Here is a 57,671-nt window from a genome sequence, read left to right on the forward strand (position 1 = left end):
AAGACGAAATGAATGTTGATTGAATCATTTGAAATGAAATGGTAAAAGGAATGCAACCCTCCGTTAAGGGAAATTCGATATAATAAAGGAGCATTTTCCAACGAGAAAAGAGAGGCGTGAGATTTTGAATCATAAAAAGCGTATAGGGAAACTGATGTTGGCCGGCTTGGCAGCAAGTCTGACCCTTTCCATTACACAAGTTCAAGGTTCCACCTTAGATACCTTAACCCAAGAAGAACAAAAGACGGAAGCTCAAATCGCTTCTGTGGAAGTGACAATTGGTGAAACATTGGCATCAATCAACCTGAAGCAGATGGGGATCGATGACTTGAAGGCACAGATTGTTGCGACTGAAGAAAGCCAAATCGAAACAAAAGCGGCGATCGAAGCGCAAAAAGAACTGATCGCGTCGCGAAAAGAACAGCTGAAAACGAGGTTAGTTGCCTTGCAGATTTCTGATGCAACGACGAATCAGGTTTTAATGCTGTTGGACTCCGAAAATTTCGCTGATTTCATCAACCGGGCCTATCTAGTCGGTCAATTACAGGCAGCTGACAATCAACAGATTGAATCTGCGATTTTGGAAGAGGAGAAACTAACGGCATTGGAAGCGCAGTTTGCTGATGAAATCGAGTCAGTCAAAGATGCAGAAAGCCGCCTGAATTCCGAATCCACTGCGTTGGCTGAAGAATTGACTTCTTTGAAGGCCATCCTTTCCGAAAATCATACTGTGTTGTCGCAAGTGAAAACGGAGTATGCCGATGAAGCTGCCCGTTTGGCTGCCGAAGAGGCTCAAGCCAAAGCAGATGCCGAAGCGGCTGCAGCCGCTGCCAAAGCGGAGGAAGAACAGCAATTTGCAGATGCGAGTAGAGCTGCTACGGTTGCCCAATCTGCATCATCCGCGCAACCTTCAGTAAGCCAAATCACAGACAGTTCCGTTGCCTCTGTTGAAACCGCGCCAGTCGTGACTGTTACTACTCCAACAGTGACGGAAACACCTGCTACCCAGGGCAAGACATTGGTAGTATCGGCAACAGCCTATTCGCGCCATGAAGCAGGCCTATCCAACTTTACCGCTACTGGTATCGACTTGTCGGTCAATCCGACGGTTATTGCAGTAGATCCTTCCGTGGTTCCATTGGGAAGCTTAGTCAGCGTACCGGGATATGGCATCGCAATTGCTGGGGATACGGGTGGAGCAATCGTTGGGAATAAAATTGACTTACATATGGAAGACCTGAATGCCGCTCTTGCTTTCGGCAGACAAACATTAACGATCACCATACTGCAATAAAATTGCTACAGGAAAGGCTGCCTCCGCGAAGAGGTGGCCTTTTTTCGAAATAAAAAAGGCGCCGCAAGCTTGTTAGAGAGCTTGCGGCGCCTTTTCTATTGCTTGATGTTATTACAAAACTTTGTTCAGGAAATCTTGCGTACGAGAGTGTTGCGGGTTGCCGAATACTTCAGCAGGCGTGCCTTCCTCAACAATAACCCCGCCATCCATGAAGATGACGCGATGTCCAACTTCTCTAGCGAAGCCCATTTCATGCGTAACCACAACCATGGTCATTCCTTGTTTTGCCAGTTTCTTCATGACTTCAAGAACATCGCCGACCATTTCTGGATCGAGTGCGGATGTCGGTTCATCGAAAAGCATGATTTCCGGATTCATTGCCAACGCACGCGCGATAGCGACACGTTGTTTTTGACCGCCGGATAGCGAGCTGGGGAAAGCATCGGCTTTTTCGGACAAGCCGACTGTTTCCAACAATTCCACTGCTTTTACTTTTGCGGCTTCCTTATTTCCACGTTTCAGTTCAACCGGAGCCAATGTGATATTGTCCATTACCGAAAGGTGCGGGAAAAGATTAAAATGTTGGAAAACCATACCGATTTCTTCGCGTACTTTATTGATGTCCGTTGTTTTTTCGGTGATGTCTTTTCCGTCGATCAGCACATGGCCGTCAGTGACTTCTTCCAGCTTGTTCAGACAGCGAAGAAGGGTACTTTTTCCTGAACCGGAAGGGCCGATGATGCAGACCACTTCGCCTTCAGCTACTTCGAGGTCGATCCCCTTCAAAACCTCGTTGCTTCCGAAGCTTTTCTTTAGGTTCATGACATTTATTTTTGCGTTAGCCATTCTTTAATCTCCCTTCAAGTTTTTTGGAAATCCTCGTAAGGATCGTGATGACGATGATGTACATCAATCCGATGATCAACCACATATTACCGGAAGCATAGGTTCTGGCGATGATGATTTTACCAGTCTGTGTCAACTCGACAAGTCCGATGATGGACAAAATGGAAGTGTCTTTCAAAGTAATGACGAATTGGTTGATGAATGAAGGAACCATGATGCGGATTGCTTGCGGCAAAATGATTTTATTCATTGTTGTTTGATAAGTCAAACCTAAGCTGCGTCCTGCTTCCATCTGTCCGACATCAACTGCTTTGATACCGCCGCGGAAAATTTCGGCCAGATAAGCTGCCGCATTTAAACTCAGTGTGATGATCCCTGCAACTGTCGAACTCATCCGGAGACCCATCAATTGCGGAATCGAGAAGTATACGAAGAATGCCAAGACGATCAATGGCACACCGCGCATGATGTCAACGTAAATGGTTGCAATCCAGTTCAATCCTTTGTTAGGGGAAACGCTGAACAAGCCGATGACGATACCCAGTGCCAAAGCGATCACGATGGATGCAAAAGTGATCAGGATCGTTCTTCCCAAACCTTGCAATAATGTTTTCCAGTTTTCTTGGATTAGTCCAAAGAAGGAAGTGTTGCTTGCTTCTGTGTCGGACCCTAGATAGTCGTTGACGATTTCTTCATAAGTACCGTTGGACTGCAAGTTTGCCAATCCAGTATTGATCATGTTCAACAGTTCCGGGTTCGTGTCTTTTGCGACTGCGATCCCGTAAGAGCCACCAGCTTCTTTTTCGGTAGCCAGTTTCAATGCGATGCCTTGACCTTCGATGGCATAGGCCATAACCGGGTAATCTTCGAATGCAGCAACGGAATTGCCGGCGATAACGTCTTGATACATGTTGGCTGAATCATCGAAAGTCGATAAAGTGAAACCATATTCATCCTTAATGGATTCGGCAAATGTTGCGCCTTCCGTACCGGTTTTGACGGCCACGGTCATGCCTTCCAAGTCTTCATAGCTGTCGATATCGCTATCGGCAGCAACAGCCATAACCACACCGCTTTCGAAATACGGTTCAGAAAAATCAAAAGTCTGTTTGCGTTCGTCGGTGATGCTCATACCGGCGATGACGGCATCCACTTGTTTAGCTTCCAACGCTTGAAGGGCGGCATTGAAACCAAGCGGACGGATTTCGATTCCGAAACCTTGATCTTTGGCGATTGCACGGATCAGGTCCATGTCGATACCCACATAGTTGCCGTTAGCGTCCTGGAATTCGAATGGGGCGAAAGTTGTGTCGGTTGCGATGATAAAAGTTTTTCCGTTTTGTGCCGGGACATCCAGGCTCGTGTCAACAGAAGCACCGAGGTATTTCTCTTGGATGGTTTGGTAAGTGCCATTCTCTTTCAGATTGGCCAAACCTGCATTGAACATTGCCAGCAATTCAGGATTTGTATCTTTTGCTACTGCAAAACCGTATGAACCGCCGGCTTCTTTGTCGGTAGCCAGTTTCAGTGCCAGACCTTGGTCCTCAATGGCGTAGGCCATTACCGGATAGTCTTCGAATGCCGCTACAGAATTGCCGGACAGGACATCCTGATACATATTAGCGGAATCTTCAAAAACAGTGGTAGTAAAGCCATATTCATCCTTGATGGATTCGGCAAATGTTGCGCCTTCCGTTCCGGTTTTGACGGCTACGTTCTGTCCTTCCAGATCTTCGTAGCTTGAGATGTCGCTGTCATCGGCAACTGCCATGACCACGCCACTTTCAAAATACGGTTCCGAAAAGTCAAAGGTTTGTTTCCGTTCGTCCGTGATGCTCATGCCGGCGATGACGCCGTCAACTTGTTTTGCTTCCAAGGCCTGTAGCGCGGCATTGAATCCTAAAGGACGAATCTCCACTTCAAATCCTTGGTCCTCCGCAATGGCTTGGATGAGTTCCATATCAATGCCGACAAATTCGCCGTTCGCATCTTGGAATTCAAATGGTGCAAAAGTGGTGTCTGTCGCTATGACAAACTTTTGTGTTTCTGTTGCCTCAACTATTTCGTGCTGGGCTGACCCAAAAATAAAAAAGCCCAAAGCCATGAAGAGCATCGGCAACTTTAGTCGCAGTTTCTTGCTTAACATATTTTTTCCTCCTTATAATCAGCATTCCTTCTGAATAACCATGAGATTACGATGAAGCCTCTGCTTGAATATTCATATAATACCACATTGAGATTATATTTTAAATTCACAGAAACTACAATTATATAACGACATGGTTATGTTAGAAAAACTGACACAAAAACCGATCGATATAAAAACGCTAACAAAGAAACGTCAACCAATCTGGCATATTTGGGAACGTTCGGAAATATGCATCAAAAAGCCCTGATATGATGGCATAAAAGCTGTCATGTCAGGGCTTTTTTTAGGTCTGGTGAGGCAAGGGAGTGATCATTTAAAGGCCCGGCTCAGGTCTTCAATCGCGCCGACCAGTGCATCCAGCTTTTTTTCCATCCGGTGCAGCAAGTACATCGCAATCACAATCGGAAAGCCGGTATTGCTGATCAATTCCATATAAGCCAGCACATCCACGTTCGCATCCATTCATTCCACATCCTTTCCACACCTATAAAGACGTAGAAAGGGAAGGATGTGTAACTACCAGTGTTTCGGTTTTGGGATCACAAATTTTCGTTGATGCAACGCATGATAGCTTCGGCAACGCCGTTTTCTGAGTTGTTGGAAGTCAGGTACTTCGCAAATTCCTTGACCCCATCTTCCGCATTGGCCACTGCAAAACTGGCGCCTGCTACTTTCAGCATGGAGACATCATTGAAGTTATCCCCGATTGCCATGACATTTTCCATAGGAATCCCTCTTTTTTTGGCGAACTTCGCCAAAGCGATCCCTTTTTGTGCTTCCACATGGTTGATCTCGATATTATTTTTGAAGGAGGAGGTCACGACCACGCGGCTGTCCTCAGCCAGTTTGGTGCGGATCGGATCCAGTTCGCTTTGACCGGTATCACTGAAGACCAGGATCTTCAGGACTTGCTGGGCGTTGTCTTCCAGAACTTCTTTGAAGTTTTCAACGTAGTTTACATGCATCACTTCCAAACGGGCGATAGCCAGAACAAGCGCCATTTTGAAGGTTGTATCAGGATTTGTTTCATGCAGCAAGGAGGACATTGACTCGATCCGGCGCACTTTGTCATCTGAAAATATGCCCTTGGATGTCATAATTTCGCAATAGAGTCCGTGTTTTCTCACATCCTCCAAAATATGGTGGGTGGTTGTTTTATCGATCCCCAGGTTTTCGACCAACTGTCCGTCTTCATCAAATACTTGCCCGCCGTTCAACGTGATCATGGGACAGTCGATGCCGACTTCCTGCAGTGCCGGCACAGCTTCGGTATACCCTCTGCCGGTAGCGACCATAAATTTGATACCTAATCTATTTGCTTCATTGATGGCGCTCACGTTCGATGCGGAGACTTCCATCTTATCGTTCAATAATGTGCCGTCCATATCCGAGACGATCAGTTCAATCATACATTCATCCTCCTGTTCGGTAATTGCAGTATATTCACATTTATATTCTACCATGCTTTTTCAATTTCACTGAAAATTTGTTCAGGGCCGTCTAAAATAATCGTCTGGGGAGCGGATGGACTGAAAAAGGTCCGCACATTATGTTAAGATAGTCGCATCCGGAAATGAAAAAATGACAGATGGTGGTGGTTACATGAAAGCAATTATCCATAACGAGTGGCAAGAAAAGTTGGAAAAAGAATTTGAAGCGCCGTATTATCAGCAATTGCGCGCATTCCTGAAGGAAGAGTATCTGAACGAGACGGTTTATCCCGGGATGCAACATATATGGGAAGCCTTCGAATTGACGCCTTACAAAAAGGTGAAAGTGGTCATACTGGGACAGGACCCTTATCACGGTCCCAACCAAGCGCACGGGTTGAGCTTTTCCGTGCAGAAAGGGGTCAAGCTGCCGCCTTCCTTGGTCAATATCTACAAGGAACTGCAGGATGATCTCGGCATTCCGATTGCAAAACATGGTGATTTGACAGCTTGGGCGAAGCAAGGCGTATTCCTTCTGAATACGGTCCTGACTGTCCGCAGCGGGGAAGCCAATTCCCATCGCGGTAAAGGTTGGGAGTTGTTGACCGATTCCGTCATCCGGGCACTGAACGATCGGGAAGAACCGGTTGTCTTCATCCTCTGGGGAAATGCATCGATAGCCAAAAAAGTGTTCATCGACACAACGAAGCACGTCGTGATCACATCGCCGCATCCAAGTCCGTTATCTTCCTATAGAGGCTTCTTTGGATCGAAGCCTTTTTCCAAAACGAATGAAGCACTCAAATCGTTCGGTATGGAACCGATCGACTGGCGTTTGCCAGAATAAATAGAAGGAAGGGGCATTGCCGTATGAAAGGGAAGTCATTGAAGACCAGAAAAGGAAAACTCTACTATCAGGTAGGCGGTACCGGTGATGCATTGCTTCTGTTGCACGGAAACGGCGAAAGTTCGGACATTTTCGCGAAGCAGTTTCCCTTTTTCAAGAAACACTTCACCATTTATGCGCTTGATACGCGAGGACATGGCAGCTCGGATCTGGGAGTGGAGCGGTTGACCTTCAAGCAGATCGCAGAGGACATCCTTTCATTGCTCGAAAAGGAGCGGATTCAAAGGGTCCACGTGCTCGGATTCAGCGATGGAGGCAATCTGGGCCTGTATTTTGCGGCCCATCATCCGGAGCGGGTCGCTTCTTTGATTGCGATGGGGGCAAATTACGAAGCGGACGGCCTGACCGATGCTTGCAATGAAGAAACGCTGGAACGATACGAAGAGCTGCTGGCTTTGCCGGATACCGATCCGGAAAAAATCCATCGTCTCTGTATCCACAATCTGATGCTGGAGGAATTGGACCTTTCGGCTGAAGCCTTGCGCAGCATCCAGGCACCAACCATGCTGTTGGCGGGTGAGTTCGATCTGATCCGCGATGACCAAACGGAGGCGATGCACCGCCTGATTCCCGGATCACATAAATTTATCGTTCCCGGTGGCAACCACGGCTTTTTCGTGGATGATCCGAAAGTGCTCGAACGCCTTGCAAAAAAATTCTACACAAGCTTGTGATTTCCGGAGCGTATCAGGAGGTGCTTCCGGGGAATTATGTTAGAATAAAATTCTGGAATGTCGCCGGTGGCAGTCATTCGCTGCTGCGCAAATCTTGGGCGGTTAAAGTGAAAATACAAACAAAGGCACGATATGTTGTGTGGTTGCGAAAATCACATACTACATGTTGTGTCTTTTCTTGTTGTAATTCTATCTTCACAACCGTATAATGAATGAATAACAGTTTGGAAAAGGGTGATGCAAAATGAAGGTAGTGTTTATGTCGTTGACCGGCCAAACGAGGAAGTTCGTGAAGAAACTGGACCTTGAAACGATTGAATTGACGGCGGAGAATGCATTCCGGAAGATTGAGGAGCCCTTTATCATCGTGGCCCCGACCTACGACAAAGAGGTGACGGATATCCTGGCCGATTTCATCGAGACCGATCAGAACCGGACTTACTTCAAGGGCGTGGCAGGTGGCGGGAACCTGAATTTCGGCAAGCTTTTTGGCTTTACCGCAAAAGACTTGGCGCGCGACTATGGCGTCCCGCTGCTGCACTTGTTTGAGTTTCAAGGAAACGAGAAAGACATTCAGATTTTGAAAGAGAAGGTGATGGAACTTGGATAGTCCAAAATTAGTAACCAAAACAGATGATGTAACCTATTATAAATTGAACAACGAAATCAATCGTCCGATTGATAACGCCATCCCCCTGCACAAGGATAAGGAAGCCGTGCGGGCGTATTTTCTGGAGCATGTGAATCCGAACACAGTTTTCTTCTATACATTGGATGAAAAATTGGATTATTTGATCGAACAGGACTACATCGAAAAAGAATTCCTGGAGAAATACCCGCTCGAGTTCATCAAAAAGTTGATGCAGGACACGTACAACAAGAAATTCCGTTTCAAATCTTTCATGGCGGCCTATAAGTTCTATACCCAGTACGCGCTGAAGACGAATGACGGCAAACGTTATTTGGAGCGTTACGAAGATCGGATCGTCTTCAACGCACTCTTTTTGGCTGACGGGGACCAACAATTGGCTGTCGACTTGGCGGAAGAGATGATCCATCAACGTTACCAACCAGCGACGCCTACTTTTTTGAACGCAGGCAGAAAACGCCGCGGGGAATTGGTGTCTTGCTTCCTGATCCAAACGACGGATGACATGAACAGCATCGGCAGAACGATCAACAGCGCTCTGCAGTTGTCTCGCATCGGCGGAGGCGTCGGCGTGAACCTGTCGAACGTCCGTGCAGCCGGGGATCCAATAAAAAAAATCGAGAATGCCTCGAGCGGCGTCGTGCCGATCATGAAGCTTCTCGAAGACAGTTTCAGCTATTCAAACCAGCTTGGCCAGCGCAACGGAGCTGGTGCGGTGTACCTAAATGTATTCCATCCGGATATCGTCGCTTTCCTGTCCACGAAAAAAGAGAATGCCGATGAGAAGATTCGCGTGAAGACACTTTCGCTGGGCCTAGTCATTCCGGACAAATTTTACGAGTTGGCGGCAAAGGACGATCAGATGTACCTGTTCAGCCCTTATGATGTGGAACGGATCTACGGCAAACCGTTCTCCTATATCGACATCACCGCGGAATACGAAAATCTGGTCAACAATCCGGAAATATCCAAATCCAAAATCCGAGCCCGTGACCTTGAGAACGAAATCAGCAAACTGCAGCAGGAATCCGGCTATCCGTACATCATCAACATCGATACGGCCAACCGCACCAATCCCGTGGAAGGAACGATCGTCATGAGCAACCTGTGCTCGGAAATTCTGCAAGTGCAGCAACCTTCCTTATTGAATGATAATCAAGAATATGAAGTACTGGGAACGGATATAAGCTGCAATTTGGGTTCCACGAACATTCCGAATCTAATGAAATCGCCTGATTTCGGAAAATCGGTCGAAACGATGGTCCGCGCCTTGACTTACGTAACCGACCATTCAAGCATCGATGCGGTCCCTACAATCAAAAACGGGAACGATCAAGCGCACACGATCGGTTTGGGCGGCATGGGCTTGCACACGATGTTCGCAACCAATCAGATGCACTACGGTTCGCCGGAATCGATCGAATTCACGGATATCTACTTTATGCTTTTGAACTATTATACGTTGGCGGCCAGCAACAAAATCGCTAAGGAGCGCGGAGAGGCATTCGTCAATTTCGACAAATCCACCTACTATACAGGCGAATATTTTGATGCATACACAGATTCAGATGTCGTCTTCCAATCCGAAAAAGTGAAAAATATTTTTGAAGGCATCAAAGTACCTACGAAGGAAGATTGGTCTGATTTGAAGGGATCCATCCGTGAATTCGGCTTGTATCACCAAAACCGTTTGGCGATTGCGCCGACAGGTTCGATCAGTTACGTAAATGAAACGAGTGCAAGTCTGCACCCGATCACGCGTCTGATTGAAGAGCGGCAAGAGAAGAAAACCGGTAAGACTTATTATCCGGCTCCGCAGCTTTCCAACGAAACGATGCCTTATTATCGTTCAGCCTATGATATCGATATGCGTCGTGTCATCGATATTTATGTCGCTGCCCAAAAACATATCGACCAAGGCATGAGCCTGACTTTGTTCATGCGCTCCGAATTGCCGGAAGGCATGTACGAATGGAAAGAAGGGCGCACCAACAAAATGACGACACGCGACCTGAATATTCTGCGCAATTATGCATGGAGAAAAGGCGCAAAATCCATTTATTATGTGCGTACATTTACGGAAAACAACGACGAAATCGGAGCGAACGCTTGCGAATCATGCACAATCTGATGTTGCAGCGCAACTGTATTTGATTACCCGTCATGCAATAATCGGAAAGTCTAACGGAGGAATGAAGGATGGCAAATAAGCCTTATATAGCAATCAACTGGAACAGCATCGAAGACATGCTGGACAAGTTGACATGGGAAAAACTGACGGAACAATTTTGGCTGGATACGCGGATCCCGTTGTCCAATGATTTGGACGATTGGCGCACCCTCAGCAAACCCGAGCAGGATATGCTGGGAAAAGTGTTCGGCGGATTGACGCTTCTGGACACGCTGCAATCGCAGGACGGCATCGCAGCCATGAAGGAAGATATGCGCACACAACACGAGGAAGCGGTACTGAACAATATCCAGTTTATGGAATCGGTGCACGCGAAAAGCTACTCATCGATTTTCAGCACGTTGAACACGAAGGCTGAAATCGAGGATATCTTCAATTGGACTAACAGCAACGAATTCATCCAGCGCAAAGCCAGTCTGATCAACGATATCTACAAGACTGGGAATCAGCTTGAAAAGAAAGCCGCCAGCGTCTTGCTGGAGTCCTTCCTTTTCTATTCCGGATTCTACGCACCGCTTTGGTATCTTGGCAACAACAAATTGCCGAACGTGGCGGAAATCATAAAACTGATCCTACGCGACGAATCGGTCCACGGCACGTATATCGGCTACAAATTCCAGATCGCGTACAATCAACTGTCCGAAGCGGAACAGGAAGAAATGAAGAACTGGGTCTATATGCTGACGTATGAACTGTACAACAATGAAGTGAAATACACGCAATACATCTACGACGAGTTGGGCTGGACGGAGCGCGTCAAAGTGTTCATCCGCTACAACGCGAACAAAGCATTGCAGAATTTGGGCTTCGATCCGTTGTTCCCGGACACGGCCGATGATGTGAATCCGATCGTCATGAACGGCATCTCGACCGGCACCAGCAACCACGACTTCTTCTCGCAAGTCGGGAACGGCTACCTGTTGGGTGCCGTCGAGGCGATGGAAGACGAAGATTACATCAAATGGATTGACTAACACATAGAAGTAAGGGGCTGTCTCTTTTTGATATGCTACCTCTATATAGGACATTGAATTATTTCAAGTCTTATATGGGGGTTTTTTCTATGTCTAAAAGAGCTATGAAATTATCTGTCGAAAACAGAGTCAACATTGTCGAGCAATATGTGAGAAATGAAATCGGTATATCAAGGGCAGCACAGAACGCTGGAGTATCTCAAGAGACCATTCGCAATTGGATTAGACTTTATGAGAACGGCGGTCCATCGGCCCTTTTACCGGTAAAGAAGAACAGTCATTACTCCAAGGAGTTAAAGTTGGCAGCCGTCACGGACTATCTGAACGGCCTGGGCAGCATGATTGAAATCGCCAAAAAATATGGTTTGCGGAGCAAAACGCCACTGCAGAACTGGCTAAAGGATTATAATACTCATAAAGACTTCAAAACAACCAGTGGAGGAAGTACTATGAGCAAAGGTCGGATAACAACCATAGATGAGCGTTTAAAAATTGTGTTGGACTGTTTAGAGAATGGAAAAGATTATGGTGCTATGGCTATAAAATATCAAGTCTCCTATCAAAACGTCTATCAATGGGTAAAGAGATATGCGGAATTGGGAGAAGCAGGGTTGGAAGACCGCCGTGGGCGCAGGAAAGGGACAATGCCCAGCCGGACTCCCGAGGAATTACTTCAAGACGAATTAGCACGTTTAAAACGCGAAAATCAACGTCTAAAAATGGAACTTGATGTAACAAAAAAATTCCAAGAATTAGAAAGGAGGAATCGTTGAGCGAAATAAGAAAACAAGCTGAGTACGAAACCATCAAGCAATTCCATACAGAAAAAGGTTATCCGGTGCAAGTTATGTGCGAAATCTTACATGTGACACGCTCCGCTTATTACCGCTGGCTTGAGCAACCACAAAGTCCAAGGGAAATTCGCAACAACCAAATCGCTGAAGTGGCAAAACAGATCCATGAAGAACATGACGATATGGGTCATCGTCGGATACGCGATGAGTTGGAATATACCCATGGCATGATCATCAGTGACAACCGCGCCCTTCGGTTATGCCGTAGTCAACAAATCCAATCCCGAATCAAACATCGTGCGAATAGCATCACCAAAGGTGCACAGAATCCGTATCATATCGCCGAAAATCGCCTCAACCGGAACTTTCGTGCAGACGCACCAAATGAAAAATGGTTGACCGATGTGACCGAATTCAAGTATTACGAAGGACCGGCAATCAAGAAAGTATATTTGAGTGCCATTTTGGATCTTTATGACCGTCGAATTGTCGCATACATAATCAGTGATCAAAACGATATGCCGCTAGTCCTCCAGACTTTTGATGCAGCCATACAAAATGAGCCAGAAGCTCAGCCGTTGTTCCACAGTGACCGCGGATTTCAATATACAAGTAAGCAATTCTGTGCGCGTTTAAGCGAGGCTGGTATGATACAAAGCATGTCCCGTGTCGCTCGTTGTATTGACAATGGCCCTATGGAAGGGTTTTGGGCGCTCATCAAGCGTGAAAAATATTACCGTCGCAAATTTACGAGTCGTTCCTCTTTGATTGATATGATTCACAACTATATGGAATATTACAATAATAGACGCATTCAAAGAAAGCTGCATATCATGACTCCGATGGAGTTCCATGACCAGTATTTCGAGGCAGCCTAATGACCCCTCACGTTTTGTGAGGGGAGCGGGTTGTGCTTCGCTCATAAAACGTGTGGGCCGCCAAGCGTAAGCGCGGCAGATATATATATGCAAAAAAACTGCCCCCACATTACGGGGAGCAGTCTGTAAAACTGTTTAAATATTTTACTGTCCTATTGACGGGTGGCATACCATTTGAGGCAGCCTCTTTGCTTTCGCAAATTTATTCTTCGAGAATGCAGTAGCCGCATGGTTTCATTGCCGTTTACAAAAGGTTAACAACGAATCAAACTGTTCTTTACAACCATTTGTTAGTATTAATTTGTAGTCAAATACGTAATGAAAAACAATGAAACCATTGTTCACAAATAAGGAGAGAATAAAATGAGATTGTCCAACAAAAGATTGTTTGCAAGTTTGGCCTTAAGCAGTGTCCTAATTTTGAGTGCGTGCGGAACAGAAGCAGCGACGACTACTGAGGCAGGAGTCGATCTGAACGCATTGTCATTGAGTGAAATTGAAACACAAGCCAAAGAAGAAGGCCATGTGGAATCAGTAGGGATGCCGGATACATGGGCGAACTGGGGAGAGACTTGGGAAGAACTCGAAACGACATATAGCTTGACGCATGCAGATACCGATATGAGTTCAGCAGAAGAATTGGCTTTATTCAAAGCAGAACAGAACAACCCAACCAAGGATATCGGCGATGTCGGCCAATCATTCGGGCCTGTTGCAGAAGCAGACGGGTTGACTCTGGCTTACAAAACTTCGTACTGGGATGATATCCCGGAGTGGGCCAAGGATGATGATGGCGATTGGATTGTGGGTTATTACGGAACGTTGTCTTTCATCACCAATTCCGAAAAAGTAACGGATGCCCCGACCAGCTTTGCCGATATCCTGGCAGGCGATTATAAAGTTACGATCGGTGACGTAAATGCCGCTACACAAGCACAAAATGCGGTATTGGCTGCAGCCATCGCAAATGGCGGAGACGAAACCAATTTGGATCCCGGTATTGCCTTCTTTGCACAACTGGCTGAACAAGGCAGATTGGACTTGGGCGATACGTCATTGGCGCGTTTGGAATCAGGCGAAATCGAAGTCGGCTTGTTCTGGGACTTCAACGCACTGAATTATGCGAATCAAGTTGCTGAAACGAATCCGAATGCTAGCTTTGAAGTGACCATTCCACAGGATGGAACGATCCAAAGCGGGTACGCAACAGTCATCAACGCGACAGCTCCTAACCCGCATGCGGCAGCATTAGCCCGCGAGTACATCCTTTCCGATGAAGGTCAGATCAATTTGGCAAAAGGATATGCACGTCCTATCCGCGAAAATGTCGAATTGCCGCAAGAAGTGCAGGATATCTTGCTTCCGGAAGAGCAGTATGTTGAGGCGCAACCGGTTTCCGATTACGATGCATGGGAAGAGGCTGCAGCTGGTCTTGGTCAGAGATGGCAAGAAGAAGTATTGACGAAAGTAAAATAATTGAGGTTAAATATAGTGGATAAAGTGATTTTTGTAGTATTGGACGGATTGAATGCCAAGACAGCTCATAACCATATGGGCTTCTTGGAGCATCTGGTCGAAAAAGGGATAATGGCGGCTTATACCGTCAAATCGGAGATGCCTGCACAATCAAGGCCGTTGTATGAAGTTTTGCAGACGGGAGTACCGGCTGCCGAGAACGGCATCACCTCGAATCGGACAGTCCGCCGTTCCAAAGAACGGAGCATTTTTGAGATTGCAAAGGAAAATGGACTCAAGACCGGGGCGGCCAGTTACTACTGGGTGAGCGAGCTCTACAATTATGCGCCATTTCAAATGATGGAGGATAGAATCCAGTTGGATACGAATGCTCTCATCGAGCATGGCATTTTTTATCATGAAGATTATTACCCGGACAGTCATCTGATTGCAGATGGCGATTACTTGATCAGGAAGAAGGCGACGGATTATACGCTGATTCATTCGATGAACATCGATGATGCGGGCCATAAATTCGGTGCCGGCAGTAAAGAGTATGTACAAGCGACCGTCCGCGTTGATGCTGAACTTTCCCAGTATATCTGGAGATGGATGAGCGAAGACTATCAGATTGTGGTCACTTCCGACCATGGAATGAATGACTATCATACCCATAATGGCATTTCAAATGAAGATCGGCTAGTTCCGCTTTATTTGTTTTCGGGCAAAGTGATCATCAAGGACTTCCGCAAAGAAGGAGCCGTTGTGCCTCAGCTGGAAATCGCGCCATTTTTATGCAAACTATTGGGCATTCCGGCTGGGGATCGCATGCAGGCGGTTCAGGGAATCCTTATGAAAAGAGGTTCCGACGATGCTGCAGAATGAAAAACGCAAGTTCCTTATACTATTGTTGCCGTTCGCGCTGTTGATCCTCCTCTTCGAATTGATGCCCTTAGCCAATATCTTCATCAACAGTTTCTTGGAACCCGGAACAGGCAGCCTTACGCTTGCTAATTTTACGACCATTTTTAACAGTGATTATTACGTGATGTCAATCCAGAACAGCTTATTCGTTTCCTTGCTGTCCGCATTCATCGGGATTGCGATTGCGCTCCTTGGTGCCTATGCCATCCATTCTGCGGGCCCTGGAATGAAGAAGTTTTACATCACGACATTGAATATGACCTCAAACTTCCAAGGCATCGTGTTGGCTTTTGCCTTCATTCTATTGCTGGGCAATTCAGGTATCCTGACAACATTTGGGGAAAGATGGAGCTTGGCTGGATTGAACAGCTACGATTTGTATACGACATCGGGAATCCTGATCACTTTCATCTACTTCCAGATTCCATTGGCTACCTTGTTGCTCTATCCCTCATTTGATGGCATCAAGGCCGAATACAAGGAAGCAGCAAGTCTTATGAACGCGACGTCTTGGCAATTCTGGTCAAAAATTGGTCTCCCATTGATATTGCCCAGCATTTTCGGAACCTTTTCCGTTCTCTTTTCAAATGCGCTGGCAGCCTATGCGACACCCTATGCCCTGCTCGGGAACAATTATGCTTTATTGCCGATCCGGATTTCCTCCATGTTTACGGGTGATGTCGTCCAACAAGTAGAGCTAGGAAGTGCCTTGTCAATCGTGATGCTCGTATTGATGAGCACGATGACAGTCTTAAGCAACAGCCTGTTAAAGAAATTCAGAAAGGGTGTGTAAAAATGAGGAAACGAAGCAATCCCATTTCTTCATTCATCATCGTTATCCTTTCCGTGATATTGCTGCTGCCGCTGTTTGTGACGCTGTTGAATTCTATGTTTAGGGATTTGAGTAATATCATTCCGGAAGGATTCACTTTTGATTTCTATGCCGGCATTTTTGCGGGGGCAGGCGGGATGGCAAGCGCGATAGGCAGGTCACTACTGATTGCGGTCATACCGACGCTTGTTCTGTTGGTGCTCCTTTTGTTGGCGATGTATGTCGTGCAGATTCATTACCCAAAAGGTGATAAATATTTGGACCTGTTGTCAAAAATCCCTTACGGCATTCAAGGCGTTATCCTTGCTGTCTCGATCATTTCGCTTTATGCCTCTTCCAGCACCTTTTTGTCCAATCGCATTTTTTTACTGAGCTGTGCCTACGGGATCGTGATCCTGCCCTACATGTACCAAGGCATCAAAAATGCTTTGACTACGCTGGAAGTCATGCCAATTTTGGAGGCTGCTGAAACGCTGGGCGCCAGTAAGCTTTATGCCTATTTCCGGATCATCGTACCCAGCGTATTGAAAGGGTTGGTCGCGACGATTCTGCTCTCGATAGGCATTCTCTTCAGCGATTTTGTATTGGTGAATATCATTGCAGGAAGCTACTATGAAACAACCAGCATCTTCCTGGATAAAACCAGAAGTGTGTCCGGGCATGCAGCTAGCGCAATTTCTGTGGTCATCTTCTGCATCATGCTGATTTTGACGAACTTGGCGGGTTATCTGGGGTCGAAAGAGAACAAAAAAGCAAAAACTAATACAAAAATGGAATGACAGCTTCACTTTTTGTTAAGTATAGAGGAGAAATAATGGCGTATATAGAATTCAGAAATATCAGAAAATCATATGACGGTGAAAATTTAGTGTTGAAAGATCTCAATCTGCAGGTGAACGAAGGCGATTTGGTCACTTTACTGGGGCCATCCGGTTGCGGAAAATCAACTTTGCTGCGTTCGCTCGCTGGATTTGAAAGTATCGATGGGGGGAGCATTCACATCAACGGCCAGGATGTAACGGATTTGCCGCCGGGAAAACGGAATATCGGGATGGTTTTTCAACAATACTCGTTGTTCCCCAACATGAATGTAGCGGAAAATATCGCATTCGGTTTGAAGATGCAGAAAATGAACCATAGTGTCATCAATGAAAAAGTCGCCCGCATCATTGAGCTCGTGGACCTATCCGGAAAAGAAAATCATTATCCGACACAATTATCCGGCGGTCAAAAGCAGCGGGTAGCCTTGGCCCGCGCCATCGTGACCGAGCCAAAAGTATTGTTGCTGGATGAGCCGCTGTCGGCTATCGATGCATTATTGCGGAAGAATCTCCAAAAGCAGATCAGACGTATCCAAAAGGCTTTGCATATCACAACGATCTTTGTCACGCATGATCAGGATGAAGCGATGCTGATGTCGGACGTCATCCATGTCATGGCTTCCGGAAAAATCGAGCAGTCGGGTACACCGACCGAAATATATACGCATCCCGAAACGCATTTCGTAGCTTCATTCATCGGAAACTACAATCTTTTGAATAGCGTGGACTTCGAAAAATTGACCCAGCTAAAAACGCAGGCAAACCAAATCGCTATCCGTCCGGAGGCCATCGAGTATTTCAAGGAACCTCAGACTGAGACGGAGGAACATCTGTATTTCAAGGGGAAAGTGGTCGATGAAACAATCAGCGGGAATATCTTGTCATATGTGATCGAAACGGATCAAGGTGTCGCGCTGCGTGCGGATCATCTGTACCGTACCTTCAATCTGCTTGGTAAAGGCGAACAGGTCTTTCTTAAAGTAGAAAAGCGAAATATTTTAGAGTTTTGAAAAGACCCTCTTCACGGCCGGGAAAAAGGCAGTGGAGAGGGATCTTTTTGTGTGGGTGCTGCGTTCAAAACGTTGTAAACAGCCACCCGATGAAACCGCCCATGATGATCAAATAGGAAGAGCTCACCTTGAATTTGATAAGGCCGAGGAAACTGATGGCAAAGATGAGGACGCTGAACCACGAAACAAAGGTGGCCATGCCTAGTTGCCAGGAGATTGAAGCCATCAATGCCAGCGAAGCGACCGTGATCCCGTCCAAAATGCTCGCGAATATTTTGGATGAACGCAGTTTGTTGAACAAGGGGTGCAACAGCAAAATAAGCAGGAAGGACGGCAAAAAGATGCCGACCGTCGCCAATAAGGCACCCGGTACGCCTTGGATCATATAACCCACAAAAGTCGCCGTCGTGAAGACCGGGCCTGGGGTGAATTGGCCGATTGCGACAGCATCCAGCAACTGGGTGCTGGTCAATGCAGCGTAGCGGTCGATGAATTCAGCCTGCAGAAAAGCCAACAGCACATAGCCGCTTCCGTACAAGACCGATCCGATTCTCAAAAAAGTCAGAAACAACAGCGTGAGCGACATCGGCTCGATCGCCAGATGACGCGAGCGCCATTTGGACAGCTGCCGCGTCAGCAGCATCATCAATCCGCTCAGTAGGAGGATCGTGATTTCTCCGACGCCCATCAGCGATAACAGGTAGGCGCCCAGGAACAGCAGCAGCGAATTGGTATCCTTGAGCGTTGTCTGTCCCAAACGGAAAAGCGCCTGGATTATGACCGCCACGATGACCGGTTTGATGCCGGTGAAGATTGCTTCGATGAGCGGCACTTCGCCGTACTGCTTGTAGAACATGGCCAGCAAAAGGACAATCGTCATGGCAGGGAAAATGAAGCAGATGCCCGCCAAAAACAGCCCGATTTTCCCACCGCGTTTGTAGCCCAAAGCAATGGCCAGCTCTGTCGAATTCGGTCCAGGAATCAGATTCGTGAATCCAATCAGGTCCATGAAATCCGTTTTTGTGAGCCAGTTACGCTTCGTCACCAGTTCCTCTTCCATCATGGCGATGTGCGCAGCCGGACCTCCGAAGGCGAACAGACCCAGGCGAGCGAAAACAAGGCAGATTTCCTTGTAATTTTCTTTAGGATAGGTCATGCTGTTCCTCCCTTAATAAAATTTAGGGTGCAACAGGTTCAGATAGGCTCAATGTAAGCAACACGGTCTTTGAATTGAGTCAATCCTGTTACTCCGAACTCGCGCAACAGGGCGATGGCATCGTCAAAATGGTAACGGTACTTTTGGATGCTGTGCGCATCCGAACCAAGACTGAAGCGGGTTCCGCCCATTTCAAGATAGAGGCCGATCATGTAGCGGTACAAGTCTGCATTTTGGTATTCATACATACTGCGGGTATTCAATTCTAGCGCCATTTCTTTCGCCAGGATTGCATTGAGCAGTTCCGTCAGGTGAGGCTCAAATTCCTGCAAGTCGTCTAGCGTGACCGGCAGACGGCGGATTCCGTAATCAAAGTGCGCGAAGACATTTGCGCCATCCACTTTGCGAACGGCTTCCGTGCAGAGTCCGAAATATTCCCGCATGACCACTTTAGGATCCATTTCGTCGATGATCGGCTGCAAGTAATCATAATGACCATTTTGATGGACGCTCAACAGGATGACATCAAACGTTTTACCTTCCAGATAGGACACAATCTGCGTGTGGGCCTCCGGTGTGTAGCCGACTTCGATCCCGCGGCGGATGCGCCCGCCATGGATCATGTTCAGTGCGTCTATTTTATCGCTGTAGGCTGCATAATCCAAGACGGTATCCTCCCCGCCGTTGTAGGCATCATGAAAATCCAGGTGCTCGGTTGTGACAAGAAGACCGTCTGTTTGCTCGAGATAATTTTCAAATGATTCAGCAGAATCGGGCGAAAATTGCGTGTGCATATGTTGATCATAGTATCCCAAAATCATTCCCCCTCGTGTATAGATGTCATCAGTATAGCAAACAGCGATGGATATCAAGAAAAGTTTGCGTTAAGAAAATGTAAACGATGGAAGGCAAAATAAAAAAGGTTATCAAAAAATTTGCCCCCATACTAGTGGAATTTTGCTATAATGATGAAGGTCGTGAAAATAAGTTAAATTTTTTTTGGATTGGTGGTTATTAATTTGGCAGCACGATATGTCATGGGAGTGGATGTCGGTACCACAAGCACAAAAGCCGTACTGTACGAAACGGATGGCTCTGCTTATGAATCAGCGTATGCGCATTATCCATTGATTAAAGAGAATCCCGAAATGGCGGAACAAGACTTGGATGAGATTTTTTCTGCCGTATTGAAAACGATAAAAGCAGTCATAGCGAAGGCGGAACTGGGCCCAACGGATATTGCCGGCATCGGCTTTTCGAGTGCAATGCACAGCTTGATTCTCATGGATGCGGAAGGAATGCCGTTGACGAGGAGCATTACCTGGGCCGATAATCGTTCCAAAAAATACGCAAGCATGCTGAAACATTCCGAAGTGGGCCAGCGTTTTTATGAAAAAACAGGTACACCATTGCACCCAATGTCCCCATTGAACAAGATTCTCTGGCTGAGGGCGGAAAACCCCGAGTTGTTCCAAGCAGCGCGCTGGTTCATCGGAATCAAGGAATACATTCTTTGGCGCCTTTTCGGCGAATTCATTGTGGATTATTCCGTTGCATCGGCTACCGGGTTGTTCAATATCCGGGAATTCCGCTGGGATGAGGAAATTCTGGAATTCTGCGGCATCACGAGTCAAATGCTGCCGTTGCCGGTAAGTCCTAGTCATCAACTAAGCGGACTCTCGGAAGAAGTGGCGGATTTGCTGGGGCTTGCTGCAGATACTCCTTTTATTGTTGGAGGAAATGACGGTTGCTTAGCCAATTTGGGTATGGGAGCGATTCGCGCGGGTACGGCGACAATCACAATCGGTACGAGTGGTGCGGTTCGGATGACGAGCGACAAACCTTATGTAAGCCCGGAAGGACGGACCTTCAGTTATATCTTGGACGAAAACCATTATGTGAACGGTGGAGCCGTCAACAATGGCGGAAACATCTTTGACTGGGCCATCAAACAATTTATGCCTATGAACATTGCTGATGAAGATCTCTATGACAAAGCGATGGAGATAATCGCAAATGTTGCGCCGGGAGCGGATGGGTTGGTTTTCCATCCGTATTTGAATGGAGAACGGGCGCCGTTATGGAATGCGGATGCCAGAGGGAATTTCAGCGGCATCAACATGCTGCATACGAAAGAACATTTTTTGCGCTCCGTTTTGGAGGGCATCTGCCTGAATCTGAAGGATGTGCTTGCGGCAGTCATCCCGATGAACGGCGAGCCAACAAAAATAATGGCCAGCGGAGGCTTTTCGCGTGCCCAGGTTTGGCGTCAAATCTTGACGGATGTCATCGGCATGCCGATCGAATTCCCGGAAACATTCGAAAGTTCTTGTACAGGAGCCGCTTTGATTACGCTGAAGAGCTTGGGATTGGTGGAATCAGTGGATGACGCAGAAGAAATGATGGGCGCCTCGATTGAACATCAACCGAATGAAGACAGCAAGTCTGTCTATGCAGCGATGTTCCCACGTTACCAAGAGATGAGCAAGCTTTTGCAAGAGTTCTACACAGAAAAATGAAACTGAAGCAAAAGAAAAGACATAGCCACTGAAATTGGTGGGTATGTCTTTTTTTGGTCTATTCGTTACTGTTTACTGGTTGCTCCAAGGCGCTTTCGATCAGCTTGGTCATTTTTTTTGGTGAGGTGATCGGGGCGAAACGTTTGATGATTTCGCCTTCTCGGCCAATCAGGAATTTTGTGAAATTCCACTTGATGGCGCCGCCTCCAGTCTGTTCGACCAAATATTTGTAGAGCGGATCCGCATTGTCTCCGTTCACTTCGATCTTATCGAACATCGGGAAAGTGACGCCGTAATTGAGTCGGCAGAATTCAGCAGCCTCGGCACCGTTCAATGGTTCTTGGTTATTGAATTGGTTGGACGGGAATCCCAGGATGATGAAATCCTTGTCTTTGTAATTTTCGTAAAGTTCCTCCAGTTCATCCAATTGGCCCACCAAACCGCACTTCGAAGCTGTATTTACGATGCAGATGACTTTTCCTTTGTACTGTTCCAGTGATACAGATGACTGATCTGTTTTAATTGCTGAATATTCATAAATGGACATATTGAAGGACTCCTTTGGTTATGCTACTTATAGGTGCTAAAACATAGTATAAACAACAATGTAAAGGATTGCAAAAAAAATGCCCGCGCCAAAATTGAAGGAGATATGACAGTTTGATGAGAAAATATGAAATTGTAACAGTAATTTCCATAAATGACTGTTTTTTTATTCTCGTTTGCTGTATGATAGTTGAGTATTATAAATCGAATCTGGAGGGATTTTTTTTGGACATGTTTGAAGGCTTAAGCCAAAAAATCGTAGGAAAAAAAATAAAAATCGTTTTCCCGGAAGGCTTAGAACCAAGAATTTTAGGGGCAGTCGTACGTCTTAAAGCGGAAGATTTAGTGGAACCCATCGTTATCGGAAATGTGGATGCAGTCAAAGAAGCTGCAAAAGGCCGCGGTTTTAGACTAAGTGGTATCCAAATCATCGACCCAGCTGATTATGCTGAACTCGATGAAATGGTTGCATCTTTCGTCGCTCGCCGTAACGGTAAAGTCACTGAAGAACAAGCGAGACAATTGTTGTTGGATGAGAATTATTTCGGAACAATGCTGGTATACATGGGCTTAGCTGATGGTTTAGTGAGCGGTGCTGTTCACTCTACAGGCGATACTGTCCGTCCTGCACTTCAAATCATCAAAACAAAACCAGGTGTAAGCCGCACAAGCGGTGCTTTCATCATGATCCGTGGTACTGAAAGATTCCTGTTTGCGGACTGCGCAATCAACATCAATCCTGGCGCTCAAGAATTGGCTGAAATTGCTGTCGAAAGTGCTAAAACTGCTGAAATGTTCGAAATCCAACCAATCGTTGCTTTGATGAGCTTTTCAACAAAAGGTTCAGCAGCATCACCAGAAGTCGACAAAGTCGTGGAAGCTACCAGAATCGCAAAAGAATTGGCTCCTCAATACAACATTGACGGCGAATTGCAATTCGATGCTGCTTTTTCTGAAATAGTCGCTAAACAAAAAGCTCCTGGCTCAACTGTAGCAGGTAAAGCTAAAGTATTCATTTTCCCTGAAATCCAATCAGGAAACATCGGCTACAAGATCGCACAACGTTTCGGCGGGTTCGAAGCAGTTGGTCCAATCTTGCAAGGCTTGAACAAACCAATTTCCGATTTATCACGCGGATGTAACGAAGAAGATGTCTACAAAACAGCCATCATCACAGCAAACCAAACATTACTTGATTAATGAAAAAATGGAAAGCCTGGATCACATCGGGCTTTCCATTTTTTTGTTATGCCTTAAAATGGGTTATCCGCAGAAAAAAGGTGCATTCCGGAGTGAATGTTCCTATAATAAGGAATGGAATAAAATAAATTGGTGAAGATGGAGGCAGATTCAGAATGTTCACCTTACAGGCAAAGAATGAAGAAGAAACGATGGGGATAGCCGCGCAACTGGCGCAGCTATTGGAACCGAAAGATGTCATCCTCCTTGAGGGAAATTTAGGTGCCGGCAAAACCACTTTTACAAAAGGACTGGCGAAGGGTCTGGGCATTGAAACAGTCATAAAAAGCCCCACGTATACTTTGATCAGAGAGTACACAAAAGGCAGGCTGCCGCTGTACCATATGGACGTCTATCGTTTGGAGGATGTCGGCGGCGATGATCTGGGTTTCGAAGAATATCTCTACGGGAATGGCGTTTCCGTTATCGAATGGGCAAAGTTCATCGAAGAAGAATTGCCGGATGAATATTTGACGATCCGCTTGGTCCCTGCGGGGGAATTTTATGAAAATCGGGAAATCACTTTTCTACCGACCGGCGAACGTTATGACGCTTTGGTCGAAACACTACAGGGAATACTCACGAAAGAAGGACAATAGCATGCGCAAAAGAGAGAAAGTCGAAATCATGATCCGGGAAGCCATCCCTGCCGATGCAAAGGACATCATTGCTTTCAGCAGAAAAACCGGTGCCGAAACGCCTTATTTGGCTTACGGGGCTGAAGGCTTGGAATTGTCCGAAGCCTTCGAAGAATTATATTTGGAAGATTTGATGGAGAAAGACAACAACGTGATGCTGATTGCGACGATAAACAACAAGCAATTGATTGGTTTGGCGTCCGTCGGGGCAGTGGATAAACCGAAACTTAGACATATAGGTGAAGTCGGTATCACCGTCGAGAAGGATTATTGGGGATTCGGAATCGGTTCAGTCCTGATGGAAGAAATCGAAACCTGGGCAATCGAGAGCGGCGTGATTCGCCGTTTGGAGCTTACGGTCCACGGCGAAAACGAACGGGCCATCCATCTCTATGAAAAAATGGGTTACCAACAAGAAGCAGTGATGCCGCGTGCCATGCTGATCGATGGAAATTTTATCGACGGCGTATTGATGAGTTTGATGATTGACTGATAGGCAGGTGAAGAATGACGGTTTCGGCGAAAAATTTGGCAAAAACTTTTTGCTTAAAGCGTCATTTCCTACTTGACATGTTAGCGCTTACATGTTATTATAACTATACAAAGAGAGACATACTAAGTAAAACAAAGAATCACAAAAGAGTATGCGACTCTTTCAGGGAAATCCTTCAAAAAGATTTTCCGGTTAACAGCTTTTCAGTTAAGCTGTTAATGCAAAATCTTAGATGGTTCGGAATTTGTGTTCTAGATGCATTTCTAAGACATGAAAACTTGAACCATTCTAAGATTAATAAACAGTAGATTTCATTTGAGCAGCTAGAAGCGAAAGCTTACATGACTTGCCTGAAAGACAAGCATAACTAGTATTGAAAAGTTCGTAGATCATTAAGATTGAACAATCAATGAAGCAAAGATGAGGCTACTGATTTAGGAGGAAGTGTTCCGATTGTTGGAGCACTTCCTTTTTATTTTGGTGTTTGGGAGCCACCGTATTTTGTTGCGTCCAAAATTTGTATATATGAAGAAACAGATTATTTGACACAAAATGCTTGCATCCGCTCAATCTTTACGCTATCCTTTAAAACGTAATCGTTACGATTTGAAACAAGCAATCATTATCCGATTTCGGATAGTCAATAAAGAGAAGGCGGAGGGAAAAAATAAATGAATCAAAAAAAGAGTATGAAGTGGGCGTTGTCGTTATTGGGGACAGCAACACTATTGGTTGGTTGCGGAGCAGTCGAGAGCACTACAGAAAATACAGAGTCGGACAAGCTACAAGTCGTCACGACCTTTTATCCGATGTACGATTTTACGAAACAGGTCACTCAGGAAGATGCCGACGTGAGCCTGCTTTTGGAAGCCGGAATGGAAGTCCATTCCTTTGAGCCTTCGAGCCAGATGATCGCGGAAATCCAGGATGCGGATGTGTTCATTTACAATAGCCCTGAGATGGAGACGTGGGTGCCCGATGTGCTCGCTTCCATCGACACTTCCGATATGGTGGTCATTTGTGCAAGCAAAGCGATTACCTTGTTGGAATACGAAGGCGAGGCCCACGCGCATGACCACGAGTCCGAGGAAGAAGATGCAGAGACAGGGCATACCCATACTGTCGATCCGCATGTATGGTTGGACCCTGTGTTGGCGCAAACAGAGGTTACGACGATTGCGGAAGGATTGGCAGATGCAGATGCGGACCATGCTGAAAATTATTTGAAGAATGCCGAAACGTATATCGGACAACTGAACGAATTGGACGAAGCCTACCGTGCTGCTTTTGAGGGAGCTGAAAACCGTACTTTCGTGACACAGCATGCGGCATTCGCATACTTGGCGGCCCGCTATGAACTTAATCAAATCTCCGTAACGGGTCTGAATGCCGAAAGTGAGCCAAGTGCGGCAGACTTGGCGACACTTTCCGATTACGTGAAAGCGAACAATATTTCGCACATCTATTTTGAAAACAATGCTTCTTCGCAGACTGCGGAGACACTTGCCGAAGAGGTTGGTGTGGAATTGGCTGTATTAAGTCCTCTGGAAGGGATTACCGAAGAAGACCAGGAACAGGGTGCGGATTATATTTCTGTGATGCAGGAAAATCTTGCGGCATTGAAGAAAAGCATCAACTGATTCAGAAGTGTTATTGTTCCTCCTTGTGACGTTTGCGTGCTATGATTTGTTTGAGATGAGATGACAGACGAGGGAGAACTGACAGGTCAGGAAACAGCTAACGAAACGTAATTTCAGCCAAACAACATGAACTTGTTTCAGTCAATCGAAGGTTTTGTCGGACAAGGAGGGAACGTTATGTTATTTACCGATCGGAAAGAGGCCGGCATTTTGCTGGCAGAAGCATTAGAGAAGTACCGCGGAGAAGACATTGTTGTATTTGCTTTGCCGCGAGGTGGAGTGCCTTTGGGAGTCGAAATCGCCAAAAAATTGGCGGCACCGCTTGATCTGCTCATCACTAAAAAAATCGGACACCCGTTCAATCCTGAATATGCCATCGGAGCCATCACAGAGGATGCGGACCCAATCTTCAATCCGGGCGAACATGGGGTGTTGGATGAGACTTGGTTGGAATGGGAACTGAAGCGGCTTCGCCAGGAAATCAAACGGCGTAAGGAAACGTATGTCGGGGCAGCGAACATTCAATCGCTGGAAGGAAAAACGGCTATCATCGTGGATGACGGCATCGCGACAGGCTTCACGATGTTCGCCTCGATAGCAGCACTTAAAAATCGGAATCCGAAACGCATCATCGTGGCCATCCCGGTCACACCCGAGGATACCGCGAAAAAGATGGACCAAATGGTGGATGCAGTCGTTGCTTTGGAACGGACAGATGACTATCTCGGCGCTGTGGGCGCCTATTATGTCCATTTCGATCAGCTCGACGACGCGGAAGTCGTCTCTTTACTCCGAAGCATGCATGTGAAGGAGGGGAAGGCAGATGAGTGATCCAGAAAAGGCAGTGCAGATAACTGGCGCTGGTGTCCTGTTGAATGGCGATCTGGCTTTGCACAAAGACGCGAAAGGGCTCATCATTTTTGCCCATGGCAGTGGGAGCAGCCGACACAGCGTGCGCAACAAATATGTGGCCAGTGTGTTGAGGGCTCACGGTTTAGCTACTTTGTTGCTGGATCTGTTGACGGAGGCGGAGAGCGAATGGACCGACAAACGTTTCGACATCGATTTGTTAGCCCATCGGTTGACGCTTGCGGAAAGCTGGGTAAAGCAACAGGATGAAACAAAACAGTTATCAATCGGGTATTTTGGATCCAGCACCGGCGCGGCTGCCGCTTTGCAATCAGCTGCAGTGCTAGGCGATGAAATCAAGGCCGTCGTATCGCGGGGCGGACGTCCGGATTTGGCCATTGCGCATTTGGCTAAGGTCACAGCACCGACGCTGTTGTTGGTGGGCAGCTATGATGACGAAGTGATTGAATTGAATGAAAAAGCCTACGCTTTGCTGCATTGCGAGAAGGAAATGACCATCATTCCAGGAGCCACTCATCTTTTCGAAGAAGCAGGTACGTTGGAACAGGTAGCCGAGTTGGCTGCCCGATGGTTCGTGAAGCAGTTTCCGGAAAAATAAAGCCGGTCGGAGTACTTTCAGACCGGACAACAAAAATAAGCAGAACACCTTTCATTTCGAATGGTGTCCTGCTTATTTTTTATGGGAACTTCAGCTTGCGCCTGCTCTCAATAATGGCGATCACTTGGATTCAGGTTTGTAGGTCCAACCGTGGTCGTTGTGGTAAATCATCAGTTTGGACATCCCGCCGTCGACAGTGAAATTCTGTCCGGTGATGAAGCTTGCTGCGTCACTGCAGAGGAAGCGGATCGTCTGCACGATGTCATCAGGCACGCCGACACGACCGACAGGTTGCTGCAGGAGATCTGCGGCTTCGTAGTCAGGCTGATAGTCCTCATCTTTATGGAAGAAACCTGTGTCGATCCAACCAGGGCTGATGGAATTGACACGGGCTTTTCCGGCCAAGGAAATGCTGAGCGCATGCGTCAATGCAAGGATGCCGCCTTTAGCTGCCGAATAACTTTCGGTGTCCTCTTGCGACATGAACCCGCGACTTGATGCGATGTTCACGACCGAAGCGCTAACTGCAAACATTGGCAAAAGCAAACTCGTCAACAGGTATGGCGCCGTGACGCCCAAAGCCAGCACATAATTGAAGTCCTGATAGGAACATTCCGACAGGATCCCCTGTTTGCTGATGCAAGCGTTGTTCACCAGATAATCGACTTTGCTGAAGCGTTGCTTGACGGCTTCCGCGAAAGCGTGAAGGGCAGCTTCCTCCGCGATGTCCCCGTGATGGAAATAAACGTCGTTCTCTGCGAAACGGGAAACGATCTTTTCGCCGGCATCCTTATCTGTGTCAACGAATGCGACAGCGGCACCTGCATTTAAAAATGATTCTACGGTGGCACGGCCGATGCCGTTCGCTCCGCCGGTCACTACGACCACACGATTTTGAAAATCCATATGCCATTCCTCCTGACTGATTGATGCTTCAATTATTTCGTGTACTAAAGCGAAAGCTTCAGCGATACCGGGCAATGGTCGCTGCCGAAGATATTTTCATGGATATCGGCATCGATCAAGGCGTCCTTCAAAGCTTCCGATACAAGGAAGTAGTCGATTCGCCACCCGGCATTGTTTTTGCGGGCGTTGAAGCGGTAGCTCCACCAAGAATATCTTCCTTCCGCATCCGGATGGAAGTGGCGGAAAGTATCGATGAATCCGTTGGCAACCACTTCGCTGAACTTGGCGCGTTCTTCATCCGAAAAGCCCGCATTCTTGCGGTTCGTTTTCCAATTCTTCAGATCGATGTTTTCGTGGGCAACGTTCAGATCGCCGCAGACGACGACCGGTTTTTCTGTTTCAATGCCTTTCAGAAAAGCCAGAAAGGCTATCTCCCAATCCATCCGGTAATCCAATCGCTTCAGTTGTTCCTGTGAATTGGGGGTGTAGACAGTGACCAGGTAGAAGTCGGCATACTCCAAGGTGATGACGCGGCCTTCCAAATCGTGTTCGGCAGCGCCTATGCCCAACTTGACAGAAAGCGGTGTGTGCTTTGTGAAGATTGCCGTACCGGAATAGCCTTTGCGTTCCGCATAATTCCAATAGGACTCATACCCGGGGAACGCAAGATCAATCTGGCCTTCCTGCAATTTCGTTTCCTGCAGACAGAAGAAATCGGCATCGAAGTCTGAAAAAATATCCGCAAAATTCTTGTTTACTATGGCCCGTAAGCCGTTGACGTTCCATGAGACAAATTTTAGATCCATTTTATGTTCACCTGCCTTAACGCAACGCGATCATATAGTAAAGGAACAGGATGAAGAGGAGAAGATTGATGGCGGCCAGTATCCACTTCATTTTCGGCTCTGGGATGTTCAGCGCAAAAATCGTTCCGACGATCGGCAAGAACAGCGCCAATATCAACGAGGTCGTGGATACGGAGCCAGGGTCCTTGGTAGTGAAGAGGTAAAGAGGGTAAAGAATGGCCAATAATGTGAATGTGATTCCGTTTCTGGTTTGTTTCGGTTGCATGGAGCAGCCTCCTTTATCTGTTATCTGTAATATTTTACCATATCTATGCTTTCGGATCGCAAGTAAGAAGACTGAATTCACGCCCAAAAACGAAAATGGTTTCCTTCTATCTAACAAAGGTATTTCAAATTCATTAAAATGTAAATTTTTTCATAAACTTGTGTTAAAATAGCATGAACAGGTGCGGAGTCGCTTTTAATTAAAACATGATTAATAAATGGTTAAAATAATATAATTAATTGCTGCCGCTTACTTATTTGATACAAATCCGCATCAAGTGATGTTAGAATGGACTACATAAATAAAATTAGTGGGTGAAATGCATGTTGGGGACGGAAATAAAACAACAGTTTCCTGAAACGATCGTTAAAGAGAATGAAAACTTATCATATTATACATACACAAAAACAGGTGGCCCGGCAGATGTGCTGGTCTTTCCGAAAACCAAAGATGAAGTTGCGGCAATTGTTGCCTGGGTAAATGAAAAACAGGTTCCTTTGACCGTTTTGGGTAATTCCAGCAATGTAATCATCAAGGATGGCGGCATCCGTGGCATCGTGATGATATTGACGGAAATGAACCATATGGAAGTGAAGCGCCAACGATTGATCGTCCAGAGTGGCGCACGCCTGATTGATGCTTCCCGGATGGCCTTGGCTGAACGGTTGAGCGGCTTAGAATTCGCATGCGGCATTCCTGGCAGCGTCGGCGGAGCGGTCTACATGAATGCTGGAGCATATGACGGTGAAGTCGAAGAAGTCATCGAATCCGCAGTGGTGATCACACGTGAAGGCAAAATCAAAACATACGAGAAAAATGAACTTGAGTTTTCCTATCGCCACAGCAAGCTGCAGGAAACGAATGAAATCGTTCTGGAAGTCGTTTTCCATCTGGAAAAAGGCAAGCAAGAAGCAATCAAAATGCGAATGGACGAATTGACGGCTTTGCGAGAATCGAAGCAGCCGTTGGAATATCCTTCTTGCGGCAGTGTCTTTAAACGGCCGCCCGGGTATTTCACGGGTAAATTGATTCAAGAAGCTGGCCTGCAAGGTTTGATTTGGGGCGGGGCACAGGTATCAATGAAGCATGCAGGTTTCATCGTGAACATCAACAAAGCTACAGCGACCGATTACATTGAACTGATTGCACACATTAAAACAGTCGTAATGGAGCATTATGGCGTACCATTGGAAACAGAAGTCCGGATCATCGGGGAAGATACAGTGGGAAGCGTATAGGTGAAAAGAAGGCTGGGTGTGAACATTCAGCTCTTTTTTGGATAGCACATAATTATTATTTTTTGAATTTAATGAAGGAGGATAGCCATGCGAAGACCACTGATATCTTTTCAGAACTTTAGTTTCACCTATTCAGATCAAAAGGAACCGACTTTAGAAGAACTGAATGTCACCATCTACGAAGGAGAAAAAATACTTGTGCTCGGTCCTAGCGGCTCCGGGAAAACGACCTTTGCCCGCTGCCTCACAGGCGTATTGCCGAGTGAAGAGAACGGCGATGCGAGTGGAAACATCCTCTTTCACCATCAGGTCGATCAAACCCTTGCCCCCTTTGAAGATTTTCTTCCGAATGAAATGAAACTAGTCAAAAATAGTCTGATTCCCCACGCGGAACAGATGGGCAAATTTGGAGTGAAGCAACACGTCCCATTCCGTACAGCGGATGATGTGAAAAAAATGGATAATTGGCATGATTTTTTGAAGAAACGCCCTTATCTGAAGCGTAGTTTCATGAAATTGTCTGAACAGCAGTTAGGTGATATCACGATGGCCGGCATTTCCTTGGATGGCAAACCTGTGATTTTATTCGACGAGCCATTGGCGAATCTGGACCCGAGTTCCGGGGATTTGGCCATGAAATTCATCGATGATCTGCATCGCGTCAGCGACACGACTGTCCTCATCATCGAACATAGGCTGGAGGATGTTTTGGCGCAACCGATCGATCGCATCCTGCTTTTTTCCGGCGGGCGGATCATCGCGGACGCGACGCCGGAGGAGATCCTCCGCAGCGAAATTTTGAGCGACATCGGCATCCGGGAACCGCTTTACATCACGGCCATGCGCTATGCCGGAGTCGATCTGGATAATGTCCGGGAATTGGCGAACGCAAAGAAAGTGAACGGACCGCAATTAAAGGAACAGATGGAGAGTTGGCTGAATTATTTGCCGCAATTCCGGTATCCCGATTATGATGAAGTGCTTCTGGAGCTGGACGGCTTATCTTTCAAATACCCTTGGAACGACAAGGACATCGTCGACGGTGCCTTTCTACGCATCTACAAAGGGGAAATGATCAGCCTTGTCGGTGCGAACGGCGCCGGCAAATCGACACTTTCCCGTTTGATGACCGGTGAGGAAAAACCGCAGAGTGGCCGTATCTACTGGAAGGGCCATGAAGTCAGTGCCATCGATGCGGATGAAGCGGAAAACTATGTCGGCTACGTCCCGCAGAACCCGAAAGACAGTCTCTCACAGGAAACCGTTTATGAAGAGATAGCCCTAAAAATGAAACAGCGCAACATGCCAGAAGAAGAGATTCGAAGGAAAGTCGATGAAGTTGCGAAAGTCTGCGGACTGCAATACATCAAAGACTTGCCGTTATCGATGCTGAGTTTCGGCCAACTGAAACGGGTGTCGATCGCAGCCGTCTTGGCGCTGAATCCGGAATTGATCATCTTGGATGAGCCGGCTGCCGGGCAGGACTTCAGCCATTACAAAGACATCATGCATTTCCTCCAACGGATCCACCAAAATGGCGTGACCGTTGTGATCGTAACGCATGACATGCACCTGATGCTGGAATATACCCGCAGAGCGGTGGTCATGGCCAAAGGAAAAATCGTGGCTGATACGAGTTCCGCTTTTGTCCTCATCAATCCGAGGCTGATCCAGATCGCCTCATTGAAAGAGACCACCTTGTTCACCTTTGCCAATCAGATCGGAATGACGGATCCGTACTCCTTCACGGAAAAATTCGTCTACTACGATCGGGCCGCGCGTCTGTTCTAAAAAAATACAGATTAGCTCCAAACGCCGGAATGATCATTTCTGGCGTTTTTTGTTCGTGTTTTTTGCTGAAAAGGGTGCTACTTCTTATATAATAATAGTGTTTTGTGCTAACATAATAGTGATGAGTGACTATCCGATTGCCTATCCGCAATCGGAGTGAACGTTCAGTGCCCATAAATAAACGATAAAGGCGGGAGAAAATGACTGACAAACCGATCATTACTTTGGAGAATGTAAAAAAAGTATACGATGATGAAATTGTGTTGCACGATATTAACTTTGAGCTTGAAAAAGGCAAATTCTATACCCTTTTGGGACCCTCCGGCTGCGGAAAAACGACGATTCTGCGTTTGATCGCGGGGTTCGCGGACGCAACGGAAGGCATCATCAAAATCAATGGCGAAACCGTGAACGATATACCGGCGAACCGACGCAAGGTCAATACTGTTTTCCAGGACTACGCGTTGTTCCCCCACATGAATGTTTTCGATAATATCGCATTCGGGCTGACGATCAAGAAAATGCCGAAGGATCAGGTCAAGCTGAAAGTGGAAGAAGCCCTGAAAATGGTTCAACTTGAGGGCTACGAAAACCGTGAAATCAGCGAAATGTCGGGCGGACAGCAACAGCGTGTCGCAATCGCGCGGGCTATCGTCAACGAACCGGATGTGCTGCTGTTGGACGAGCCGTTGTCGGCTTTGGACTTGAAGCTGCGCACGGATATGCAGTACGAACTGAGGGAGCTGCAGCAGCGCCTTGGCATCACCTTTATTTTTGTTACGCATGATCAGGAGGAGGCGTTGGCCATGAGCGATTGGATTTTCGTCATGAACAAAGGCGCGATTGTCCAGAGCGGCACACCTGTGGATATTTATGATGAGCCGATCGACCGTTTCGTCGCGGATTTCATTGGCGAAAGCAATATCGTTCCGGGGACGATGATTGAGGACTATAAAGTCAGCTTCGTCGGCAAGGAGTTTGAATGTTCCGATGCCGGGATCACTCCGGGTGAAAAAATCGAAATCGTCATCCGACCGGAAGATCTGGAACTGACAACTGTCGAAAATGGCAAATTGGTCGTGAATATCGACACGCAGCTATTCCGCGGTGTCCACTACGAAATCATCGGCTACGACAAGGACGGAAACGAGTGGATGATCCATTCCACCAAGCGCGCGGAAATCGGCAAGGATGTCGGGCTCCATTTCGGTCCGCAAGATATCCATGTCATGCGTTTGGGCGAATCCGAAGAAGAGTTCGACGCCCGTCTCGAAAGCTATGAAGAGTAGGGGGAAGAAATATGACAAAAAATTCTAGAGCATTCTATTCGGTTCCTTACGTGCTTTGGCTGGGGCTGTTTGTCATCTCGCCGATGCTGTTGATTCTGTACCAATCGTTCTTCGACATCACAGGAGCCTTCACGTTGGCCAACTACGCGACCTATTTCACTTCCGGCAATTATCTGCGAATGACGTTGAATTCGTTCCTTTATGCATTCATCATCACCCTCGTGACCTTCCTGATCAGTTATCCGACCGCGCTTTTCCTGAGCCGGACGAAGCACAAACAACTTTGGCTGTCCTTGATCATTCTGCCGACCTGGATCAATCTTCTGCTGAAGGCTTATGCCTTCATCGGTTTGTTCAGTCAGAGCGGGACGGTCAATCAGTGCCTTGGCTTCATGGGCATAAGTCCCCAACAAATCCTGTTCACGGACTTCAGTTTCATATTCGTGGCGGCCTACATCGAGCTGCCTTTCATGATTCTGCCGATCTTCAATTCGATCGAAGAACTGAAACCTTCCCTGATCGTCGCCAGCGAAGACCTAGGTGCGACAAGGATGCAGACTTTGACGCGGGTCATCTTCCCCTTGACGCTGAGCGGCGTGCGCAGCGGCTTCCAGGCAGTCTTCATTCCGTCGCTGTCGCTGTTCATGCTGACGCGTCTGATTGGAGGGAACCGTGTCATCACGTTGGGAACCGCTGTGGAACAACATTTTCTCGTCACCCAGAACTGGGGGATGGGCTCCACTATCGGGGTCATCCTGATCATCAGCATGATCGCTATCATGTCCCTGACCAGTGACAAGAAGAAAGGTAGGGGAGTCAAATGAAGACAACTGCCAACACAAAATGGAACAATGCGTTCCTTGCGCTCGTTTTCATCATGATGTACCTGCCGATTTTCTATCTGATTTTTTATTCGTTCAATGCCGGCGGAACCATGAACGCCTTCACCGGCTTCACCTGGGAGCATTACCAAGCCGTGTTTGAGGACACGCGCTTGATCGGCATCGTGTTGAACACGTTTCTGGTTGCTTTGCTTTCGTCCCTCAGCGCGACTGCAATTGGCACGATGGGCGCGATCTATATTTATTACACGAAAAAACGCAGCACCAAAAACACGCTCTTGAGCCTGAACAACGTGCTGATGGTTTCCCCGGACGTCATCATCGGGGCGAGCCTGTTGATCCTGTTCACGCTGCTCGGATTTTCACTCGGCTTCTCCTCGGTGCTGCTGTCGCACATCGCTTTTTCGATCCCAATCGTCGTGCTGATGGTGCTGCCGAAGCTCTATGAGATGAACGATTCGATGATCAGCGCGGCCCAGGATCTGGGCGCAAGCAGCAGCCAGGTGTTCAGCAGAATCCTGATCCCGAGCATCACTCCAGGAATACTGAGTGGTTTCTTCATGGCCTTCACGTATTCCTTGGATGATTTTGCGGTGACCTTTTTCGTGACCGGGAACGGCTTCACCACTTTGGCGGTGGAAATCTACTCGCGGGCCCGCCGTGGTGTCAGCCTGGAAATCAATGCGCTCAGTGCACTGATGTTCCTGTTCACGCTGCTGTTGGTCTTGGGCTACTATTTCATTCAACAATACGGGCACAATAAACGTGCGCAGCAATTAAAGGCAATCGGGAAACGCGCCGGTTCGGATAGGGCGGTGAAACACGGATGAAAAAATTAATGGGAATGGCTGCTGCCGTGCTGCTTGCTTGTGCGGCGATCGCTTTCGGGATAAACGCCTTGAACAGAGCACAGGGCTTTTCGGACGGGAATACGCTGACGATCTACAATTGGGGCGACTACATCGAACCGGAGCTGATCACGAAATTCGAGGAGGAATCTGGGTATAAGGTTTCCTACGAAACGTTCGATTCGAACGAGGCGATGTACACAAAAGTCAAACAGGGCGGGACAGCCTACGATCTGAGCATCCCTTCGGAGTACATGATCGACAAAATGGCTGCAGAGGGCTTGCTGATTGAGCTGGACCATTCGAAGATCGAAGGTCTGGAGAATATCGATCCGCGCTTCCTGGATCTGCCGTTCGACGAGGGCAATAAATATTCAATCCCTTATTTCTGGGGAACCTTGGGCATCATCTACAACGACAAAATGGTGACGGAAGAGATCACTTCTTGGTCCGACCTCTGGGATCCGAGCTACGCGAACAGTCTGCTCTTGATCGACGGGGCGCGCGAAGTGATGGGGCTGGGCCTCCAGAGCGAAGGCTACTCGCTGAACGAAACGGATCCGTTGGTCTTGACGGAGATCGCGGAGAAACTGAAGAACATCACGCCGAACATCAAAGCGATCGTTGCCGATGAAATCAAGATGTACATGATCCAGGAAGAAGCAGCCATCGCCGTGACTTTCTCAGGCGAAGCCAGCGAGATGCTTTGGGAAAATGAAAATCTTCATTATGTGATCCCTGAGGAGGGTTCCAATCTTTGGTTCGACAACATCGTCATCCCGAAGACCGTCAGGAACATCGAAGGCGCTTATGCTTTCATCAATTTCATGCTGGAACCTGAGAATGCGGCCATCAATGCGGAATACGTCGGCTACGCCACGCCGAATAAAACTGCCATCGAGCTGATGGATCCCGAAATCACAAGTGACGAACAATTCTACCCGTCCGATGAAATTATGGACAAACTCGAAGTCTACGAAAACCTAGGAGCCAAAACCCTGGGAACGTACAATGATTTATTTCTTGAAATTAAAATGTTCAGAAAATAAAGGATACGATGAATCCCACTCTTGAAATCGAGCACTAAGAGGATATTACGAGAACGGTCGCTTTTTGACCGTGACGTAATATCAGCTTAGGCGGAGGTTTCTAGGATTCAGAGTTCGACTATAAGGATGCGATGAATTGCGGGTAGAGGATAAGCTAACATTTTTACTGTCAGTATTCTAATTTTCTTCAAAAAGCGGCTGAGAAGTCGCTTTTTGTGTGGAGAAAAATATTGACTTAATCTTAAGGTTAAGCGGTAAGATTGCATAGAAACTTACTAGAATTCCATTTAAGCGAGGCGGGATAATGAGAAAGAGAATCTTGCTAACTTTCATGCTCTTCGCTGTTAGTCTATTAGCCGCTTGCTTTAGGCAAACGTCTGAAAGAGGTGAAACAGATTTGAATTCAAGGTTACAAGATAGTCAATCATCAGAAAATCGTATTGAGACAGGAGAAAGCAAAATGCAGATACAAGTTCAAGATAACACGCATACTGTTGTATTTATGCTAAATAATAGTGTTGCAGCAGAATCACTCTATAATCAGCTTCCATTGAAAATAAGGGTGGAGAATTATGGGAACAACGAAAAAATATTTTATCTGCCAACAAAACTGAATATCAGTAACACTCCAAGTGCAGAAGGCCCCGCTGGCAAACTTGCTTATTTCGAACCATGGGGAAATGTCATTATGTATTATGGCAGCTTTGGACGTTATCAGGGGTTGTATGATTTGGGAATAGCTGTTTCAGGGGGAGAACATATCAAAGAATTGACAGGGGAAATATCTGTTACCAAGGTTTCTGATTGAAAACAGTTGGACTGTATTGATTTGGCAGCCGCACTCACAGTATACTCAAAATGTCTTTCGAAGAAATTCCGCTTCACAATCCGCGCAAGGTTGTGCTATCATTAAAATAAGATTAAAAAGAAAGAAGGGAATCTCTTGACTAAATTTATCAGCTCAGACAAAGCACCCGCAGCGATCGGCCCTTATTCGCAAGGAACAAGAAAGAACGGCTTCATCTTTTCATCCGGACAATTACCAATCGATATGGAAACGAAGGAGCTTGTTTCTGATCCGGCAGCAGCGACAACAGCCAGCTTGAACAATGTGTTGACGATCGTCAAAGCGGGCGGCGGCTCGTTGGAATCGATCCTGAAAGTCAACGTGTTCGTGAAGGACATCAATGATTTTGATGCTATCAACGGCGCGTACGCTGCCTTCTTCGGCGAACATAAACCAGCCCGCTCTTTGGTGCAGGTTGCCGCTTTACCGAAAGATGCCGTCATCGAAATCGAAGCCATCGCAGCAAAAGACTAATACCAATAAAGAAGAACGGCTGTCTCCAAGTGATATGCTACCTCTATATAGGACATTGAATTATTTCAAGTCTTATATGGGGGTTTTTTCTATGTCTAAAAGAGCTATGAAATTATCTGTCGAAAACAGAGTCAACATTGTCGAGCAATATGTGAGAAATGAAATCGGTATATCAAGGGCAGCACAGAACGCTGGAGTATCTCAAGAGACCATTCGCAATTGGATTAGACTTTATGAGAACGGCGGTCCATCGGCCCTTTTACCGGTAAAGAAGAACAGTCATTACTCCAAGGAGTTAAAGTTGGCAGCCGTCACGGACTATCTGAACGGCCTGGGCAGCATGATTGAAATCGCCAAAAAATATGGTTTGCGGAGCAAAACGCCACTGCAGAACTGGCTAAAGGATTATAATACTCATAAAGACTTCAAAACAACCAGTGGAGGAAGTACTATGAGCAAAGGTCGGATAACAACCATAGATGAGCGTTTAAAAATTGTGTTGGACTGTTTAGAGAATGGAAAAGATTATGGTGCTATGGCTATAAAATATCAAGTCTCCTATCAAAACGTCTATCAATGGGTAAAGAGATATGCGGAATTGGGAGAAGCAGGGTTGGAAGACCGCCGTGGGCGCAGGAAAGGGACAATGCCCAGCCGGACTCCCGAGGAATTACTTCAAGACGAATTAGCACGTTTAAAACGCGAAAATCAACGTCTAAAAATGGAACTTGATGTAACAAAAAAATTCCAAGAATTAGAAAGGAGGAATCGTTGAGCGAAATAAGAAAACAAGCTGAGTACGAAACCATCAAGCAATTCCATACAGAAAAAGGTTATCCGGTGCAAGTTATGTGCGAAATCTTACATGTGACACGCTCCGCTTATTACCGCTGGCTTGAGCAACCACAAAGTCCAAGGGAAATTCGCAACAACCAAATCGCTGAAGTGGCAAAACAGATCCATGAAGAACATGACGATATGGGTCATCGTCGGATACGCGATGAGTTGGAATATACCCATGGCATGATCATCAGTGACAACCGCGCCCTTCGGTTATGCCGTAGTCAACAAATCCAATCCCGAATCAAACATCGTGCGAATAGCATCACCAAAGGTGCACAGAATCCGTATCATATCGCCGAAAATCGCCTCAACCGGAACTTTCGTGCAGACGCACCAAATGAAAAATGGTTGACCGATGTGACCGAATTCAAGTATTACGAAGGACCGGCAATCAAGAAAGTATATTTGAGTGCCATTTTGGATCTTTATGACCGTCGAATTGTCGCATACATAATCAGTGATCAAAACGATATGCCGCTAGTCCTCCAGACTTTTGATGCAGCCATACAAAATGAGCCAGAAGCTCAGCCGTTGTTCCACAGTGACCGCGGATTTCAATATACAAGTAAGCAATTCTGTGCGCGTTTAAGCGAGGCTGGTATGATACAAAGCATGTCCCGTGTCGCTCGTTGTATTGACAATGGCCCTATGGAAGGGTTTTGGGCGCTCATCAAGCGTGAAAAATATTACCGTCGCAAATTTACGAGTCGTTCCTCTTTGATTGATATGATTCACAACTATATGGAATATTACAATAATAGACGCATTCAAAGAAAGCTGCATATCATGACTCCGATGGAGTTCCATGACCAGTATTTCGAGGCAGCCTAATGACCCCTCACGTTTTGTGAGGGGAGCGGGTTGTGCTTCGCTCATAAAACGTGTGGGCCGCCAAGCGTAAGCGCGGCAGATATATATATGCAAAAAAACTGCCCCCACATTACGGGGAGCAGTCTGTAAAACTGTTTAAATATTTTACTGTCCTATTGACGGGTGGCATACCAAAGTGAGACAGCCGTTCTTCTTTTTACTTGATAGGAATGTGTTGAGGAGGTCCGATTCATTCGGATTATCGGACAAGCTACGATCTGAAAGTGTTCAGGATGTCCGATTCATTCGGATTATCGGACAAGCTACGATCTGAATGTGTTGAGAATGTCCGATTCATTCGGATTATCGGACATTCCTACATCTGATGTGGATGCAGCACGATGAATCTCAGGTCAATCAATCAAGAGAGACACGTCCGCTATTCGAACGGATTGGATTTGACTGGAGGCTGGTCATCCACCCATTCCGGCTTGACTTCCAACTGCTGACCGAAGATCTTCATTTTCAGGCGGACGCCTTCACGAGTGGCAGCGAGGCCGCCCAATCCAGTTTCGCGCAGGGAGGCGGGAAGGTTTTTCCCGACTTTGCGCATCGCTTCGATCACATCGTCGGCGGGGATTTTGTTCGTCAGCCCGGCCAAGGCCATATCGGCGCTGATCAGGGCATTGACAGAACCAATCGCATTGCGCTTGACGCAGGGAATCTCCACCAGTCCGGCAACCGGATCGCAGACGAGTCCGAGCAGATTGCTGATGGCCATCGCCATCGCTTCCGATGCCTGCTCTGGCGTGCCGCCCGCGATTTCGACGGCCGCGGCGGCCGCCATCCCGGATGCGCTCCCGACTTCGGCTTGGCATCCTCCGGCGGCACCCGCGATCATGGCATTGTTGGCTATCACCATGCCGAAGCCGCTGGCGCAGAACAGCATCTGGACCATCTGTTCCTCCGTCAACCCCAGTTTATCCTTGATCGCGAACATCACACCGGGCAAAGTCCCCGATGAACCGGCAGTCGGTGTCGCGCAGATGATGCCCAACGAAGCGTTGACTTCATTCGTGGCGATGGCGCTCTCCACTGCGATCAGCAGGTCGTCGCCGGAAAGCGTGTTGCCGCGTTGGCGGTAGTTCCGAAGTTTCACGGCTTCGCCGCCGGTCAATCCAGTGGGGGAAAACACGCCATCGCCAGCCAAGCCTTTTTCGACTGCGGCTTTCATGACATGGTAATTGTTGCGCATCTGTTCCCAAATTTCTGTGCGCGTCCGGTGGCTCTTGGCCATTTCCTGCAGCAGCATCAATTCGGAAATCGGTTTGCCGCTTTCCTCCGCGGCGGTCACCAATTCTGCAATCTTATTGTACAAAGCGGTATTCCTTCTTTCCTAACTGATCAGTATCGCCTTTTCGATGAAAGGCATCTCGTTGATTTCGTAAATCATTTCTTTAGTGGGGACCGTATCCAGATAGAGGACGACCCATTCGGTATCACTTTCCCTGAAAATGCGGATATCATTCAGGGGGTAGCCTTTGAATGCAAAATAATTCTGCCATTCCGCTTCGCTGTAAAGATGGTATTGGAGCGTATTCTGATGGATAAAATAGATAGGCAGATGCGCATCCAACCGCATCGAGAAGTTGTCGATGTCGACTTGGTTCAGAACAATCGAACCACCCCCAATGGAACTACCCGTGACGGATATTTTTTTCTTGTCCCGTTCCAACACCATCGTGGCTGTGTTCGGGTGGCCGACGGGAGAGTCGCCGATTTCTTCGATGAAGGTCACGGCTATCTTTTGGGATTCGGCCATTTTGAGGGATTGCGGAATCATCGGATCGTCCGCCGCAAAACCGAGTATGCCGCCAAGGATCGCAAAATCGGTGCCGTGCCCGAGATGGGTATCCGCGAACGATTCGTAGTAATGGATTGTGACTTTTTTAGGTTTTACCTCGAACAGCTGCGCCGCCGCTTTCCCCAATGCCAGAGCGCCTGCAGTATGGGAACTGGAAGGGCCGACCATCACCGGACCGATGATATCGAAAATGCTTCTGAATGTATGGCTCATGCCGATCCCCTTTCCTTATTGGTTCATGAAAGCTTGCCTCTCATTATAGCGAAAAGGCTGTCGGAATGACAGAACACCAACACGCTTTTTAGCAGATTCTAATGGTATGCGAGAAAATATCGAGCAAGTAAATCACCTGAATAATGGATGCGCTGTATTTGATTCATCCATAAAATGAAATTTCCATGTGGGAACAAAAAAGCTCTCTCATTATCGGCATTCCAGCATAGTAACGCTTCCTTTTCATATGATATAATGACTTCATCATCCTGAAAGGAACGCGTGAGAATATGGAACTAAAAGAACTGGTTGGATTAAAAGCTGCAGAATACATCAAAGACGGTATGACAGTAGGTCTGGGGACAGGATCGACTGCCTATTATTTTGTGAAGGAAATCGGTAGACGTGTGAATGAGGAAGGATTGAAGATCACTGGGGTGACGACTTCGATCCAAACGAAGGAATTGGCTGAGTCGTTAGGGATTCCGTTAAAAAGTGTGGATGAAGTGACTTGCATCGACATCACAGTGGACGGAGCCGATGAAATCAGCGAAGATTTCCAAGGGATCAAGGGTGGCGGAGGCGCTTTGCTGTTCGAAAAAATCGTTGCCGACAATTCTAAGAAGGTCATCTGGATCGTCGATGAAAGCAAAATGGTGAAACATCTGGGCGCCTTCCCGTTGCCGGTGGAAGTCGTCTGCTACGGATCGGTCCAACTGTTCAATAAATTCAACGAAAAAGGCTACAATCCGGAATTCCGCAAGACAGCAAGCGGGGATTATTATTTGACTGATGAGAAGAACAACATCATCGATCTGCATCTGGGTGAAATTTTGGATCCGAAGGCACTCGCCGAATACCTGATCCATCTGACCGGTGTCGTGGAGCATGGGTTGTTCCTTGATTGTGTGGATACCGTTTTGGTCGGTACAAAAGACGGCGTGAAAGTGATTGAAGCAAAAAGATAAGCTTCAACTATAGTGCACAAAACGTTTTGCATGGAGCTTGATATTCAAAAAATCAGATTCAGATGGAGGAAGAGCCTATGAGAATGGTAGATTTAATTATCAAGAAACAAGAAGGCAAAGCATTGACGAAAGAAGAGATCCGTTTCATCATTGACGGCTACACGGATGGGTCGATTCCCGATTACCAGATGAGTGCCTGGGCGATGGCCGTCTTTTTCCAGGACATGACCGATGAAGAGCGGATGGAATTGACGATGGCCATGGCCGAGTCCGGCGATCAGATCGATCTTTCCGCCATCGCAGGTATCAAGGTCGACAAACATTCAACCGGCGGCGTTGGTGATACGACGACGTTGGTTTTGGCTCCATTGGTCGCCAGCTGCGGCGTGCCGGTAGCGAAAATGAGCGGACGTGGATTGGGCCATACTGGCGGAACGCTGGATAAGTTGGAGTCGATTCCCGGCTTTCACGTGGAAATTGACGAAGAGACATTTGCATCCATCGTGAACGAAAATAAAGTCGCTGTCATCGGACAGTCCGGCAATCTCTGCCCGGCGGACAAAAAATTGTATGCGCTGCGGGATGTGACCGGAACCGTGAACTCCTTGCCGTTGATCGCAAGTTCGATCATGTGCAAAAAAATCGCAGCCGGTGCGGATGCGATTGTGCTCGATGTGAAAATTGGCGCTGGTGCGTTCATGAAGACGGAAGAAGATGCGCGAGCGCTGGCCCATGCGATGGTCAAAATCGGCAATCTCGCCGGCCGCAAAACGATGGCAATCATTTCCGACATGAGCCAGCCTCTGGGTGTGGCGGTCGGCAATGCTTTGGAAGTTGAAGTGGCGATCGAAACGTTGAAGGGCAACGGGCCCAAAGACCTGGAGGCGCTCTGCATCGAATTGGGAAGCCAAATGGTCTATCTGGGCGGAAAAGCGGCTGATTTGGCTGAAGCCCGCGCACTGGTTACCGAGAACCTCCGCAACGGTAAAGCGTTGGAGAAATTCAAAGTTTTCGTAGCTTCCCAAGGCGGGAATCCGGCAGTTGTGGATGATTATTCATTGATGCCGCAAGCCTCGCGCCAACAGGAAGTTTTGGCTGAAGCATCCGGGTACGTGACGGAAATCGTTGCGGATGACATCGGCGTGGCGGCGATGCTGCTTGGAGCCGGACGCGCCACGAAAGAAAGCACGATCGATCTAGCGGCCGGACTGAAGATCCTGAAAAAAGTCGGCGATCCGGTCCAAAAAGGCGAAGCAATCGTCAGGATGTTCGCCAACAAAGCAGATTTCGGCCAGGCCGAAAAGCTGATTCAGGAAGCCTATTCCATCGGCGAAGAAAGAAAAGAAATCACCTTGATCCATAGCGTCATCACAGACTGAAAAAAAAGCATCCGAACTGCACACGATTAAATGTGTGCAGTTCGGATGCTTTTCTCATTGGTCGAAGGTTACGTTCGTGATGTCCTTGCTCATGTTCATCAGATCGTTCACAAGATCCTTTTTCTTGTAGTAATGCGGCAACCCGATCCCGTAGATGACGATGTAGGTTGGCTGCTCGCTCTCCGGATTCTCGATCAGAAACTTCATGTCCGAAGTCTCGATGTTGTTTTCGGCAAGGAACAATTCAATCGCCTTTTTCAGATCCCGGTGCCGGTAGTGGATCTCCACATGCAACCCGCCTATGGAAGTCCTGAGTTTTTTGATGATATGCAGAACGACATAAAGAATCAGGCAGCCGATGAAAGATAGGAAATAATAGCCCATCCCGACGGCAATCCCGAGACCTGCGACCGTCCAAATCGTTGCTGCCGATGTCAAGCCGGTGACCGTATCCCTTTTGGTGATGAGGATCGTGCCGGCACCGAGGAACCCGATGCCGCTGACGATCTGGGCGATGATGCGGGTAAAGTCGACCGTGATGCTGGATGCGATATCCGGATTCGCAATCGCCAAGTTCAGACTGTAAAAAGCGATTTCGAGCTGAATCAAAGTGATGAGGCAAGCTGAAACGGAAACGATGATGTTCGTCCGCAGGCCTGCCGCTTGGCGGTTTTCTTCGCGTTCATAGCCTATGACGCCACCGACGATGACCGCCGCAAGCAAGCGTAACGTAATTTCCAGTGTGCTAATGGAGTACACAGCAGTCCCCCCTTTCAAAATAGAGCATTTCCTCTATTCTAATGCATCAACGGTTTTCTGTAAAAGGAAATGACGATTTTCTGAAAATATGCAGAATCGCGCCATTTCTTCACCCTGCATATGATAAAATGGAACATAACATGAATTTTTGATTAGAGGAGGGACAATATGTCGAAAAAAGAATGGCTGGAGGGGATGAAAGCCATCTATCCGGTTTGTTTCGGCTACATTCCGATGGGGTTGGCCTGTGGGGTCTTGCTGCAGCAAGCCGGCTATCACTGGATGGCTGTCATGCTGATGAGCCTACTCATCTACGGAGGTGCTTCGCAGTTCATGATCGCATCGATGACAGTGGCTGGGGCAGGGTTGCTGGAAATGGTGATCATGATCTTTTTCATCAATCTGAGGCATCTCTTGATGAGTTCCAGCTTGGCCCAAAGAATCCGCGAGAAGAACACGGCTTTCAGCATGTTCTTTGCGCAGACAATCACCGATGAATCGTTCGCCGTCAACACGCTGTATTTCAAAACCGATGGCATGTGGAATCCAACGAAAGCAATGGCAGCGAATGTCATGGCCTACACTACCTGGATCTTGAGCACAGGGATTGGGGCGATGGCCGGCAAGAGCATCGCTTTGTCGCCGGTCGTGATGAACTACATCCTCATTGCGATGTTCATTTTCCTGCTCATTTCCCAAATCGAGAACCGCATCGTGTTCTGGACGGCAATATTTTCCGGCATCACGGCGATCCTGTTGATGAGCCTGCTGCACCATAACATCGCCATCGTCCTGACATCTGTTTTGGCTTCCGGATTCGGGCTATATCTGCAGAACAAGAAAGATGAAAAGGAGGGGATTTTGCGTGGATGATAAAGCATTATGGCTCATCTTGGGAGGCGGGTTGGTGACTTTTTTACCGAGATGGCTCCCGATTGTTGCCCTGAAGAACGCGCGGATTCCGATCTGGTTTCAGAAATGGATGAGCTTCCTGCCGGTTTCGATTTTTTCGGCATTGATCGCTTCGGATATCTTTTTCTGGGAGGGAAATGTTTCCTTGAACATATTGGAAAACGCCAAATTGTTGCCTTCGCTTGTGACGGCTGTGGTGGCCTATTATTCAAAAAACATGATCCTTTCCGTCATCGTCGGCATCGTGGGCATCAGTCTGATGGTATGGGCACTTTGATTTTACTTCCCTTGTTTTAATTGTTTTGCCATCATATTTTCATAATTCTGTTGACATACTTTTGTTTCTTGATTATGATGAATGCATAAAAGAAGAGGAGGCAGTCGAATGCAAACGATCACGCGTGTTACAGCAATGAACGGTAAAAGCTGGCAAAGCCGCATAGTGTAGGTTGATCGTGTGACAGGACTGTCCATAGATGCAACCTCAGATTTAATCTGGATTAGCGTCTATGCGGATTTTTCCTTCTTTTACTTATTCAGGAAACCATCACCGCAAAGACTATCAGGGTCTCTGCGGTTTTTTTGTATCCAAAAACGCGTTTTTGATCCGGATTAGGATGGGTACGAAAAATCGAATTTTAAAAAAATGGGGGAATAGTGATGATGAAAAATGGGATGAAAAACATGTTACGAATGAGTTCGGTATTGGCGATCGGGTTATTGGCCGCTTGCGGAAACACAGCTTCTGAAGCAGATTCTTCAGAAGCAACAAATGAAAGCGAACAGGAAAAAGTCTACATCGGAATTCTGCAACTGACGACGCATCCGGCCTTGGATCAGATCACGGAAGGCATCATGGATGAGTTGGCGGCGGCCGGCTATGTCGACGGCGAGAATGCCACCATCGATTTCCAGAATGCGCAAGGGGACCAAGCGAACATGAAATCGATCGCCGAAAGCTTCGTCAGCCATGATGCGGACATCATGATTGGTGTTGCGACGCCTGCCGCGCAAGCGCTGAAGAATGCCTCAGATGAGATTCCGGTGATCCTTGGAGCGGTCCAGGATCCAGTCGGCGCCGGCTTGGTTGAATCCTTGGAAGCTCCTGGCAGCAATGCAACGGGGCTGTCGAACCGGACACCTTCCAACGAGCAGATGGCTTTGATCAAGCAATTCCTGCCGGATGCCACAACAATCGGTGTCATGTACACGACTGCCGAAGACAATGCGATCATCTCCGGCCAACGCGCTGAGCAAGCGGCTGCGGACTTAGGATTCGATGTCGTCACGAGAACGATCACTACTTCGAACGACATCGCCCAAGCGGCGGAAAGTCTGGCCAAAGAAGTGGACGCAATCTACGTACCGAACGATAATGTCATCGCGAGCGGAATGGCAACCTTGGTGGATGCAGCCGATGCGTTCGGCATCCCGGTTTTCCCGGCGGCTGACACGATGGTGAAAGATGGCGGCGTTGCTACTTTTGCCCCAAGCCAATACGGTATGGGAACGCAAATCGGCCAAATCGCGGTTGACATCCTGAAGGGCGCGGATCCGGCGACTTATCCGGTCCAACTGGTCAAAGAGAATTCCGTTTACATCAACCAAGCCAAAGTGGACGAACTGGGCTTGACGATTCCGGAAGAAGTCAAAGCCGATGCGGTGTTTGTGGAATTGGCTGAATAATAATTGTTTAAGGGAGGGGTTCAATCCAATTGCGGATGGGCCTCTTTTTTTGACGAGGTGCTAGTTTGAGTTCGCTGAAGTTACCGGATGCGGAACAAAAGCTTGATATGTCGACTGAACGGATGAAATGTTAGTGCGAACAGCCGAGATATACCGAATGTGTTGACTGAACGGATCAAGCGTTGTCGCGAACAGTCAAGACACACCGAATGTGTTGACTGAACGTATCAAGCGTTGTCGCGAACAGTCAAGACACACCGAATGCGTTGACTGAACGTATCAAGTGTTTCCCTGAACAGCTGACGAAGCGATGATTTGTCGGTTGTTCATCCGTAACCCCAAACCTGCAACACCCACCAAACAAAAAACGCGCCAGCGATCGGTATCATTCTACCGTTCGCTGGCGCGTGCTGTTTCTATTTATTTCAGGTTACTTCACTGAACGATTGGCGTACTGACGGAAATCGATCCCGCGCATGTCGCACCAGTCAAGGATATCCCGTTGAAAGATGAGGTCTGTTCGAGACAGATCGGCAACCGAGGTTTTGCCAAGCATCGCCATAACCGTCGTCATCTGTTCTTTCCAGGCTTCAACAGTTTCGGCCGTCTTCTCCGGTCCATCTTTCAGGACCATATGCAGGAACTGGCCGGAAAGTCCAACAGCATTCGCGCCCAGGCTCAACGCCTTGACGATATCCAACGGTGTTTTGATGCCGCCGGATGCGAGGAACTCCGCTTTTCCGCGATGCACATCGGCTTCAAGCAAAGAGATTAACGTCGATTGGCCCCAGTTCTCCAGATCGTCATAGGCTATTGCTGTTCGCCTTGCGTTTTCGATCGCGGCAAAATTCGTGCCGCCTTTGCCAGAGACATCGATCGTTCCGACGCCAACAGCAATCAATTGTTGGATCGTTTCCCGGCTCATACCGAAACCGACTTCCTTCACGATGACAGGAACGCCGACATGCGCCGTGATCTCCTCAATCTGGCGCAGCCACATCGTGAAATCGCGGTCGCCTTCGGGCATGATCATTTCCTGCGGCGCGTTGATGTGGATCTGCAGAGCATCAGCCTCGAGAATATCCACGGCGCGCTTGGCATTCTCAAGCGAATGGTGCGCTCCGATATTCGCCATTATCTGGCCGTTCGGGTTCACTTTGCGGATGATCGAAAAGCTATCACTCACGCTGGGATCCTTCAACGCCGCGCTGACGGAACCGGAAGCCATCGCCAAGCCGGTCATTTTCGCGACCATCGCAAGATCGGCATTGATCTGTTTGGTCCGTTCGCTGCCGCCGGTCATGCCGTTGATGTAGAAGGGCGCAGCCAGGTTCATCCCGGCCATCTTCGTCTGCAGCGAAATATCCGCAACTTTCAGATTGGGCAGAGAATGATGAACAAAACGCATCTTGCCGAAATCGGAAAGGGTGGCTGGCTCATACTGTTTTTCGGCCAAATCGACGTGCTGATCTTTTCTGTTTGAATCAAGCGTCATTCGGAAGCTCCTTTCCAATCGATGGCTACTGCACTTCGCACGTAGCTGAAGACGTGCAACGGCAGGTTCATGATCCCGACTTTTTCCCATTCCGAAATCAAAGGGATGATGCCCGATTGCCTGTCGATGATGACGATGCCGCAGTCTCCACCGCCGGCACCGGATGATTTTGCCGCACCGAGATTCTTCTCGGCCAAATCGCATAATTGCGTCAATGGGGGCGTTTCGATGACGACACCGGTATGCGCAGTCAACTGTTTCAGCAGCAAGCGGTTCTCCCGGATGCCGGCCTGGATCGCCTGCAGATCGCCTTGTTCGAAAGCGGAGATCATAGCGTTCACGCACTTTTTGCTGGCCTCCAGGAATGTTGTGTAAAAGTCATCGATGCCTCCGCGGACATCGTTGACGCGGTCGACGAGATGGGTGGTCGAAGCCGGGGAGCCGGTCCAGCCGATCACCAAACGCAGATTGGCTGGTGGTGTCAATGGCCGGATCATCAATTGCGGCCAGGCAGATTCCAACAACTCGGTGAGCGTCAGCTCGGCTGCCTTTTTCATCACCCATTCCCTGTCGAAGCAGGCGTAAGCGATCCAGCCGCCGTAGGTGCTAGCGGCAATGTCGCCGAAAGAACCGTTGCTTTTGACGGACAGGTGTGCCAAAGCGGCCAGTTTGTAGACCAATTCGAATTCCGGATCGATCGCATAAAATTTCAGCAAAGCTTTGATCGTCGCGACCGTCACCGCACCGCTAGATCCCAGCCCGTATTTTTTTCCGCTGGCGTTGTCCAACTCGCTCTTCACGGACAGATGGAAATAGGATAACGGAATACCGGATTCTTTGATGTAGCGTTCCGTCACCTTGACCGCTTCGGTAATGTAGAGGAACGGATTTTCGCGCTGGTCGATGACCAACTGATCCTCTTCACGGGTCCAAGGTATCGGCAATCCGCCATACTGCGCCGAACGAATCGTCCCGGTCGTATCGGCTTCTTCCAAAGATACTGTAATGAACTGATCCAAGGCAACCAAAATCGACGGGTGGCCAGGCGTCACTACCGCATATTCTCCAGCGATGAACAATTTACCCGGAGCACTTGCTTCTGTTACAGTCATGAATTCAACCCTCTCTGTTCCTATTAGTCGTTCCAGTTGTAGACAGCGCGTTCGGCTGCAGTCAATTCCCGGATTCCTTTGCCGGGCTTGGTGATGATCAATTTATCCTCACTGAAATGTTCCAACAACGCTTCTTTTATCGTTTCGGCTTGCGAAAGGCGGCACAACACCTTGACATTCGGACCGGCATCCATCGTGACATAACAGGGAATGCCTTGTTTGCGCAAAGCCTGTGCGGTCTTGATGGCGACGATGCTGTCAGGTTCCCAGTAGGAAAACGGCGGTTCCGCACCCAGCATGGTTCCGTGCATCTTCATGCCATTTGCTTCGGTGATTTCGCCCAAACGGATGAAATCTTTCGCGGCGATGGCTGTTTTGATGGCCAGGATATCTTTTTTCGCTGATTCCACCCAAGCAGGATAGAAGGGCGAAGTCTCTACCGTGCGTTTCATGCCGATGCGGCTGGAGACTTCCTTCGCTTTCTGGTTGACGGCCACGATGACCATGCCGATATCCCAACAGGCATCGTCGACCGGTACCGCGAAGGAATCGGCGGAACAAGTCCCCATATCCCATTCCACAAAACCGCCGTAGATGCTACGTGTTGCACTGCCGCTGCCGCGTCTTGCGAAAGTCGATAATCGCTGCGGATCCAGATCAAGACCCAAAGCCAAGTTGGCAGCTCCTGCCAAAGCAGCGAAGGCGGAGGCTGATGATGCCAAGCCCGCTGCGGTAGGAACATGGTTGACGCTTTCCACGCGTGCACGCATAGTTGTGTTTTTTTCTTGGCGGAACAGATCAAGGAATTTGGAGATTTTTTGCGTCTCTTTTTCGCCTTGCTTCTCGCCGTTCAGATAGAAGGAATCTTGCGGGAGGGCCTCATCGAAGAAGACCATGGTATCCGTGTAGAGTTTATCCAAGGTCATGGAAAGACTGCTGTTCATAGGAAGAAAGTCGGTTTCGTCCCGCTTCCCCCAATATTTGATCAGCGCGATGTTGGTATGCGCTCGGACATAAGCTTGCTTAGGCATCTTCATGACTTCCTCCCATTTGATAGATCCAAGTCCGAATTGCCCCGGCTTGGCTTATAGCTTCTTCAACTTTTTTCGCTTCGCAGCGGGTACCGGCCAATGCGATCATGCAACCGCCGCGTCCGCCGCCCGTCAATTTGGCGCCCAGCGCTCCTGCAAAAAGGGCCGCTGAAACGAGTCTGTCCAGATCAGGACTTGATACGTCCAGAAAAGACAACACCTTATGGGCTTGGTTCATCAAATGCCCCAATTGTTGCGGGTCATTAGCCTCGATCGCGGACTTCGAAGTTTGGGCGAAACTGCCCAAACGGGTGATGGCCTCGCGGTATTGCTGCGGATTTTCTCCGTTCAATTTCGTGGCGATGCTGGCGACAGCTTCCTTTGTTTGCCCAGTCACGCCGGTATCCCCGACGATCATGTAAGCCTTCAGGTTCAAAGGGAAAGCTTCGAAAGGCTGGCCTTTAATGTAAAAGAGCGGTTCGTCCCCGCTTGCCGTGGCGGCATCCAGACCGCTGGGATTTCCGTGTGCGACCATCTCGGCTATGTTGACTAGCCGGAGCAAGGTCGCTTGGTCCAATGGCTTATCGAAGTAGGCGAAAAGGGCGCGGGTCAAGGCCACCGAAACGGCAGCGCTGGAACCCATGCCTCTTTCGGCCGGGATGGTGCTCGCGAGCGAGATCGACAAATTTTCGTCTGAAACCTGTAGTTCGGTCAAAGCCGATTGGATGGCTGTACGCATGCTTTCCAGGATTTCAGGCATTTCTGCGGCGATGCCGTTATAATAAGAACAATCAATGGTCAAGGGACCTTCCGACTCGCATACGGTCGCGGTCATTTCGACTGCCGGGAAGGGCAGCGCGATGGATGGCTCCCCGTGGACGACGGCGTGTTCACCCATCAGGATGATTTTGCCGTGCGACTTTCCGGTGGAGCAACGTGTTTTTATCATGTAGGATCGTCCTTTACTGGTTCTGAATTATGCGGGTAAAGTCGTACTGCCGCTGATTCTTGCGCGTCTTCTATTATGCTTGCTGTACAGGGATTTTGCAAATCGGCATGATTTCGCCGAAGTCTTCCGAACTGTGCAGGCGATGTTTATGCAATTTCGACAAATTCAGCACATATTTTTCGCTATTTTCTTTCATTATTTTCATTGTATCGGAGCAAAAATGCAAAGTAAATCAAATCTTTGTGATTTTATGGAAACTTAAAAAGCTTTACCGTAGCAGAAAGCAAAGATTAGGTTTCGATTAAAATTAAATGTTCGTATTTCAGAGGGGTTAAATTTTCAGAAAAGTATGATACAATTACCAAAAGTTTGATTATTTCCAGAAGGGAAAAGCTATGATAGAAGATAGAAACTACTACGAAATCCATCGTGAAGAATGGCAAACTTTTCATCAAGATTCCATTCCGGCAATCACGGAAGAGGAACTGAAGGAATTGACATCATTGAATGACAGACTTTCATTGGAAGATGTCAAGGATGTCTATGTGCCATTGGTGCATATGTTCGATATTTACTTGCAGCAGTACCGGAATCTTCAGCGGGATAAAAGCAGATTTCTCGGCAGACCCTATGAGCCGTCTCCACTCATCATTGGCGTAACTGGTAGTGTCGCAGTCGGGAAAAGTACGACAGCGCGTGTCCTGCAGAACCTTCTGAAACGGGCCTATCCTACTAAGGCTGTCGAATTGATGACGACGGATGGCTTCCTGTATCCGAACCGGATTTTGAGGGAACGCAACATCATGGATCGTAAAGGATTCCCGGAAAGTTACGATATGGAAAATTTGGTGCAATTCCTGTTGGATGTGAAGACAGGCAAGCCGAATGTCCGGTTTCCGGTCTATTCCCACCGTATTTATGATATTGTCCCGGGAGATTATGAAGAAGTGAATCACCCGGATATACTGATTGTGGAAGGGATCAATGTGTTGCAGTTGCCAAGCAATCAACAGATTTACGTCAGCGACTTCTTTGACTTTTCCATCTATGTGGATGCCGAGGAAGAGATGATTGAAAAATGGTACATCGAACGTTTCGAAATGCTGATGGACCTGGCGATCGATCAACCGGACAATTATTACTACAATTATGCAATCGGCAAACGCGAAGACGCTATCGAGATGGCCAGAGGCGTCTGGAAAAGGGTCAACCTGAAAAACCTTCGGGAGTATATCTATCCCACGATCACACGTGCAAATTTAGTGATTCATAAAACAACGAATCACTTTATTGATGAATTGTACATAAAAAAATATTAAAGAAATTGGAGAGATTATTAGATGATAGAGCAATTTACCGAGTTGGAAAAAATCGTCGTACTGGATTTCGGCAGTCAATATAACCAATTGATTACACGACGCATCCGCGAATTCGGCGTATTCTCAGAGTTGGTTTCACACCGCACAACAGCTGAAGATATCAAAGCGATGGGGAACGTCAAAGGGGTCATTTTCTCCGGCGGCCCGAACAGCGTCTACGAAGACGATGCTTTCAAAGTCGATCCGGCGATTTTCGCTTTGGGCATCCCTGTATTGGGCATTTGCTACGGCATGCAATTGATGACCGACCATTTCGGCGGAAAAGTCATTCCTGCTGATGAGAGAGAATACGGACGTTCCGACATCGAAATCCTTGATTTGGATACGCCAATGTTCAAAGGCCTTTCTGACATCGAGACTGTCTGGATGAGCCATGGTGACAAAATCACTGAAATTCCTGCTGGCTTCAAAGTGACTGCCACAAACGACAACTGTCCTGTTGCAGCCTTCGCTAATACAGCAGAAAAATTCTACGGCGTCCAGTTTCACCCGGAAGTACAGCACTCTGTACACGGCAACGAAATGCTGAAGAACTTCGCCTTCGAAGTCTGCGGCTGCTCAGGCAACTGGTCTATCGCCAACTTCATCGAAATCGAAACCAAAAAAATCAGAGAAACTGTCGGCGAAAAAAAAGTCTTGTTGGGACTGTCCGGCGGGGTTGATTCAAGCGTAGTCGGCGTGTTGCTGCACAAAGCGATCGGCTCGCAATTGACTTGTATCTTTGTTGATCACGGCCTTTTGCGCAAAGGCGAAGGCGATCAAGTTATGGAAAGCCTTGTAGGCAAATTCGGCTTGAACATCGTCCGTGTTGATGCTAAAAAACGTTTCATGGACAAACTAACAGGCGTTAGCGATCCGGAACAAAAACGTAAAATCATCGGTAACGAATTCGTTTACGTATTCGACGATGAAGCTACGAAATTGCAAGGCATCGATTTCTTGGCGCAAGGAACGCTGTACACAGACGTGATCGAAAGTGGAACCGAGACTGCCCAAACAATCAAGTCTCACCACAACGTAGGCGGACTGCCTGAAGATATGCAATTCAAGTTGATCGAACCATTGAACACATTGTTCAAAGATGAAGTCCGCGAATTGGGAACACAACTTGGCATGCCTGACAGCATCGTTTGGCGCCAACCATTCCCAGGCCCTGGTTTAGGAATCCGCGTCATCGGCGAAATCACCGAAGAAAAATTGGAAATCGTCCGCGAATCAGACTACATCCTGCGCGAAGAAATTGCGAATGCTGGTTTGGACCGCGATGTATGGCAATACTTTACTGTCCTGCCGGGCTTCCGCAGCGTAGGCGTAATGGGCGATGGCCGTACGTATGACTACACAATCGGTATCCGCGCCGTGACATCCATCGATGGTATGACGTCCGACTGGGCTCGCATCCCTTACGAAGTGTTGGACAAGATTTCCCGACGCATCGTAAATGAAGTGAAGCACGTCAACCGTATAGTGTACGATATCACGAGCAAGCCACCATCGACCATCGAGTGGGAATAAACTTTTCACATATAGAACCTTGCAAATATTAATTTAATGGGCTGTATGGTGTAATAAAAAAAAATCATCTTTTTAAGTTGTTGTATGAATGAGCTTCGTTCATATATATGACATAAAAAGGTGATTTTTTTTGCACTGATAGAAAAGAGCTACAAAAAAAGCATGCGAAAAATGCAAAATACTTGCTCACTTGGATTAAATAAGATAAACTTAAACAAAAAGTTAGGTATGCCTAATAATATGTTTAGTTTAGACTTATACATAATAGGTCGCTCGACACAAATTCAGAGACCAGAAAATATAAAAACGAGAAAGGAACGATAAATAATGGAAAATTTAAAAATCCAGAATATGAATATAGCCTATCAAGGGCAGTCTGCAATAAAAAATGCAACACTTGCGTTTGAGCCGAATAAATTAACAGGGATCATCGGACCAAATGGAGCCGGGAAATCAACCTTATTGAAAGGGATCATGGGCTTGACGCCGTTAAATACTGGAGCAGTAAGTCTTTACGGCAAACCACTGAAGGAAAGGATAAACAAGGTAGCCTATGTTGAACAGAGACAAGAAATCGATCTCTCATTTCCGATAGATGTTTTCGGAACCGTGCTTTTTGGCACCTACTCCAAATTAGGTTTTTTCCAGAGACCAAAGCAAAAAGAAAAGGATCTGACATTAAAGGCTTTAGAGAAAGTCGGAATGGCAGCTTTTAAGGATCGGCACATCAGTGAATTATCCGGGGGACAGCTGCAACGTGTTTTCATTGCACGGGCGTTGGCTCAGGAAGCGGAGTGGTTGCTGCTTGATGAACCTTTTGCCGGGATCGATGCCACCAGTGAGAAAATCATCATTGAGCTGTTGAAACAACTTCGCGATGAAGGCAAATCAATCGTGATCGTGCATCATGATCTGCATAAAGTACAGTCTTATTTTGATAATATTGTCCTGATCAATAAAGAAGTGGTTGCCTTTGGTACGGTTTCCGAGGTATTTACTGCCAATAATATGGGAAGGGCTTATGGGGAAGCGATTTCCGAAATGATCAGTCTAGGAGGTGGAACAAATGTTAAATGAATTCATTCAAGGACTCTTGGATTTCCAATTCCTGCAGAACGCTTTGATCACTTCCGTTATGGTCGGGATATCTGCTGGAATCATCGGTTCCTTCATCATCTTGCGGGGAATGTCTTTGATGGGGGACGCCATCTCGCACGCAGTATTACCGGGAGTGGCGATTTCTTTTATGCTGGGGAGCAGCTATGTCATCGGTGCCACGGTTTTTGGGATGGCATCCGCCGCACTCATTGGTTTTGTCACGAAACACAGTCGTTTAAAAAACGATACGGCAATCGGAATCGTCTTCAGTGCATTTTTTGCGCTAGGAATCATCTTGATTTCCTTCGCCAGAAGCTCCACTGATTTATATCACATCCTCTTCGGGAATGTACTTGCTGTCCGTGATTCAGACATGTTCTTGACAGCCGCGGTGCTTGTTATCGTCTTGATCGCAGTGCCGCTTTTCTATAAACAACTCAAACTGACTTCTTTTGCACCGACGATTGCAAAATCATATGGTTGGAACATCAGTGCAATCAACTATGGGTTAATGTTTTTGCTGACACTAGTTGCTGTGACTTCGCTGCAGACAGTCGGGACGATTTTAGTGATCGCAATGCTGATCACACCGGCTGCGACAGCCTACCAACTGACCGACAAATTGATTGTTATGATTGTCCTGTCGACAGTATTTGGAACCCTCAGTTCTATCGTTGGGCTTTACTTCAGCTACAGTTACAACTTGCCGTCCGGAGCGACGATTGTCATGGCAGCAGCTATGTTTTTCATTTTGGCATTCATTTTTGCCCCGAAGAAGGGCCTTGTTGGTCAATTAAGAAAGGAGAATGTACATAATGAAGAATAAACTAATGTTGCTTGCTGCGGTGCTGTTTGTGGGTGTTTTGGGAGGATGCGGGAATTCTCCGGAAGAAGATAAAGGAAGTACGGATGCCTCAGAAACAACAGAAACCAAACTTAAAGTTGTCTCCACAAACTCCATTATTGGCGACATGGTAGAAAAAGTTGGAGGGAATCTGATCGATGCGCACAGTATCGTGCCAGTTGGGACTGATCCGCACGAATACGAACCCTTGCCGGTAGACATTCGAAAAGCCAGCGAAGCCGATGTTGTGTTTTACAATGGATTGAATCTGGAAACTGGCAATGGCTGGTTTGATAAATTGATGGAAACTGCCGGTAAAGCAGAAGATGAGGATTACTTCGTTGTCAGTAAAAATGTCGAACCAATTTATCTAACCGGAAACAGCTCACAACAAGATCCTCATGCTTGGCTGGATATTTCAAATGGTATTCGTTACATTAACGAAATCACGCGCGTTATGAGTGAAAAAGATCCTGAAAATAAAGCAACCTATGAAAAAAATGCGGATGCATACATTGCCGATTTAACGGAACTGGACAGCGAAGCAAAAAAAGAATTTGCTGATATCCCCGAAGAAAAGAAACTGTTGGTGACGAGCGAAGGAGCTTTCAAGTATTTCTCAAAAGCTTATGAATTACAAGCCGCCTATATTTGGGAAATCAATACCGAAGGTCAAGGTACGCCTGACCAGATGAAGCAAATCATTGAAAAAGTCCGAAATTCAGAAGTTCCGGTTCTCTTTGTGGAGACGAGTGTCGATCACAGAAGCATGGAACGATTATCAAATGAGGTGGATCTTCCCGTTTACAGCAATCTGTTCACGGATTCTATCGCGAAGCAAGGGGAAGACGGCGACAGCTATTACGATATGATGAAATGGAATGTAGAAAAGATTCATGAAGGATTAAGCCAATAAAAGAGGTTCATTAGCT

Annotated in this window: 58 protein-coding genes; 40 read left to right on the forward strand and 18 right to left on the reverse strand. The window is 47.4% G+C overall.

Annotated features, from left to right (window positions below; genetic code table 11):
- Nucleotides 1-124 precede the first annotated feature (124 nt).
- Nucleotides 125-1,294, forward strand: a complete 1,170-nt coding sequence (locus AC0J5I_RS08865; RefSeq protein ID WP_475299468.1) for a 3D domain-containing protein — start codon at nt 125-127, stop codon at nt 1,292-1,294.
- A gap of 111 nt (nt 1,295-1,405) precedes the next feature.
- Here the strand turns inward: AC0J5I_RS08865 and AC0J5I_RS08870 are convergent, their stop codons facing one another.
- From AC0J5I_RS08870 to AC0J5I_RS08885, 4 genes are all read right to left on the reverse strand, one after another.
- Nucleotides 1,406-2,140, reverse strand: coding sequence for an amino acid ABC transporter ATP-binding protein (locus AC0J5I_RS08870; RefSeq protein WP_475299469.1), 735 nt, complete (start codon nt 2,138-2,140; stop codon nt 1,406-1,408).
- The gene (locus tag AC0J5I_RS08875) at nt 2,133-4,286 is read right to left on the reverse strand and encodes an amino acid ABC transporter substrate-binding protein/permease (protein WP_475299470.1); all 2,154 of its coding nucleotides are present in this window, start codon (nt 4,284-4,286) and stop codon (nt 2,133-2,135) included. Before AC0J5I_RS08875 ends, AC0J5I_RS08870 begins: the two co-directional genes overlap by 8 nt.
- Before the next feature lie 312 nt (nt 4,287-4,598).
- Nucleotides 4,599-4,751 (reverse strand): YvrJ family protein, encoded by a 153-nt coding sequence (locus AC0J5I_RS08880; RefSeq protein ID WP_084253768.1) that lies wholly within the window; start codon nt 4,749-4,751, stop codon nt 4,599-4,601.
- 77 nt (nt 4,752-4,828) lie between these two features.
- The gene (locus tag AC0J5I_RS08885; protein ID WP_475299471.1) at nt 4,829-5,698 is read right to left on the reverse strand and encodes a Cof-type HAD-IIB family hydrolase; all 870 of its coding nucleotides are present in this window, start codon (nt 5,696-5,698) and stop codon (nt 4,829-4,831) included.
- A 193-nt stretch (nt 5,699-5,891) separates the two neighbouring features.
- On the opposite strand from AC0J5I_RS08885, the gene AC0J5I_RS08890 reads away from it, so the two are divergent.
- The 12 genes from AC0J5I_RS08890 (at nt 5,892) to AC0J5I_RS08945 (ending at nt 17,828) form a co-directional block, all read left to right on the forward strand.
- Nucleotides 5,892-6,566 (forward strand): uracil-DNA glycosylase, encoded by a 675-nt coding sequence (locus AC0J5I_RS08890; protein ID WP_475299472.1) that lies wholly within the window; start codon nt 5,892-5,894, stop codon nt 6,564-6,566.
- Between the two features lie 23 nt (nt 6,567-6,589).
- A complete protein-coding gene (locus tag AC0J5I_RS08895; protein WP_475299473.1) occupies nt 6,590-7,300 on the forward strand; it encodes an alpha/beta fold hydrolase in 711 nt (236 codons plus the stop codon).
- A gap of 244 nt (nt 7,301-7,544) precedes the next feature.
- Complete coding sequence (nrdI, locus tag AC0J5I_RS08900; RefSeq protein WP_475299474.1) at nt 7,545-7,910, forward strand: class Ib ribonucleoside-diphosphate reductase assembly flavoprotein NrdI; 366 nt, start codon at nt 7,545-7,547, stop codon at nt 7,908-7,910.
- Entirely contained in the window at nt 7,903-10,080 is a 2,178-nt protein-coding gene (nrdE, locus tag AC0J5I_RS08905) for a class 1b ribonucleoside-diphosphate reductase subunit alpha (RefSeq protein ID WP_475299475.1), read from the forward strand. Before nrdI ends, nrdE begins: the two co-directional genes overlap by 8 nt.
- 68 nt (nt 10,081-10,148) lie before the next feature.
- Entirely contained in the window at nt 10,149-11,114 is a 966-nt protein-coding gene (gene nrdF / locus AC0J5I_RS08910; RefSeq protein ID WP_475299476.1) for a class 1b ribonucleoside-diphosphate reductase subunit beta, read from the forward strand.
- An 89-nt stretch (nt 11,115-11,203) separates the two neighbouring features.
- Complete coding sequence (locus AC0J5I_RS08915) at nt 11,204-11,887, forward strand: helix-turn-helix domain containing protein (protein ID WP_475299477.1); 684 nt, start codon at nt 11,204-11,206, stop codon at nt 11,885-11,887.
- Nucleotides 11,884-12,786 (forward strand): IS3 family transposase, encoded by a 903-nt coding sequence (locus AC0J5I_RS08920; protein WP_475299478.1) that lies wholly within the window; start codon nt 11,884-11,886, stop codon nt 12,784-12,786. Before AC0J5I_RS08915 ends, AC0J5I_RS08920 begins: the two co-directional genes overlap by 4 nt.
- A 363-nt stretch (nt 12,787-13,149) precedes the next feature.
- The gene (locus AC0J5I_RS08925) at nt 13,150-14,262 is read left to right on the forward strand and encodes an ABC transporter substrate-binding protein (RefSeq protein WP_475299479.1); all 1,113 of its coding nucleotides are present in this window, start codon (nt 13,150-13,152) and stop codon (nt 14,260-14,262) included.
- A 15-nt stretch (nt 14,263-14,277) separates the two neighbouring features.
- The gene (locus AC0J5I_RS08930) at nt 14,278-15,126 is read left to right on the forward strand and encodes an alkaline phosphatase family protein (RefSeq protein WP_475299480.1); all 849 of its coding nucleotides are present in this window, start codon (nt 14,278-14,280) and stop codon (nt 15,124-15,126) included.
- A complete protein-coding gene (locus AC0J5I_RS08935; RefSeq protein ID WP_475299481.1) occupies nt 15,113-15,958 on the forward strand; it encodes an ABC transporter permease in 846 nt (281 codons plus the stop codon). Before AC0J5I_RS08930 ends, AC0J5I_RS08935 begins: the two co-directional genes overlap by 14 nt.
- Nucleotides 15,959-15,960: 2 nt before the next feature.
- Nucleotides 15,961-16,776 (forward strand): ABC transporter permease, encoded by an 816-nt coding sequence (locus AC0J5I_RS08940; protein ID WP_475299482.1) that lies wholly within the window; start codon nt 15,961-15,963, stop codon nt 16,774-16,776.
- Between the two features lie 35 nt (nt 16,777-16,811).
- Complete coding sequence (locus AC0J5I_RS08945; protein WP_475299483.1) at nt 16,812-17,828, forward strand: ABC transporter ATP-binding protein; 1,017 nt, start codon at nt 16,812-16,814, stop codon at nt 17,826-17,828.
- A 64-nt stretch (nt 17,829-17,892) separates the two neighbouring features.
- On the opposite strand, the gene AC0J5I_RS08950 is transcribed toward AC0J5I_RS08945, so the two are convergent.
- Entirely contained in the window at nt 17,893-18,984 is a 1,092-nt protein-coding gene (locus AC0J5I_RS08950) for a chromate transporter (protein WP_475299484.1), read from the reverse strand.
- Nucleotides 18,985-19,022: 38 nt separating this feature from the next.
- Complete coding sequence (locus tag AC0J5I_RS08955; protein WP_475299485.1) at nt 19,023-19,799, reverse strand: PHP domain-containing protein; 777 nt, start codon at nt 19,797-19,799, stop codon at nt 19,023-19,025.
- Between the two features lie 204 nt (nt 19,800-20,003).
- Here AC0J5I_RS08955 and AC0J5I_RS08960 point away from each other — a divergent pair, with 204 nt between their 5' ends.
- Nucleotides 20,004-21,503, forward strand: a complete 1,500-nt coding sequence (locus AC0J5I_RS08960; protein WP_475299486.1) for a gluconokinase — start codon at nt 20,004-20,006, stop codon at nt 21,501-21,503.
- Between the two features lie 58 nt (nt 21,504-21,561).
- On the opposite strand, the gene AC0J5I_RS08965 is transcribed toward AC0J5I_RS08960, so the two are convergent.
- The gene (locus AC0J5I_RS08965) at nt 21,562-22,050 is read right to left on the reverse strand and encodes a glutathione peroxidase (RefSeq protein ID WP_475299487.1); all 489 of its coding nucleotides are present in this window, start codon (nt 22,048-22,050) and stop codon (nt 21,562-21,564) included.
- A 224-nt stretch (nt 22,051-22,274) separates the two neighbouring features.
- Between AC0J5I_RS08965 and pta the strand changes: the two genes are divergently transcribed.
- The 6 genes from pta (at nt 22,275) to AC0J5I_RS08995 (ending at nt 27,527) form a co-directional block, all read left to right on the forward strand.
- Nucleotides 22,275-23,249, forward strand: a complete 975-nt coding sequence (gene pta / locus AC0J5I_RS08970; RefSeq protein ID WP_475299488.1) for a phosphate acetyltransferase — start codon at nt 22,275-22,277, stop codon at nt 23,247-23,249.
- 155 nt (nt 23,250-23,404) lie between these two features.
- Complete coding sequence (gene tsaE, locus AC0J5I_RS08975; protein ID WP_475299489.1) at nt 23,405-23,887, forward strand: tRNA (adenosine(37)-N6)-threonylcarbamoyltransferase complex ATPase subunit type 1 TsaE; 483 nt, start codon at nt 23,405-23,407, stop codon at nt 23,885-23,887.
- 1 nt (nt 23,888) lies between these two features.
- Nucleotides 23,889-24,419 (forward strand): N-acetyltransferase family protein, encoded by a 531-nt coding sequence (locus AC0J5I_RS08980; protein ID WP_475299490.1) that lies wholly within the window; start codon nt 23,889-23,891, stop codon nt 24,417-24,419.
- Nucleotides 24,420-25,090: 671 nt separating this feature from the next.
- Entirely contained in the window at nt 25,091-26,059 is a 969-nt protein-coding gene (locus AC0J5I_RS08985) for a metal ABC transporter substrate-binding protein (protein ID WP_475299491.1), read from the forward strand.
- Nucleotides 26,060-26,236: 177 nt separating this feature from the next.
- Entirely contained in the window at nt 26,237-26,890 is a 654-nt protein-coding gene (locus AC0J5I_RS08990) for a phosphoribosyltransferase (protein WP_475299492.1), read from the forward strand.
- Complete coding sequence (locus AC0J5I_RS08995; protein WP_475299493.1) at nt 26,883-27,527, forward strand: dienelactone hydrolase family protein; 645 nt, start codon at nt 26,883-26,885, stop codon at nt 27,525-27,527. The genes AC0J5I_RS08990 and AC0J5I_RS08995 overlap by 8 nt, the downstream gene beginning before the upstream one ends.
- A 120-nt stretch (nt 27,528-27,647) precedes the next feature.
- On the opposite strand, the gene AC0J5I_RS09000 is transcribed toward AC0J5I_RS08995, so the two are convergent.
- The 3 genes from AC0J5I_RS09000 to AC0J5I_RS09010 are packed head-to-tail and all read right to left on the reverse strand — an operon-like array spanning nt 27,648 to nt 29,504.
- On the reverse strand, nt 27,648-28,433 hold the full coding sequence (locus AC0J5I_RS09000; RefSeq protein WP_475299494.1) for an SDR family NAD(P)-dependent oxidoreductase: 786 nt from the start codon (nt 28,431-28,433) through the stop codon (nt 27,648-27,650).
- Between the two features lie 44 nt (nt 28,434-28,477).
- A complete protein-coding gene (locus tag AC0J5I_RS09005) occupies nt 28,478-29,239 on the reverse strand; it encodes an exodeoxyribonuclease III (RefSeq protein ID WP_475299495.1) in 762 nt (253 codons plus the stop codon).
- Nucleotides 29,240-29,255: 16 nt separating this feature from the next.
- The gene (locus AC0J5I_RS09010; protein WP_475299496.1) at nt 29,256-29,504 is read right to left on the reverse strand and encodes a hypothetical protein; all 249 of its coding nucleotides are present in this window, start codon (nt 29,502-29,504) and stop codon (nt 29,256-29,258) included.
- Nucleotides 29,505-29,827: 323 nt separating this feature from the next.
- Between AC0J5I_RS09010 and murB the strand changes: the two genes are divergently transcribed.
- The 10 genes from murB to AC0J5I_RS09060 all read left to right on the forward strand — a co-directional run bounded on the left by murB (nt 29,828) and on the right by AC0J5I_RS09060 (nt 39,556).
- Nucleotides 29,828-30,742: a UDP-N-acetylmuramate dehydrogenase gene (gene murB / locus AC0J5I_RS09015; protein WP_475299497.1), complete on the forward strand. Its 915-nt coding sequence runs from the start codon at nt 29,828-29,830 to the stop codon at nt 30,740-30,742.
- Nucleotides 30,743-30,829: 87 nt separating this feature from the next.
- Entirely contained in the window at nt 30,830-32,533 is a 1,704-nt protein-coding gene (locus AC0J5I_RS09020; protein ID WP_475299498.1) for an ABC transporter ATP-binding protein, read from the forward strand.
- Between the two features lie 200 nt (nt 32,534-32,733).
- A complete protein-coding gene (locus tag AC0J5I_RS09025) occupies nt 32,734-33,822 on the forward strand; it encodes an ABC transporter ATP-binding protein (RefSeq protein ID WP_475299499.1) in 1,089 nt (362 codons plus the stop codon).
- An 11-nt stretch (nt 33,823-33,833) separates the two neighbouring features.
- Nucleotides 33,834-34,646, forward strand: coding sequence for an ABC transporter permease (locus tag AC0J5I_RS09030; protein WP_475299500.1), 813 nt, complete (start codon nt 33,834-33,836; stop codon nt 34,644-34,646).
- Complete coding sequence (locus AC0J5I_RS09035) at nt 34,643-35,494, forward strand: ABC transporter permease (protein ID WP_475299501.1); 852 nt, start codon at nt 34,643-34,645, stop codon at nt 35,492-35,494. The genes AC0J5I_RS09030 and AC0J5I_RS09035 overlap by 4 nt, the downstream gene beginning before the upstream one ends.
- Nucleotides 35,491-36,561 carry an ABC transporter substrate-binding protein gene (locus AC0J5I_RS09040; protein WP_475299502.1) on the forward strand — a complete coding sequence of 357 codons (1,071 nt, stop codon included), beginning with the start codon at nt 35,491-35,493 and terminating at the stop codon, nt 36,559-36,561. Before AC0J5I_RS09035 ends, AC0J5I_RS09040 begins: the two co-directional genes overlap by 4 nt.
- 304 nt (nt 36,562-36,865) lie before the next feature.
- On the forward strand, nt 36,866-37,369 hold the full coding sequence (locus AC0J5I_RS09045; RefSeq protein WP_475299503.1) for a cyclophilin-like fold protein: 504 nt from the start codon (nt 36,866-36,868) through the stop codon (nt 37,367-37,369).
- 135 nt (nt 37,370-37,504) lie between these two features.
- The gene (locus AC0J5I_RS09050) at nt 37,505-37,882 is read left to right on the forward strand and encodes a RidA family protein (RefSeq protein ID WP_475299504.1); all 378 of its coding nucleotides are present in this window, start codon (nt 37,505-37,507) and stop codon (nt 37,880-37,882) included.
- A 91-nt stretch (nt 37,883-37,973) separates the two neighbouring features.
- Nucleotides 37,974-38,657, forward strand: a complete 684-nt coding sequence (locus tag AC0J5I_RS09055; RefSeq protein ID WP_475299477.1) for a helix-turn-helix domain containing protein — start codon at nt 37,974-37,976, stop codon at nt 38,655-38,657.
- A complete protein-coding gene (locus AC0J5I_RS09060) occupies nt 38,654-39,556 on the forward strand; it encodes an IS3 family transposase (protein ID WP_475299478.1) in 903 nt (300 codons plus the stop codon). Before AC0J5I_RS09055 ends, AC0J5I_RS09060 begins: the two co-directional genes overlap by 4 nt.
- A 418-nt stretch (nt 39,557-39,974) precedes the next feature.
- Here AC0J5I_RS09060 and sdaAA read toward each other — a convergent pair whose 3' ends face one another.
- Together sdaAA and AC0J5I_RS09070 are read right to left on the reverse strand one after the other, a co-directional pair.
- On the reverse strand, nt 39,975-40,913 hold the full coding sequence (gene sdaAA, locus AC0J5I_RS09065; RefSeq protein ID WP_475299505.1) for an L-serine ammonia-lyase, iron-sulfur-dependent, subunit alpha: 939 nt from the start codon (nt 40,911-40,913) through the stop codon (nt 39,975-39,977).
- An 18-nt stretch (nt 40,914-40,931) separates the two neighbouring features.
- A complete protein-coding gene (locus AC0J5I_RS09070; protein WP_475299506.1) occupies nt 40,932-41,612 on the reverse strand; it encodes a serine dehydratase beta chain in 681 nt (226 codons plus the stop codon).
- 290 nt (nt 41,613-41,902) lie between these two features.
- Here AC0J5I_RS09070 and rpiA point away from each other — a divergent pair, with 290 nt between their 5' ends.
- The gene (gene rpiA, locus AC0J5I_RS09075) at nt 41,903-42,580 is read left to right on the forward strand and encodes a ribose-5-phosphate isomerase RpiA (protein WP_475299507.1); all 678 of its coding nucleotides are present in this window, start codon (nt 41,903-41,905) and stop codon (nt 42,578-42,580) included.
- A 77-nt stretch (nt 42,581-42,657) separates the two neighbouring features.
- Nucleotides 42,658-43,959: a pyrimidine-nucleoside phosphorylase gene (locus AC0J5I_RS09080; RefSeq protein WP_475299508.1), complete on the forward strand. Its 1,302-nt coding sequence runs from the start codon at nt 42,658-42,660 to the stop codon at nt 43,957-43,959.
- Between the two features lie 54 nt (nt 43,960-44,013).
- Here the strand turns inward: AC0J5I_RS09080 and AC0J5I_RS09085 are convergent, their stop codons facing one another.
- Nucleotides 44,014-44,718 carry an MgtC/SapB family protein gene (locus AC0J5I_RS09085; RefSeq protein ID WP_475299509.1) on the reverse strand — a complete coding sequence of 235 codons (705 nt, stop codon included), beginning with the start codon at nt 44,716-44,718 and terminating at the stop codon, nt 44,014-44,016.
- 168 nt (nt 44,719-44,886) lie between these two features.
- On the opposite strand from AC0J5I_RS09085, the gene AC0J5I_RS09090 reads away from it, so the two are divergent.
- The 3 genes from AC0J5I_RS09090 to trpX all read left to right on the forward strand — a co-directional run bounded on the left by AC0J5I_RS09090 (nt 44,887) and on the right by trpX (nt 47,316).
- Entirely contained in the window at nt 44,887-45,591 is a 705-nt protein-coding gene (locus AC0J5I_RS09090; protein ID WP_475299510.1) for an AzlC family ABC transporter permease, read from the forward strand.
- Nucleotides 45,584-45,907 (forward strand): AzlD domain-containing protein, encoded by a 324-nt coding sequence (locus AC0J5I_RS09095; RefSeq protein ID WP_106450215.1) that lies wholly within the window; start codon nt 45,584-45,586, stop codon nt 45,905-45,907. Before AC0J5I_RS09090 ends, AC0J5I_RS09095 begins: the two co-directional genes overlap by 8 nt.
- A 383-nt stretch (nt 45,908-46,290) precedes the next feature.
- Nucleotides 46,291-47,316 carry a tryptophan ABC transporter substrate-binding protein gene (gene trpX / locus AC0J5I_RS09100; RefSeq protein WP_475299511.1) on the forward strand — a complete coding sequence of 342 codons (1,026 nt, stop codon included), beginning with the start codon at nt 46,291-46,293 and terminating at the stop codon, nt 47,314-47,316.
- Between the two features lie 430 nt (nt 47,317-47,746).
- Here trpX and fni read toward each other — a convergent pair whose 3' ends face one another.
- From fni to AC0J5I_RS09125, 5 genes are all read right to left on the reverse strand, one after another.
- The gene (fni, locus tag AC0J5I_RS09105) at nt 47,747-48,811 is read right to left on the reverse strand and encodes a type 2 isopentenyl-diphosphate Delta-isomerase (protein WP_475299512.1); all 1,065 of its coding nucleotides are present in this window, start codon (nt 48,809-48,811) and stop codon (nt 47,747-47,749) included.
- Nucleotides 48,808-49,923, reverse strand: a complete 1,116-nt coding sequence (locus AC0J5I_RS09110; protein WP_475299513.1) for a phosphomevalonate kinase — start codon at nt 49,921-49,923, stop codon at nt 48,808-48,810. The genes fni and AC0J5I_RS09110 overlap by 4 nt, the downstream gene beginning before the upstream one ends.
- 23 nt (nt 49,924-49,946) lie before the next feature.
- On the reverse strand, nt 49,947-50,954 hold the full coding sequence (gene mvaD / locus AC0J5I_RS09115) for a diphosphomevalonate decarboxylase (RefSeq protein ID WP_475305647.1): 1,008 nt from the start codon (nt 50,952-50,954) through the stop codon (nt 49,947-49,949).
- Complete coding sequence (gene mvk, locus AC0J5I_RS09120; RefSeq protein ID WP_475299514.1) at nt 50,947-51,903, reverse strand: mevalonate kinase; 957 nt, start codon at nt 51,901-51,903, stop codon at nt 50,947-50,949. The genes mvaD and mvk overlap by 8 nt, the downstream gene beginning before the upstream one ends.
- A 73-nt stretch (nt 51,904-51,976) precedes the next feature.
- The gene (locus tag AC0J5I_RS09125; protein ID WP_475299515.1) at nt 51,977-52,099 is read right to left on the reverse strand and encodes a hypothetical protein; all 123 of its coding nucleotides are present in this window, start codon (nt 52,097-52,099) and stop codon (nt 51,977-51,979) included.
- Nucleotides 52,100-52,298: 199 nt separating this feature from the next.
- On the opposite strand from AC0J5I_RS09125, the gene coaA reads away from it, so the two are divergent.
- From coaA to efaA, 5 genes are all read left to right on the forward strand, one after another.
- Nucleotides 52,299-53,222 (forward strand): type I pantothenate kinase, encoded by a 924-nt coding sequence (gene coaA / locus AC0J5I_RS09130; RefSeq protein ID WP_475299516.1) that lies wholly within the window; start codon nt 52,299-52,301, stop codon nt 53,220-53,222.
- 21 nt (nt 53,223-53,243) lie between these two features.
- A complete protein-coding gene (guaA, locus tag AC0J5I_RS09135) occupies nt 53,244-54,797 on the forward strand; it encodes a glutamine-hydrolyzing GMP synthase (RefSeq protein ID WP_475299517.1) in 1,554 nt (517 codons plus the stop codon).
- A 327-nt stretch (nt 54,798-55,124) separates the two neighbouring features.
- Nucleotides 55,125-55,874, forward strand: coding sequence for a metal ABC transporter ATP-binding protein (locus AC0J5I_RS09140; protein ID WP_475299518.1), 750 nt, complete (start codon nt 55,125-55,127; stop codon nt 55,872-55,874).
- On the forward strand, nt 55,864-56,721 hold the full coding sequence (locus tag AC0J5I_RS09145) for a metal ABC transporter permease (protein ID WP_475299519.1): 858 nt from the start codon (nt 55,864-55,866) through the stop codon (nt 56,719-56,721). The genes AC0J5I_RS09140 and AC0J5I_RS09145 overlap by 11 nt, the downstream gene beginning before the upstream one ends.
- Nucleotides 56,711-57,655 carry an Mn/Fe ABC transporter substrate-binding lipoprotein EfaA gene (efaA, locus tag AC0J5I_RS09150; protein WP_475299520.1) on the forward strand — a complete coding sequence of 315 codons (945 nt, stop codon included), beginning with the start codon at nt 56,711-56,713 and terminating at the stop codon, nt 57,653-57,655. The genes AC0J5I_RS09145 and efaA overlap by 11 nt, the downstream gene beginning before the upstream one ends.
- Nucleotides 57,656-57,671: the final 16 nt, after the last annotated feature.

The sequence above is a fragment of the Trichococcus sp. TS_SC_9 genome (assembly GCF_056156325.1).

Coding starts and splice junctions, on each gene's coding strand:
- AC0J5I_RS08945 (WP_475299483.1), top strand. CDS start 16,812: ATGGCGTATATAGAATTCAGAAATATCAGAAAATCATATGACGGTGAA.
- AC0J5I_RS09040 (WP_475299502.1), top strand. CDS start 35,491: ATGAAAAAATTAATGGGAATGGCTGCTGCCGTGCTGCTTGCTTGTGCG.
- AC0J5I_RS09125 (WP_475299515.1), bottom strand. CDS start 52,099: ATGAAAGAAAATAGCGAAAAATATGTGCTGAATTTGTCGAAATTGCAT.
- AC0J5I_RS08940 (WP_475299482.1), top strand. CDS start 15,961: ATGAGGAAACGAAGCAATCCCATTTCTTCATTCATCATCGTTATCCTT.
- AC0J5I_RS09030 (WP_475299500.1), top strand. CDS start 33,834: ATGACAAAAAATTCTAGAGCATTCTATTCGGTTCCTTACGTGCTTTGG.
- AC0J5I_RS09145 (WP_475299519.1), top strand. CDS start 55,864: ATGTTAAATGAATTCATTCAAGGACTCTTGGATTTCCAATTCCTGCAG.
- AC0J5I_RS08890 (WP_475299472.1), top strand. CDS start 5,892: ATGAAAGCAATTATCCATAACGAGTGGCAAGAAAAGTTGGAAAAAGAA.
- rpiA (WP_475299507.1), top strand. CDS start 41,903: ATGGAACTAAAAGAACTGGTTGGATTAAAAGCTGCAGAATACATCAAA.
- AC0J5I_RS09025 (WP_475299499.1), top strand. CDS start 32,734: ATGACTGACAAACCGATCATTACTTTGGAGAATGTAAAAAAAGTATAC.
- AC0J5I_RS08990 (WP_475299492.1), top strand. CDS start 26,237: ATGTTATTTACCGATCGGAAAGAGGCCGGCATTTTGCTGGCAGAAGCA.
- AC0J5I_RS09005 (WP_475299495.1), bottom strand. CDS start 29,239: ATGGATCTAAAATTTGTCTCATGGAACGTCAACGGCTTACGGGCCATA.
- AC0J5I_RS08985 (WP_475299491.1), top strand. CDS start 25,091: ATGAATCAAAAAAAGAGTATGAAGTGGGCGTTGTCGTTATTGGGGACA.
- AC0J5I_RS08925 (WP_475299479.1), top strand. CDS start 13,150: ATGAGATTGTCCAACAAAAGATTGTTTGCAAGTTTGGCCTTAAGCAGT.
- mvaD (WP_475305647.1), bottom strand. CDS start 50,954: ATGCCTAAGCAAGCTTATGTCCGAGCGCATACCAACATCGCGCTGATC.
- AC0J5I_RS08895 (WP_475299473.1), top strand. CDS start 6,590: ATGAAAGGGAAGTCATTGAAGACCAGAAAAGGAAAACTCTACTATCAG.
- AC0J5I_RS09020 (WP_475299498.1), top strand. CDS start 30,830: ATGCGAAGACCACTGATATCTTTTCAGAACTTTAGTTTCACCTATTCA.
- trpX (WP_475299511.1), top strand. CDS start 46,291: ATGATGAAAAATGGGATGAAAAACATGTTACGAATGAGTTCGGTATTG.
- AC0J5I_RS08885 (WP_475299471.1), bottom strand. CDS start 5,698: ATGATTGAACTGATCGTCTCGGATATGGACGGCACATTATTGAACGAT.
- tsaE (WP_475299489.1), top strand. CDS start 23,405: ATGTTCACCTTACAGGCAAAGAATGAAGAAGAAACGATGGGGATAGCC.
- AC0J5I_RS09110 (WP_475299513.1), bottom strand. CDS start 49,923: ATGACTGTAACAGAAGCAAGTGCTCCGGGTAAATTGTTCATCGCTGGA.
- murB (WP_475299497.1), top strand. CDS start 29,828: ATGTTGGGGACGGAAATAAAACAACAGTTTCCTGAAACGATCGTTAAA.
- nrdF (WP_475299476.1), top strand. CDS start 10,149: ATGGCAAATAAGCCTTATATAGCAATCAACTGGAACAGCATCGAAGAC.
- efaA (WP_475299520.1), top strand. CDS start 56,711: ATGAAGAATAAACTAATGTTGCTTGCTGCGGTGCTGTTTGTGGGTGTT.
- AC0J5I_RS09055 (WP_475299477.1), top strand. CDS start 37,974: ATGTCTAAAAGAGCTATGAAATTATCTGTCGAAAACAGAGTCAACATT.
- AC0J5I_RS09010 (WP_475299496.1), bottom strand. CDS start 29,504: ATGCAACCGAAACAAACCAGAAACGGAATCACATTCACATTATTGGCC.
- AC0J5I_RS08875 (WP_475299470.1), bottom strand. CDS start 4,286: ATGTTAAGCAAGAAACTGCGACTAAAGTTGCCGATGCTCTTCATGGCT.
- AC0J5I_RS08965 (WP_475299487.1), bottom strand. CDS start 22,050: ATGTCCATTTATGAATATTCAGCAATTAAAACAGATCAGTCATCTGTA.
- AC0J5I_RS08915 (WP_475299477.1), top strand. CDS start 11,204: ATGTCTAAAAGAGCTATGAAATTATCTGTCGAAAACAGAGTCAACATT.
- AC0J5I_RS09045 (WP_475299503.1), top strand. CDS start 36,866: ATGAGAAAGAGAATCTTGCTAACTTTCATGCTCTTCGCTGTTAGTCTA.
- AC0J5I_RS08950 (WP_475299484.1), bottom strand. CDS start 18,984: ATGACCTATCCTAAAGAAAATTACAAGGAAATCTGCCTTGTTTTCGCT.
- AC0J5I_RS09090 (WP_475299510.1), top strand. CDS start 44,887: ATGTCGAAAAAAGAATGGCTGGAGGGGATGAAAGCCATCTATCCGGTT.
- coaA (WP_475299516.1), top strand. CDS start 52,299: ATGATAGAAGATAGAAACTACTACGAAATCCATCGTGAAGAATGGCAA.
- nrdI (WP_475299474.1), top strand. CDS start 7,545: ATGAAGGTAGTGTTTATGTCGTTGACCGGCCAAACGAGGAAGTTCGTG.
- mvk (WP_475299514.1), bottom strand. CDS start 51,903: ATGATAAAAACACGTTGCTCCACCGGAAAGTCGCACGGCAAAATCATC.
- AC0J5I_RS09000 (WP_475299494.1), bottom strand. CDS start 28,433: ATGGATTTTCAAAATCGTGTGGTCGTAGTGACCGGCGGAGCGAACGGC.
- AC0J5I_RS08870 (WP_475299469.1), bottom strand. CDS start 2,140: ATGGCTAACGCAAAAATAAATGTCATGAACCTAAAGAAAAGCTTCGGA.
- AC0J5I_RS08880 (WP_084253768.1), bottom strand. CDS start 4,751: ATGGATGCGAACGTGGATGTGCTGGCTTATATGGAATTGATCAGCAAT.
- AC0J5I_RS08995 (WP_475299493.1), top strand. CDS start 26,883: ATGAGTGATCCAGAAAAGGCAGTGCAGATAACTGGCGCTGGTGTCCTG.
- AC0J5I_RS09080 (WP_475299508.1), top strand. CDS start 42,658: ATGAGAATGGTAGATTTAATTATCAAGAAACAAGAAGGCAAAGCATTG.
- AC0J5I_RS08980 (WP_475299490.1), top strand. CDS start 23,889: ATGCGCAAAAGAGAGAAAGTCGAAATCATGATCCGGGAAGCCATCCCT.
- AC0J5I_RS09035 (WP_475299501.1), top strand. CDS start 34,643: ATGAAGACAACTGCCAACACAAAATGGAACAATGCGTTCCTTGCGCTC.
- AC0J5I_RS09070 (WP_475299506.1), bottom strand. CDS start 41,612: ATGAGCCATACATTCAGAAGCATTTTCGATATCATCGGTCCGGTGATG.
- fni (WP_475299512.1), bottom strand. CDS start 48,811: ATGACGCTTGATTCAAACAGAAAAGATCAGCACGTCGATTTGGCCGAA.
- guaA (WP_475299517.1), top strand. CDS start 53,244: ATGATAGAGCAATTTACCGAGTTGGAAAAAATCGTCGTACTGGATTTC.
- AC0J5I_RS09140 (WP_475299518.1), top strand. CDS start 55,125: ATGGAAAATTTAAAAATCCAGAATATGAATATAGCCTATCAAGGGCAG.
- AC0J5I_RS08935 (WP_475299481.1), top strand. CDS start 15,113: ATGCTGCAGAATGAAAAACGCAAGTTCCTTATACTATTGTTGCCGTTC.